The organism is Pseudomonas sp. WJP1 (assembly GCF_028471945.1).
In the GTDB taxonomy this organism is placed as follows: Bacteria; Pseudomonadota; Gammaproteobacteria; order Pseudomonadales; family Pseudomonadaceae; genus Aquipseudomonas.
This window is the reverse complement of the sequence record NZ_CP110128.1, coordinates 170,172-227,452: the sequence shown is the minus strand read 5'-3', so window position 1 is coordinate 227,452 and position 57,281 is coordinate 170,172. Positions and strand designations below refer to the sequence as shown.

Here is a 57,281-nt window from a genome sequence, read left to right as displayed (position 1 = left end):
GCCTGGGTAAAGCTGCTGCGCTCATAGATCCGGACGAACACTTTCATCGCTTTGACCTGATCCACGGCGGGCTCCTTGATTGTTGGCGAATATTGAACAGTCAAGGCAACTCTGCTGCATTTATCGGCCTGGGTAAACATGTGAAATTGGCCCCACACCCCATCAACAGGAACATCGCCATGACTACTCAAACCTCCAGGGTTGCCCTCGTAACCGGCGCCTCCCGCGGCATCGGCGCAGTCATTGCCAGGCAACTGACCAGCGAAGGTTTCGCCGTCGCGATCAACTATGCCAACAGCGCCAGCGAAGCTTCGAAACTGGTCGTGGAGTTGCGTCAGGCTGGCCATCAAGCCATAGCGATCAAGGCGGACGTGGCCAGTGCCGACGACGTGCGCCGGATGTTCGATGAGACCGAGACCCAGTTGGGCAAGGTCGACGTGCTGGTGAACAACGCCGGCATTCTCAAGGTCATGCCGCTGGCGCAACACAGCGACGAATTGTTCGAACAGAACTTCAACATCCATGCGCGCGGCACCTTCAACACCCTGCGCGAAGCCGCCACACGCTTGAATAGTGGCGGCCGGATCATCAACTTCTCTAGCAGTACTGTCGGCCTGAACCTGCCGGGCTACGCCGTGTACATTGCCAGCAAGGCCGCGGTGGAATCGTTGACCCAGGTGTTTGCCAAGGAAATGCGCGGGCGCAACATCACGGTCAATGCCGTGGCGCCGGGGCCGGTGGCGACTGACCTGTTCCTGCACGGCAAGAGCGAAGAGCAGATCCAGAACTTCGCCAAAATGGCGCCGCTTGAGCGTCTCGGGCAACCAGAGGATATTGCCCGTGTCGTGTCGTTTTTGGTTGGGCCGGAGTCGGCGTGGGTCAATGGGCAGATTCTGCGGGTGAATGGCGGGCTGGTTTAACTATGCTCGGTGTATGGCAGCACACACCTGAAGGGAGGCAAACATCATGCACACCACCATCATCATCACGTTCGGCCTGATCCTGCTCGCCATGATGCTGTACATCGGCGAAAAAATCGGCTTTCCCCGCCAGGTCCTCGCCTACAGCTTCATCGTGCTGTGGCTGGCCCTGACGTTGATCAATGGCGCGGTGGGCATCGTGCATGCCCGCCAGCCACTGGGTACGGAGGTGATGGTCGGCAGCGCCGTGTTCGGTATCCCGGTGGCGGCGCTTGTGCTGTTCATGGTGTTGACCACCGAGACCTGAAGACCCGCTCAACGCACCAGGTGCAGGAACTGCATGTGCCGTTCGTACTGATCGAGGATGTCGTTGATGATCTGCTCCTTGGTGTATCCCACCAGATCGTAGTTCTGACTGCCCTCGCTCAAATGCACTTCGGCCCGGTAATAACGACGATTATTCAGCTCCTTGGCGCCCATGCCACCCCGGGCAAACGACGGCGTAAAGTAACCGCGCATTTGTACCTGATAGATGAATGGGTGTTCATCTCCGTGACCGATTTCCAGGCTGACGCTGTCATTGACCGGCTCCGGGTGAGTCACGACGCTCAGGCCCTTTTCGATGAACACCGCCGACACCTCTTCGATGGCCGGGCGCACCGTCGAGTCGAGGAAGCGATAGACCTCGTCCCGCGACGGAAAATGCACCGCCTGGCTCAAGCGCTGACGCCAACCACCGCGCCGCGAGCCGGACACTGGCGCCAGGGAATGCATCTGCGCAATCTGCTTCTGCGATTCCAGATAAAACGCTTTATGCAGCCCCCACATCATCAACAGCAAAATCAGCGAGAACGGCAGCGACGTCAGGACCACGGCTGACTTCAACGCATCGATGCTGCCGGAAAACAGCAACGCACTGGTCACCAGCGCGGTCATCGCGCCCCAGAACACCCGCAGCCATTTCGGTCCGTCTTCATCGGGGTTGCCACCCTTGGCGGACAACGTCGACAGCACCACGGTGCCGGAATCGGCGGAGGTGACGAAGAACACGAAGCTGATGAACACCGTGACCGCGATCACGGTTTTGCTCCAGGGGTAGGTTTCCAGCAGCAGGTAGAGAGTCATCGACGGATTCTCGATGGCCGATAGGCCCAGCGCCGACATGCCGTGGTTGAGCATCTGGTCGATGGCGCTGTTGCCGAAGATCGACATCCACGCCAGGGTGAAACCCAGCGGAATCAGCAGCACGCCGAAGACGAATTCGCGAATGGTCCGGCCACGGGAAATCCGCGCAATGAACAGGCCCACGAACGGCGACCAGGCGATCCACCAGGCCCAGTAGAACACCGTCCAGCCACCCAGCCAGTCGCTGGGCTTGTCGTAGGCGTAGAGGTCAAAACTCTTCATCGGCAAGGCGCCAAGGTAGTCGCCAACGTTCTGGATCAAGGTATTGAGCAGATGCTGGGTGGGCCCGGCGAACAACACGAACAGCAACAGCGCGCAGGCTAGCAGCATGTTGATGTCGGACATCACCCGCACGCCCTTGTCGACACCCGACACCGCCACAATGATGGCCGCGCCCATCATCAGCGTGATCAGCCCGACCTGGATCCACTGGGTGTGAGCGATGCCGAACAGGTAATCCAGACCCGAGTTGAGGTGCAACACGCCAAAGCCCATGTCCGCGCCGAGACCGAAGACCGTGGCGATGATGCCGAAGCCGTCCACCGCGTAGCCAATGGGGCCGTTGATGCGTTTGCCGATCAGCGGGTACAGCGCCGAGCGCAAGGCCAGCGGCAGGTTATGCCGGTAGGCGAAGTAGGCCAGCGCCATGCCGACAAAGGCGAACACGCCCCAGCCATGCAGGCCCCAGTGCAGAAACAGAATCTGCATCGCTTGGCGCGCCGCATCCGCCGTACCCGCCTCGCCCTGAGGTGGTTGCAGCATGTGGGTCAGGGGCTCGGACACGCAGAAGAAAAACAGCGTAATGCTGATCCCGGCGGCGAACAGCATGCCGGCCCAGGACAGATAACTGAATTCGGGCTCGTCGTGGTCGGCACCGAGTTTGATCTTGCCGTAGCCCGATAACGCGGTGACCACCACGAAGACCAGATACAGGGTCATCGCCAGCATGTAGTACCAGCCAACCGTATTGGCTGCCCAGTTTTGCGCCGCCAGCAACCAGGCACCGGCCTGTTCGGGCATGGCCATGACCACGACACCGAACAACAGAATGAAGGTCGCCGCGAAGTAGAACACCGGCGGATTCATGCGGATCAGGCCGCTTGGGGGAATGGACGATGCACTCATTGAAGGTGCACCTCGAAGGGGTCGAACGTGGCTGTAGAAATCGGACTCAGCAAAGGCAAGCCTCCTGTTGTGAGCGGGCAGCGAACCACCGGTTTAACTTGAATGAACGTTCAAGTTAAACATGAATAGGGTGCTAAGGACTAATCGCAGGGCTCGGCGGTTGTGGATTTACGCTAGCTCAAAGATGGGTAGGACGCGGGAACTGGGGGATTGTCGTGAAGCTCTTCGCGGGCAAGCCTCGCTCCTACAGGTTTGCGTCGAACATGCGAACGACGCAGCTCTGTAGGAGCGAGGCTTGCCCGCGAAGAGGCCGGAGCCGTCAGTGAAGATTCAGCAACCTACTTCTGCGCCCCATCATCCAGCTGCAAATTCGCCTGGGTCAGATTACTGCCCGCCGGTACGCTGCGGGTCAGCCAGACATTACCGCCAACGGTCGAGCCCTTGCCGATGGTGATCCGCCCCAGAATGGTCGCGCCCGCGTAAATCACCACGTCATCCTCGACGATCGGATGCCGCGGTTGGCCCTTCTGCAACTGGCCGTCTTCGTCCGCTGGAAAGCGCTTGGCACCCAGGGTCACCGCCTGATAAATCCGCACTCGCTCGCCGATGATCGCGGTCTCGCCGATCACCACACCGGTCCCGTGGTCGATGAAGAAACTGCGGCCGATCTGCGCGCCCGGGTGAATGTCGATGCCCGTGGCCGAATGGGCGATTTCCGCGCTGATCCGGGCCAGCAACGGCAATCCGGCGCGGTATAAATGGTGAGCGAGGCGATGGTGAATCACCGCCAGAATGCCGGGATAGCACAACAACACTTCATCGACACTACGTGCGGCCGGGTCGCCGTGATAGGCCGCCAGAACGTCGGTGTCCAACAGGCTGCGCAGCGCCGGCAACGCGAGGGCGAAGTCCTGGATGATCTGGATGGTCTTGGCCTCTACCTCAGTGTCTGCCTGGGCGCTGTGGCGGGCGGCGTAGCGCAACTCAAGTCGCGCCTGAGCCAGCAATGCATTCAACGCCACATCGAGGGTGTGACCAACGTAGAAGTCTTCACTCTCTTCGCGCAAGTCCACCGGCCCCAGGCGCATCGGGAACAGCGCACCGCAGAGCGCTTCGAGAATGTCCGCCATGGCCGCCCGTGACGGTAACTCGCGACCACCCTGCTCACCGCTGGCGCGGCCGTTTTGTGCACGCCACTGCTCACGCGCCGTGCGCAGTTGGCTGACGATGGTTTGCAATTGCCAATGGCTGGAACGCTCACTCACGGTAAAAACTCCTCACGGGCGGCCGGACTGTCGGGCCGCACTGACGGCGATTACTTTACGGCAACGCCCGCCAGCCAAATTAAGAACCAATTGTGCTGTCGTAAGCACAATCGGCTATAAGCGATTGGCGGTTGCCCATACAAAGTGGCGTGCCTATAGTCCAGAGACCTTTCACCGTCAGTACGGAACCATGATCAAACAACAGCTTGCCCGCTTCAATCGTCTCGACCTGCTCGGTCAGCCCACAGCCCTGGAAAAACTCGAACGCCTGTCGGCCTGGCTGGGGCGCGACGTCTACGTCAAACGCGATGACCTGACCCCACTGGCCATGGGTGGCAACAAGCTGCGCAAACTTGAATACCTGGCCGCCGATGCCCTGGCCCAGGGCGCCGACACATTGATCACGGCGGGTGCGCTGCAGTCCAACCATGTGCGCCAGACCGCCGCCATTGCGGCCAAGCTGGGTCTTGGCTGCGTGGCCCTGCTGGAAAACCCGCTGGGCACCGACGACGCCAACTATGTCGGTAACGGCAATCGGCTGTTGCTGGACCTGTTCGATGCCAAGGTCGAGCTGGTAGAAAACCTGGATAACGCCGACGAGCAACTGCAAGCCCTGGCCGCCCGTCTGCGCAGCAACGGCAAGAAGCCGTATCTGGTGCCGATCGGTGGCTCGAATGCCTTGGGCGCCCTGGGGTATGTGCGAGCCGGGCTGGAACTGGCCGAGCAGATCAAGGACACCGGGCTGAATTTCGCCGCCGTCGTCCTGGCCTCGGGCAGCGCCGGGACACACAGCGGCCTGGCGTTGGCCTTGAGCGAAGCATTGCCGGATTTGCCAGTCATCGGCGTCACGGTTTCGCGCAGCGATGAAGATCAGCGGCCAAAAGTACAGGGCCTGGCCGAGCGTACCGCCGAGTTGTTGGGGGTGCCATTGCCGGCGAGTTTCAAGGTCGAGTTGTGGGACGAGTATTTCGCGCCGCGCTATGGCGAGCCCAATGCCGGGACGCTGGCGGCAGTCAAATTGGTGGCAGGTCAGGAAGGCCTGCTGCTGGACCCGGTCTACACTGGCAAGGCCATGGCGGGGTTGCTGGACGGGATCGGGCGTCAGCGCTTCGATAAAGGGCCGATCATCTTCCTGCACACCGGTGGCGCCCCGGCGTTGTTTGCCTACACGAGCTTTTTGTAAGGCGCAAAGGTTAGAAAATCGTATATTCACTAAAAGAATAACAAAAATAGAATTTATTATTTTCTAATCTAAAAGCGCCATCATATAGTCTCGCCGCAGGCGAATTTGCAGCGAGACGCATATGCTGCTTTAGGGCAGGATACCGCAGTCGTCCAAATCCCGAATTTGCCAACTTTCCTTAAGCGTCTTCCATAAGAAAACACAGGGGCTTGTCATGAATTTTTCCGCACTACGTCGAAATCTGCTGGTGGGTTCGCTGGGCCTGGCACTCAGTGCCGGCCTGATCGGCCAGGCAGTGGCCGGTGAGCAACTGCAACAAATCAAGGACAAAGGCGTGATCAACGTCGGCCTGGAAGGCACCTACCCACCGTTCAGTTTCGTCGACGCTGACGGCAAGCTGACCGGCTTCGAAGTCGAATTCTCCGAAGCCCTGGCCAAAGAGCTGGGCGTGAAGGTCAAACTGCAACCGACCAAATGGGACGGTATCCTCGCGGCACTGGAATCCAAGCGTCTGGACGCCGTGGTCAACCAGGTGACCATCTCCGACGAGCGCAAGAAGAAGTATGACTTCTCCGAGCCCTACACCGTTTCCGGGATTCAGGCGCTGGTACTGACCAAGAAAGCCGCCGAACTGAACATCAAGTCCGCTGCCGACCTGGGTGGCAAGAAAGTCGGCGTGGGCCTGGGCACCAACTACGAGCAGTGGGTCAAAGCCAATGTGCCGACCGCTGACGTGCGCACCTACGAAGATGATCCGACCAAGTTCCAGGACCTGCGTGTCGGCCGTATCGACGCCATCCTGATCGACCGCCTGGCCGCGCTGGAATACGCCAAGAAAGCCAAGGACACCACCGCTGCCGGCGATGCGTTCTCCCGTCAGGAAGCCGGTATTGCCCTGCGCAAAGGCGAGCCTGAACTGCTGGCAGCCGTAAACAAGGCCATCGACAAGCTGCGCGCCGACGGCACGCTGAAAAAGCTTTCGGAAAAATACTTCAGCGCTGACGTCACCCAATAATGGAAGAAGCTTTTCAACTCGCACTGGACTCCCTGCCCTTTCTGCTCAAGGGGGCGTACTACACGGTCATCTTGAGCCTGGGCGGGATGTTCTTCGGCCTGGTGATGGGCTTCGGCCTGGCACTGATGCGCCTTTCACGCTTCAAGCTGGTGAGCTGGATCGCCCGCATCTACGTGTCGTTCTTTCGCGGCACGCCGTTGCTGGTGCAACTGTTCGTGATCTATTACGGCTTGCCGCAATTGGGCATGGAACTCGATCCACTGCCGGCGGCCCTGATCGGCTTCTCGCTGAACATGGCGGCCTATGCCTGCGAAATCCTGCGCTCCGCGATCAGCTCCATCGAACGCGGTCAGTGGGAAGCCGCTGCCAGTATCGGCATGACCCGTGCGCAAACCCTGCGCCGGGCCATCCTGCCGCAGGCGATGCGTACGGCATTGCCGCCACTGGGCAACAGCTTCATCTCGCTGGTCAAGGACACCGCGCTGGCCGCTACCATCCAGGTGCCGGAGCTGTTCCGCCAGGCGCAACTGATTACCGCCCGCACCTTCGAAGTGTTCACCATGTACCTTGCCGCCGCGCTGATCTACTGGGTCCTGGCCACGGTGCTGTCGCACCTGCAGAACCAGCTGGAAGCACGGGTGAACCGGCACGACCAGGAGTCCTGACCCCATGATTGTCGTGGAAAAACTGACAAAGCAGTTCAAGGGTCAAGTCGTGCTCAACGGCATCGATCTGCAAGTGAAGGAAGGTGAGGTGGTGGCGATCATCGGGCCTAGCGGCTCGGGCAAGACCACCTTCCTGCGTTGCCTGAACTTCCTTGAAGAACCCACCAGCGGCCGGATCAAGGTCGGCGACATCGAAGTCGATACCAGCCGCCCGTTGAACCAGCAACAGAGCCTGGTGCGCCGTTTGCGCCAGCACGTGGGCTTCGTGTTCCAGAACTTCAACCTGTTCCCCCACCGCACCGCCCTGGAAAACGTTATCGAAGGCCCGATCATCGTCAAGAAGATCGCGCACGCCGACGCCGTTGCCCTGGGTAAAAAACTGTTGGCCAAGGTTGGCCTGGCAGGCAAGGAGGACGCTTACCCGCGCCGCCTTTCGGGGGGGCAGCAACAGCGTGTGGCGATTGCCCGGGCGCTGGCGATGGAACCGGAAGTGATTCTGTTCGACGAACCCACCTCGGCGCTCGACCCGGAGCTGGTGGGTGAAGTGCTGGCGACCATCCGCGGCCTGGCCGACGAGAACCGCACCATGGTCATCGTCACCCACGAAATGGCTTTCGCCCGTGACGTGGCCAATCGCGTGGTGTTTTTCGACAAGGGTGTGATCGTCGAACAAGGCGAAGCAAAGGCATTATTTGCCAACCCCAAGGAAGATCGCACGAAACAGTTCCTCAGCAAGTTCCTGAACAACGCACACAACTAAACCTCTTGTAACACCTGTCAACTTCCATGGATGGAAGTGACACACTTCGCGTAAAACCACCTACTCTTACATAATTAAATATACGTGTATGACAAGCACACTCTGTCAGCACCCTCGATACATATATGTATTGCGCAACAGTTTTACCGACTGAACATCAGTCGCTACCAAACTGCGCCAAACCCTCAAAAAATGGCGCTCCGAGCAGGTAGATTCGACGCACGGGGACAGTTTATTAACTTCAATGCGTAGGATTATTCTGAATAACACCTAACTTCCAACTTAACCAACTCTCTCTATTGACACTTACTTCGACTCACTCTTATCTAGTCTCCTTCCAGCGGCACCCATCACGCTCAATCATTATTTAAAATCAAAGTAATGAACGGTTTTGCTGTTCGAACTCACGTTTTATTTTTCGAAACGGACTTCATTGCAAAACATCAAGGAGACTTCCATGACAAGCACCTCAAATAAAACCGGACTTGCCGCCCCGACGCTGGCGCAATCGCACAAGGCCGGAATCAACCTCTCCTCGGCGACGCACTTGCTGATCGAGGTGCCGCCCTACCCCTCGATGGACGAAGGCGACCTGATCGAACTGTTCTGGGACAACTGCTACGTCGCCTCCAGGGTCCTGATGGACCATGAGATTGGCCAACCCGTCCAGCTTCGGGTACCCGAGAGTTTTATCGCCAGTGGCTCTTCACGCGTCCACTATCGAATCATGCAGATAGGGCAAGCACCGATCGTATCGCCCGCCAGGCGCGTGCAGTCCAAACTCGATTGTCCCGGTGGCCAGGTGTCTGAGTTCAGTGGTGACGAAAACCAGAGCCTGGCCCCGGTAATCATTCCCGGAACGATTCGCCGCCAAGGGGTGAACCCCAACCAGATCAAGCGCGGCGTTCCGGTGACCATTGAGCCGTACCTGAACATGGCCGCCGATGACGAAATCACCCTGCGTTGGGGCGATGCCCGCATGGACCTGCCCCCACTCAAGGAAAGTGATGTGGGGCAGCCGGTTCAGGTCTGGGTGCCACCGGCGATCATTCTTGAAGCCGGCGAAGACCTGCGACTGGAGGTGACTTACTGCATCCTCGATCGCGTAGGCAACAATTCGCGCTGGGCGCCAGCACGGACGTTGAAGATTGGCTGTGCCAATCGACCTTCTATGCATATTCCTAAAAGTTAGTTCTAAAAATATTTATACACGTTTAGGGTATATGAACCGGACCACCGGACATTCTTGTTTTCGTTCGCCGCACCCCGCGGCGTTTTCATGAGATGTGAGGTAGGTATGGTCCGGAACACAATCACCCCAGTGCAGATCGCCAGGGCATTGCGTGTAGCCAAGGAGTGGCACTGATGTCCAGTCTGGCTGATGCAATCGTCCAGAGTGACCTGGACATCGCCCCATTGTTGTTGCCCGCGCAAGTGCTGCGCAACGACGCCCAAGCCATCAAGGCCGCCTTTGAACTGGCGCAAGTCGCGCGCCTGCAAGCAGCCAGGCGCGACCGGCAGCGCAAGCTGCCGTGGTCGGAAATCGAACAATTCACCCGAAGTGGTCTGGGCAGCATCGCCATTCCCCGCGAGTACGGTGGCCCACAGGTTTCATTCGTCACCCTGGCCGAGGTTTTCGCGATCATTTCCGCGGCGGACCCGGCCCTGGGGCAGATTCCACAGAACCAGTTCGGCATCCTCAACCTGGTGCTCGGCAGTGCCACCGAGGCGCAGAAAAAACAGCTGTTCAAGAGCGTTCTGGAAGGCTGGCGAATCGGCAACGCCGGGCCGGAACGCGGCGCTAAAAACACCCTGGAACTCAAGGCGCGTATCACCGCCGACGGCGACGGTTTTGTCCTCAACGGGCAGAAGTTTTACTCCACCGGCGCGCTGTTCGCGCACTGGGTGGCGGTCAAGGCGCTCAATGACGACGGCAAGCAAGTGCTGGCCTTCGTTCGTCGCGGTACGCCGGGGCTGCGCATCGTCGATGACTGGTCCGGTTTCGGCCAGCGCACCACCGCCAGCGGCACCATCTTGCTCAACAACGTGCGGGTCGACGCCGAGCTGGTGGTGGATAACTGGAAGATCAACGACACGCCCAATACTCAAGGTGCGGTTTCGCAGCTTATCCAGGCCGCCATCGATGCCGGCATCGCCCGGGGCGCCCTTGATGACGCCATCGAGTTCGTGAAAACCCGCGCACGGCCATGGGTCGACGCCAACGTTGAACGGGCCAGCGATGACCTGTACGTGATCGCCGATATCGGCAAGCTGAAAATCGAATTGCACGCTGCCGAAGCGTTGCTGCGCAAGGCCGGGCAGGTGCTCGACCAGGTGAGCGCCGCGCCGCTCACCGCCGAGTCCGCCGCCCGCGCTTCGATTGCCGTCGCCGAAGCAAAAGTGTTGACCACCGAAATCTCGTTGCTGGCCAGCGAAAAGCTGTTCGAGCTGGCCGGCAGTCGCGCCACCCTTGCCGAATTCAACCTCGACCGCCACTGGCGCAACGCCCGGGTGCACACCCTGCACGACCCGGTGCGCTGGAAGTATCACGCGGTTGGCGCCTATCACCTGAACGGCACTTTGCCGGCTCGTCATTCCTGGATTTAACGACCAGACATCTGGAGAAACACATGACCCTTTCTCAACACGTCGCGGTCATTACCAGCGATGAGCAAGCCCTGATCGTCGCCAGCGACCTGGCCGAAGATTTCAAACGCGACAGCGCCCTGCGCGACCGTGAACGCCGTTTGCCGCACCCGGAGCTGGAAGTGTTTTCCCGCTCGGGCCTGTGGGGCATCAGCGTGCCCAAGGAATACGGCGGCGCGGGTGTTTCCAACGTCACCCTGGCCAAGGTCATCGCACTGATCGCCCAGGCGGATGGCTCCCTCGGGCAAATCCCGCAGAACCATTTCTACGCGCTGGAAGTGCTGCGCGTGAACGGCAGCGAAGCGCAGAAAAAACGCCTGTACGCCGAAGTACTGGCTGGCCAGCGCTTCGGTAATGCGCTGGCAGAACTCGGGACCAAAACCGCCCATGATCGCGTCACCAGCCTGACAAGCGATGGCAACGGTTATCGCATCAACGGCCGCAAGTTCTACGCCACCGGCGCGATTTACGCCCAGCGCATTCCGACGTCGGTGATCGATGAAAACGGTGTGCAGCAACTGGCCTTCGTCCCGCGCGACAGCAAGGGCCTGACGGTGATCGACGACTGGAGCGGCTTCGGCCAGCGCACCACCGGCAGCGGTTCGGTGGTGTTCGAAGATGTCTTTGTGGCCGCCGACGACGTGATCCCGTTTCAGACAGCCTTCGAGCGTCCGACCCCGGTCGGCCCGCTGGCGCAGATTCTCCATGCCGCCATCGACACCGGCATCGCTCGCGCGGCCTATGAGGATGCGCTGCATTTCGTGCGCAGCAAAACCCGGCCGTGGATCGACGCCACCCATGAAAAAGCCACCGACGACCCACTGACTCTCAAGAGTTTTGGCCACTTGAGCATTCGTCTGCACGCTGCCGAAGCCCTGCTCGAACGTGCCGGTGAATTCCTCGACCGGGCCCAGGCCGACACCAGCGCCGAGAGCGTTGCCGCCGCGTCGATCGCCGTCGCCGAAGCCCGCGCCATCAGCACCGAAATCTCCCTCGCCGCCGGCACCACCTTGTTCGAATTGGCCGGCAGCCAGGCCACCCTGATCGAGCACGGCCTGGATCGCCATTGGCGCAACGCCCGGGTGCATACCCTGCACGACCCGGTTCGCTGGAAATATCACGCGGTCGGCAACTACTACCTCAACGATGAAAACCCGCCACTGCGGGGGACCATCTGATGGCCGACGCGAAAAAGAAGATCCTGCTCAACGCGTTCAACATGAACTGCATCGGGCACATCAACCATGGCTTGTGGACGCATCCACGGGACACCTCGACCCAGTACAAGACGATCGAATACTGGACCGAACTGGCACAGTTGCTGGAGCGCGGGCTGTTCGACGGCTTGTTCATCGCCGACATCGTCGGTGTCTATGACGTGTACCAGAACTCGGTGGACGTGCCGCTCAAAGAGTCGATCCAGTTGCCGGTCAACGACCCGTTGCTGCTGGTTTCGGCGATGGCTGCGGTGACGAAAAACCTGGGCTTCGGCCTCACCGCCAACCTCACATACGAGCCGCCGTACCTGTTCGCCCGGCGCATGTCGACGCTGGATCACCTGAGTCGCGGTCGCGTGGGCTGGAACATTGTCACCGGCTACCTCGACAGCGCCGCCAAGGCCATGGGCCTGAGCGAACAAGTCGAGCATGACCGCCGCTACGACCAGGCCGATGAATACCTGGAGGTGCTCTACAAACTCTGGGAAGGCAGTTGGGAAAATGGCGCGGTACTCAACGATCCGCAGCAGCGCATCTACGCTGCGCCGGAAAAAGTGCACAAGGTCGAGCACAAGGGCGAGTTCTATCAGGTCGAGGGTTACCACCTGTGCGAACCCTCGCCGCAGCGCACGCCGGTGCTGTTCCAGGCGGGCAGTTCCGATCGCGGTTTGCTGTTCGCCGGGCGCCACGCCGAGTGCGTGTTCATCAGCGGTTCGAACAAGCCGTCGACCAAGGTTCAGGTGGACAAGGTCCGCGCCAGCGCCGTCGAGGCTGGGCGCAATCCTGAGGACATCAAGGTGTTCATGGGGTTGAACGTGATCGTCGGCGCCACTGAAGAACTCGCTTGGGCCAAGCACGCCGAATACCTGAGCTACGCCAGCGCCGAGGCCGGCGTGGCGCATTTTTCGGCGTCTACCGGCATCGACTTCTCCGAGTACGCCATCGACGAACCGATCCAGTACGTCAAGAGCAACGCGATCCAGTCGGCGACCAAAAACCTGCAGAACAACGACTGGACCCGTCGCAAATTGCTGGAGCAACACGCCCTCGGTGGCCGCTACATCACCGTGGTCGGTTCGCCTGGGCAGGTGGCCGACGAGTTGGAATCGTGGATCGCCGAAACCGGCCTGGACGGCTTCAACCTGACGCGCATCGTTACGCCGGAAAGCTATGTGGATTTCATCGAACTGGTGATTCCGGAGTTACAGCGGCGTGGGTCGTACAAGACCGCTTACGACAATGGCTCGTTGCGCGAAAAACTGTTTCATGAAGGGGCGCATTTGCCTGTGCAACATACGGGGTCGGCGTTCAGACGCTAAAAGCATCGCTGGCAAGCCAGCGATGAGGCCCGAACAAACAACACACATTTGATGCACTGACTGGAAAAACCAACATGACCAAGAAACTCCTGACCCACCCAGTCAAAGCACTGGCCCTGGCCCTCGGCCTGTTCAGCTCTGCGGTATTCGCCGCCGATGCGCCCCTGAAAATCGGCACCACCGCCGCCTTCGCCATTCCTCTGGAAGCGGCCGTAGAAGAGGCAGGCAAACAAGGCCTGAAAGTTGAACTGGTGGAATTCACCGACTGGATTGCGCCCAACGTCAGCCTCGCTGCTGGCGATATCGACGTGAACTACTTCCAGCACATCCCGTTCCTGGAAAACGCCAAGAATGCCTCCGGGTTTGACCTGGTGCCCTTCGCACCGGGGATCATCAACAACGTCGGTCTCTACTCGAAGAAATACAAAAGCTTCGACGAGCTGCCCCAAGGCGCCAGCGTGGCCATCGCCAACGATCCGATCAACAGCGGTCGTGGCTTGCAGCTATTGGCCAAGGCCGGCTTGATCACCCTCAAACCAGGCGTCGGCTACAAAGCCACCGAAGAAGACATCATCGCCAACCCGAAGAAAATCAAAATCCTCCAGGTCGAAGCCGTGCAACTGGTACGTGCCTATGACGACGCCGACCTCGTCCAGGGCTACCCCGCTTACATCCGCCTGGCGAAAACCTTCGACGCCGGCTCTGCGCTGCTGTTCGACGGCCTCGACCACAAGGAATACGTGATCCAGTTCGTGATCCAGCCGAAAAGCAAAACCGACCCGCGCCTGATCAAGTTCGTCGACATCTACCAGCACTCGCCGGCCGTTCGCGCCGCTCTGGATAAAGCCCACGGCAAGCTGTACCAAGCCGGTTGGGAGAGCTGAGCATGACGGCCGCGATCCAACGGCGACTGGATATTCCAGAGCCTCAGAAAGCCGAACAGACCGAACTGCATCCGGACCTGAACCGTGCTCACGTGCGCTTCATCGGCCTGGGCAAAACCTACGATGGCAAGCAAGGGCCGGTGGCGGCGCTGCAAGGCATCGACCTGGCGATCCAGCGCGGTGAAGTGTTCGGCATCATCGGCCGCAGCGGCGCCGGCAAGTCGTCGCTGATCCGCACCATCAACCGCCTCGAACAACCGACCTCGGGTCGAGTGCTGATCGATCAAGTGGACATCGGCGAGTTCGATGAAGACCGTCTGGTGGCGTTGCGTCGGCGCATCGGCATGATCTTCCAGCACTTCAATTTGATGTCCGCCAAGACGGTTTGGCAGAACGTCGAGTTGCCGCTGAAAGTCGCCGGTGTGCCCAAGGAAAAGCGCGAGCAGAAGGTTCGTGAACTGCTGGAACTGGTTGGCCTGCAAGCCAAGCACAAGGCTTACCCGGCGCAACTGTCGGGCGGGCAGAAACAGCGCGTCGGCATCGCCCGCGCGCTGGTTCACGACCCGGCGATTTTGCTGTGCGACGAAGCCACTTCGGCACTGGACCCGGAGACCACGCAATCGATTCTCGGCCTGCTGCGCGAGATCAATCAGCGCCTGGGCCTGACGATCATCCTGATCACCCATGAAATGGCGGTGATCCGCGAGATCTGTGATCGCGTCGTGGTCCTTGAACATGGACGAATCGTTGAGCAGGGGCCCGTCTGGGAAGTCTTCGGCAACCCGCAGCATGAGGTCAGCAAGACCTTGCTAGCGCCACTGCAACACGCCCTGCCGCCAGAACTGCAAAGCCGCTTGCATCCACAACCGCAATCCACGGAAGACGCGGTAGTACTGCGCCTGCAGTTCACCGGAACGGCCCACGCCGAACCAGACCTTGCCGCGCTTTTCAGTGCACTCGGTGGCCGCGTGCGCTTGTTGCAGGGCGGCGTGGAACGGATTCAAGGGCACGCCCTTGGGCAACTGCTACTGGCCGTGACGGGCTCATCCCTGGGCGTCGAAGAATTGCGTCAACGCGCGGGCCACTGGGCGCAACAGGTAGAGGTGTTGGGTTATGTGGTTTGATCGCTTGCTGCAAGGCTTCATCGACACCTTTCTGATGGTCGGTGTGTCGTCGTTGATCGCACTGCTGGCGGGCATTCCGCTGGCGGTGATCCTGGTCACCAGCTCCAAGGGTGGAATCTACGAAGCCCCGGCGCTGAACCGTGCGTTGGGGGCCTTCGTGAACCTGTTTCGCTCGATTCCGTTCCTGATCCTGATGGTGGCGTTGATTCCGTTCACCCGGTTGATCGTCGGTACCACGTACGGCGTGTGGGCGGCCGTGGTGCCGTTGACCATTGCTGCTACACCGTTCTTTGCGCGCATTGCCGAAGTCAGCTTGCGTGAGGTGGATCACGGTTTGATTGAAGCGGCGCAGGCCATGGGCTGCCGGCGCGGACATATCGTCTGGCATGTATTGTTGCCTGAAGCGCTGCCGGGGATTGTCGGGGGATTCACGATCACGCTGGTGACGATGATCAACTCATCGGCCATGGCCGGGGCGATTGGTGCGGGTGGATTGGGGGACATTGCCTATCGGTATGGGTATCAGCGCTTTGATAGCCAGATCATGCTGACGGTGATTGTGTTGCTGGTGGCGTTGGTGGCGGTGATTCAATTGGGTGGGGATCGGTTGGCGAGGGGCTTGAACAAACGCTAGGGCGATATTTCGTACAAGAAAATCGGCAATTCTGAAGGCTCAATCCCTTTCCTTTGCAGGACGTTTCCTAGATTATTCCGCTCGCTTGCGCCTGCCAAACTCCGTGGTTAGTCTCGGTCCGTCACTGCTCATCAGTGATCGGGTTTAGTCGCCCGGACCGGGCGCATAGCGTCACCCAACATCAGGTGTTTTGTTGCCTGTGGTTTATGGTGGCTGTGCGCAGGGCACCTTCGGGTGCGCCGGTTCCCGGTGTCCGGTCGACTAACCTGCGTGCAGCCGCCACCCCTTTTCGTTTAGTCGCGACATCGGTTGGCTCCAATTACATCGGAGTTTTACCAATGAAAAAACCTGTGCCCGATCCACCCCCCGAAACCTCCACCGAAGACCCACTCAGGGATCGATCAGCGCTCTACCGCGCCATTGATTTCTACCTCACCGGCGATCAACCCTCCCCGCCCGACGAACTGCGGTTCTACAACGTCAGCAAAGACGTGAGCTTCGAAGACACCCAACTCTACATCGCCGATCTGCTGCGCTGCGCCTCGGTCACGGCGTATCAATGTGGCGACCATCTCAAGGGCGCCGACCGTGCAATGGTGTTCTCGGTTTGGCATTTGCTGGAGATTGCCAAGGCGATGGTGGATCACTCGATTGAATGCCTAGGGATGAAAAAGGGTTGAGTCAGTGAAATCGCCTTCGCGGGCAAGCCTCGCTCCTACAGGATTAACGTGATCTGTAGGAGCGAGGCTTGCCCGCGAAGGCTGCGCAGCAGCCCCAGGGCTGGCTTGATGGCGTATATTTGGCGGACTCACATCAGACGCGCAGCCGACCATGAAACAGACTCCCGCCGACCTCGAGCAGATCACTTCCACTACTCTGGGGCATTACGACTCGGTGGCCGAAGGTTTCCGCGAAGGCACCCGCGATCACGATGTCAGCCAGAATATCGACGCCCTGTTGCGCCACATTCAAGGCGAGCCGCCGTTCGACATTCTCGATTTTGGCTGTGGTCCCGGTCGTGACCTGCAGACCTTTACGCGCATGGGCCACACGGCGGTCGGCCTCGATGGTTCGCAGAAGTTTGCGCAGATGGCCCGGGAGGACAGTGGTTGCGAGGTCTGGCAGCAGGACTTCCTGAAGCTGGACTTGCCCAACGAGCGCTTCGACGGGATTTTTGCCAATGCGGTGTTGTTTCACGTCCCGCGCCAGGAGTTGCCCCGGGTCTTGAAGGAGCTGCGCGCGGCGTTGAAGCCCGGTGGTGTGTTGTTCAGTTCCAATCCCCGGGGCGAGAACCAGGAAGGCTGGAACGGGCCGCGGTATGGGGCGTATCACGATCTTCACACGTGGCAGCAGTTGCTGACTGAGGCGGGGTTTGTGGAGCTGGAGCATTACTACCGGCCGGCGGGGCTGCCGCGCGAGCAGCAGCCTTGGTTGGCGAGTGTTTGGCGTAAGGTATAAAGCCTTGAATTTGTACTGTGCTAACTGACGCCATCGCCAGCAGCCTGGCTCCCACATGGATCGAGTTGTGTGTACCAACGCGGTCAACTGTGGGAGCCATCCTGCTGGCGATGAGCGCGCAGCGCTCGCCTTACCGCCCGTCTTTCTTCGGCTCGCGAATCCTGTACCAGGCCACATACAACGCCGGCAAAAACAGCAGTGTCAGCAAGGTAGCCACGATGATCCCGCCGATCATCGCGTAGGCCATCGGCCCCCAGAACACCTCCCGGGCAATCGGGATCATACCCAGGCTCGCCGCCGCGGCGGTCAGCAGGATCGGTCGCCGACGATGTTCGGTGGCTTCCACCACGGCATCCCAGGGTGAAGAACCTTCGGCTATGAATGCGTCGATCTGGGTCACCAGGATCACCGAGTTGCGGATGATGATGCCGATCAGCGCCAGGATGCCGAGGATCGCCACGAAACCCATCGGCGTTCCGGTCGGCACCAGGGCCAGCACCACGCCAATCAAGCCCAGCGGCGCGACGCTGGCCACCAGGAACATCTTCTGCACGCTGTGCAACTGAATCATCAGGAAGGTGGCCATCAGGAACACCATCAACGGCACGACCTTGTTGATCGGTCCTTGGGCCTTGGCGCTTTCCTCCACCGTACCGCCCGTGGCGACCTTGTAACCGGCGGGCAATGTGGCGGCGAACTTTACGATGTCCGGCTTGAGCTGTGTCACCAGGTCGGTTGGCTGGATATCTCCGACTACCGCCGTCTTGATGGTGATCGTCGGCTTGCGGTCGCGACGCCACACCAGTGGTTGCTCGAGTTCGTAGCGCACGGAGGCAAACGCCAGCAGTGGGATCGAGGTGCCGCCCGGAGAGAGGATCTGCAGGTTCTGCAGGGTATCCGGTGTACCCCGTTCGGCGTCCACGGCGCGGCCGACCACGTTGATCAGGTAAATGTCGTCATCGACCTGGGTCACCGTCGAGCCGCTGACGATGCTGTTCATCAGGTTGGCCACGTCTTCGGACGACAAGCCGAGCTGGCGCGCCTTGTCCTGAGCGATGTCGACGCGCAGCACCTTGCCTGGCTCGTTCCAGTCAAAAATGATTTCGCCGATGTGTGGGTTCTTGTCCAGTTGGCTGGCCAGATCGATGGCGTGCTTGCGCACCTGGTCGATGTCCGGGCCGCTGACGCGGTACTGGATCGGCCGCCCCACGGGTGGGCCCATTTCCAGCGCCTGGACGAAACTGCCGATGCCGACGAAGTCTTTGCGCAGGCGTTCGCGCAGGCGATCGCTGAGGGCTGCGCGCGTCTCGAAGTCTTTACTCACAATCACCAGCTGTGCGTAGTAAGGGTTCTGCAGTTGCTGGTCGAGGGGCAGGTAGAAACGAATCGCGCCCTGGCCGATGTAGGTACTCCAGCGCACGATATCCGGGTCGCCCTTGAGCGTCGCTTCGAGCTTGTCCACGGCTTTGCGGGTTTCATCGATGGAGGCGTTTTGCGGCAGGTTCAGATCCACGAGGATTTCCGGGCGATCCGAGGCCGGGAAGAACTGGTTCTGCACAAAGCGCATGCCAACCACCGATAACCCGAACAGCAGCATCGTAATGCCGATCGCCCACCAACGGTTGCGCATGCTCCACAGCAGGCCGCCATTGAAGGCCCGCCCGAGGCGCCCAGGCTCTGCCGAGTGCGGCTTCACATTGGTGCTCAGGATGTGCACGCCGATCACCGGGGCGAACAACACCGCGACAACCCACGAGACCATCATGGCCACGGCAATCACCGCAAACAGGGTGAAGGTGTATTCACCGGCCGAGCTGCCATTGAGGCCAATGGGTACGAAACCCGCCACCGTCACCAGTGTACCGGTGAGCATCGGGAAGGCGGTCGAGGTGTAGGCGAAGGTCGCGGCCTGGTCCTTGGTTTCGCCCAGTTCCAGGCGCGAGACCATCATCTCGACGGTGATCATCGCGTCATCCACCAGCAGGCCCAGGGCGATGATCAGTGCGCCGAGGGAAATCCGTTGCATGGTGATGCCACTGTATTCCATGAACACAAACACCATCGCCAGCACCAGCGGGATCGAGCACGCCACCACCAGACCCGCGCGCACGCCGAGGCTGATGAAGCTGACCACCAACACGATCACCACGGCTTCGAACAACGCACTGGTGAACCCGCCAACGGCCGCTTCCACCACGACAGACTGATCGGACACGTTGTGCACGCCGACGCCTACCGGCAAATCAGCCGTCAATTCGCTCATGCGTTGGTGCAGGGCCTTGCCGAAGTCCTGGATGTTGCCGCCCGTCTGCATGGCAATGGCCAGGCCAATGGCTTGCTGGCCATTGAAGCGAAACTCCGGGGTCGACGGGTCGACGTAACCCCGGCGGATGTCGGCAATGTCGGCCAGGCGATAGAAGCGATCATTGAGTCGCAAATTGACGTTGGCCAGGTCCTGCTCGGAAATGAACTGCCCGGAGGTGCGCACGGAGATCCGCTCGGGACCGGCTTCGATCACCCCGGCCGGGGTCACGGCGTTCTGGGTCTGCAGGCTTTGTACGACTTGCTGTTGGTCGATGCCCAGCGCCGCCAGTTTGCGAGTCGAGAAATTCAGGTAGAGCACTTCGTCCTGCTGGCCGACCATCTCGATCTTGCCCAGCCCCGGCACACCCCGGATATCGGCGCGCGCCTGCTCGACGTAGTCGCGCAACTGTCGCAACGACAGGCCGTCCGCGGTAAAGGCGTAGATCGAACCGAAAACGTCACCGAACTCGTCGTTGAACGACGGGCCCTGAATACCCTGGGGAAACGAGTAGCGAATGTCGCCGATCTTCTTGCGCACCTGGTACCAGATTTCCGGAATGTCCTTGGCCTTGGTGGTGTCGCGCAAGTACACGTAGACCGTGGATTCACCGGGGCGGGTGTAGCTTTTCACGTAGTCGAGGGAATCGAGCTCTTCGAGTTTTTTCTCGATACGGTCAGTGATCTGCTTGAGGGTTTCCTCCTGGGTCGCGCCCGGCCAGCGGGTCTGGATGACCATGGTCTTGATGGTGAACGACGGGTCTTCCTCGCGACCCAGGTTCAGGTACGAGAACACGCCCATCAACAACGAGACAAACATCAAATACCAGACGAACGACTGATGCTTGAGGGCCCATTCGGATAAGTTGAAACTCCCTTTCATTGTGGGCTGCCCTCGTCGACTTTCACTTTTTGCCCCGGCTTGAGGCTGTTCACTCCAGCACTGACGACTCGGTCGCCGGCCTTGATATTGTCAGCCAACACCACGGTGCTGTCCGTACGGCTGATGATGCTGACATCTCGCGGGGATACCGTTTGCGTCTGCGCATCGATGACCCAGACGCGGTTTTTGCCGTCGACCTCCTGCAATGCACTCAGGGGCAGCTCGATGCGCGGCTTGACCGCGCTTTTCAAGGTCACGCTGATCGCCGTCCCGAGGCGAAACGCGGGTGGTGTCTCAGCCAGCGTCAGACGTGCGCGCCGGGTGCGGGTCGCACTTTCCGCCTGGGGTTCGATTTCACGCACAATAGCCGTGGTGGCAATACTCGGGGTCAGTTGCGCGGCGACTTGAAACACCACGTCGGCGGGCAACTGGTCGACCAGGGTGTCAGGAAGATCGATCACCGCCTCCTTGATGTCCGGTTGCGCGAGGGTGACCACCTGCTGGCCCGCGGTGACGACCTGCCCGGCTTCGGCACTCCACGCCGTGACCACTGCCTTATGGTCGGCACGCAATTCGACATAGTTGAGCTGATCCCTGGCCTGGCTGACCGCGGCCTTGGCCTGGTCGAGCGAGGCCTGGGTGGTTTTCAGGTCGGTGATTGCACTGTCGAGCTGCGCCTGTGAGCCCACCCCGCGATCGAACAATTGCTGCTGCCGCCGGGCGTTGGCCTGGGCGTTGATGAGTTGAGCCTGGACACTCGCCAGGTTGCCCTCGGCCGAACGCAACTGGTTCTGCTGGTCGGTGGGATCGAGCGTGGCGAGCAAGGCTCCTTTGTCGACTTCTGCACCGACATCGACGCTGCGACTGGCAATGCGCCCCGGCACACGGAAGCCGATATTGCTTTCATAACGGGCCTGGATGCTGCCGGCGAAACGCCCGAGATTTTCCTCATCCAGGGCCTTCACCATGATCGACAGCACCGGACGCACCATTTCCGGGGCGGGCTCTTCTTTCGAGCAGGCCAGTAGCATCACACCGGCGAACACCAGTAACAGACGCTTCATGGCGCAACCCCCACGGACAAGTCCTTGTAGGTGTTTTCGGCGATTTCCACCGTCACACCGGGGTGCAGCAGCTGGCCGCCGGCGATGACGACTTTTTCACCGCCGGTCAGCCCGGCGCTGATGATGACTTTACCGGTCAAGTAGCGGCCAACCTTGACGTTGTGCAATTGCGCCCTGCCCTCGCCATCCACCAGCCACACCGCCGGCTCGCTGATGTTTTTGGTCAGCGCCGACCACGGTAGCTCGACGGCGGATTTGCCCCGGGTATTGGCGGTGGCACTCACCACCGAACCCAACTGCATCCCTGGCGGCAAGGCGCCGAGGGTGACTTTGACTTGCACCGTACCCGTTTGCTCGGAGACGGCCGGGGTGACTTCCCGCACGGTCCCGGTGGTCTTGATCTGCGGATTATCCAGCAGGCTGACCACCACGGACCTATCCGACGGTGGCTCCGCCAGCAGCGATTCAAAGACGTTGAATACCGCATCCCGATCCCCGTCCCGGGCCAGGCTGAAAATCGGTACCGTGGCCTGCACCACCTGGCCGACCTCGGCCTGGCGCGCCGTGATCACGCCCGGCGCATCAGCGATCAAGGCGGTGTAGCTCAATTGCTCACGGGCGTTGGCCAGTTCCGCCTGGGCTGCCGCCAGGGAACTTTGGGAGCTGCGCAAGGCAGCCTGGGCGGAGTCGTATTCACTTTGGCTGGTATAGCCCTTGGGCAACAGCTTTTGCTGGCGCACAAAGGACGCGGCGTTCTGAGTGACCTTGGCCTGCTCGGCGACGACCTGGGCCTGGGCCGAATCCACGTTGGTCTGAAGATCCTTGGGATCGAGCCTGGCGAGCACCTGCTTGGCCGAAACCCGGTCACCGACATCCACCATACGCTGGATGATCTTGCCCCCGACGCGGAATGACAGCTCGGTCTGCACCCGGGCCTGGACGTCACCGGTCAACGTGATGTTGACGGCGTAGTCGGCCAGCTTGACCTCTTGCACAAAAACCCGGGGCCGGTCCTTCTCGACCGACTTCTCTTTGTCGCAAGCACTCAGCAAAGCCAAGAGGCTCAAGCCAAGCGCTAATTTCAATCCGGGACCAGCCATGCAGACTCCTTTGCGTTCAACGGGCGTAATACGCCTGTCAGCTTAGAACAGGGTTACAAGGGTGCACCCCATGCAGATCAAAAAAAGTGATCACGTCTTTTCCCTATCGGCTAAAGCGACGACGAATTTCAGTACCGCTCGCTGAGGCGTTATTCGGTCTCGTAGACTGATTGAAGCTGAACATTTCAATACTTGTGTGCCCAGGTGTCCGGGGTGGGGCCGAAGGTTGAGGCGTGTCGGGGGGAGGCGCTGAAGGCGTGAATGAGTCCATCTCAATGGCGCTGAATGAGCTTCTCCGAGAGGCCGCTGATGTCACCGGACTTACTGCAACAGGTGATCCATCCGCCAGCTTTTTCAAATCTTCAAGTACCGAAGGATTACGTGCCGCCCACCAGGATCCCAATCTCCCTGCTGCGGAACTACCCGCCAACCCCAGCGTAGCGTTGGCCGCTGGAGCAAGTAGAGAAGAGGCAGGATTGACGGCAGCAATCACCGTGCTTGCCACCCCAACCGCAGCGCTGACAACACCCGTAATTCCAGCAGTAACGGCAGACACAGCACCCACGGAATGCCTCAGGGGCAATCGAAACACCGCGCCGTTTGCTAGCGCATCCAACGCTACCTGAAAAGAAATGCCCGGCCTCAGCGAGATAACCGAGTTGAAAAGACCGCCAATACTGGTGAGGATTCTGGCAATTGCGGCAAATTGCCCAGTCGGATCCCTGAAGTTCACCGGATCCCCCAGACAATACGCATAGGGATTCAACCCACCCCGACCAAACGGACTCAAGCGGTCCGGGCTGTTGAATCGCATCAACACTGGATTGAACGCCCGATGGCCATTACCCAACAAGTAATGCCCGGTGACCGGATCGAGCGCCTCGCCGTTGTAACCCAGCAAACTGCCAAGGCCGGTATCGGCATGTCGGTGGCCATAGGGAGCATAAACCTGATGCACCGCTCCACCGGAATCGACAAGCTGCAACACAGAACGCTGCTGATCAGTGGCCAGCAACTGGCGTCTGAGCTCATCCCCCTGGCGTGATTGCAGCGCCAACAATTGCTTGTCGTGCTGGAACACACTCTGGCTGGCCTGCCCCTGCAGCTCGGTCATCAGATGCTCGCGGCAGTAGAATCGTTGCAGCTTTTCTTGCCCGAAAGGCTCACACCCGATCAGTTGATCCAGAGCGTCATATCGATAGCGACACAATTGCGTTGTCCGCATTATGACCACCTCCGTTGGAGGCATTCAGCTTGCACCGTCAGAAGGATCAAGGCACCTAGCAGAACTGCTAGTTTTGGAGGAAAAACGATTTATTGAACGGGTCCAATAAAAAAACGCCGACGCTATTACTAGCCGTCGGCGCTCGAAACCTTGAAGGGGTTTACCTCGCGAATCAGAACGCTGGCAGAACCGCGCCGCTGTACTTCTTCTCGATGAATGCTTTCACTTCCGGGCTGGTCAGGGCCTTGGCCAGTTTCTGGATGGCGACGCTGTCCTTGTTGTCTGGACGAGCCACCAGGAAGTTCACGTAAGGCGAATCGGCACCTTCGATCACCAGTGCGTCTTTAGCCGGGTTCAGGCCCGCTTCCAGCGCGTAGTTGGTGTTGATCATGTCCAGGTCAACCTGGTCCAGCACACGCGGCAGCATGGCGGACTCAAGCTCCTTGAACTTGAAGTTGTGCGGGTTCTTGGCGATGTCTTTCGGCGTGGCCAGGGCGTTTTTCGGGTCTTTCAACTCGATCAGGCCAGCCTTCTGCAGCAGGATCAGGGCACGGCCGCTGTTGCTGCCTTCGTTAGGGATGGCAATGGTCGCGCCGTCTTTGAGCTCGGCCAGGGTTTTGACTTTCTTCGAGTAGCCGCCGAACGGTTCAACATGAACGCCGACCACGGTTTCCAGGTGAGTGCCTTTGCCTTCGTTGAAGCTTTTCAGGTACGGCAGGGTCTGGAAGTAGTTGGCGTCCAGACGCTTCTGGTCGACCTGTACGTTCGGCTGAACGTAGTCGGTGAAGACTTTGATTTCCAGGTCCACGCCTTCTTTGGCGAGGGTTGGCTTGATCAGCTCAAGAATCTCGGCGTGTGGAATCGGGGTTGCCGCTACCACCAGTTTCTCGCCAGCCTGGGCCAGGCCCGCAGTCAGGGCAGCCGCCAGTGCGGTGAACAACAGAACCTTTTTCATGCAGTGTCCTTATCGAAAATCACGGTCGCTTGTGGCGACGGCTAGATATTTAAGTGCCAGTGAAGTGCTATCTCTGGCGTGACGCGGACAATACCGGGATTTTTTATTCCCGAACAATATCTTTTATTCACTTTCATATTCCATTTTATTCATACAGCTCTAGCCCGCATGTTCCCTGTGGGAGCGAGCCTGCTCGCGATGGTCGTGAACGATGACGCGTCGAACCAGATGCCCAGCGGCGCCTTCGAATTTTTCGCGAGCAGGCTCGCTCCTACAGGAGGTCGGCGTCCTTAAGTATTTGTTTCAAGGCGCCTTTTTCGCTGTCGGAAGCGTTGCCGAGTATTTGCTTGAGCTGCTGTTCGATCTGCTTCAGGCCTTCATCAGGCAAATTCAAATGCTCCGGCAAAATCTCGTCACCGGTACTCACCAGCAGCGCAAAGTGAATGACGTTTTCCAGCTCCCGGGTATTGCCCGGCCAGCTGTGTCGCTCCAGCACCGCTTGCGCGGCCTCGCTGATCAGTGGCACTGGCAGGTCCAGCCGCTGGCTGTAGATGCCGAGGAAGTATTCGGCCAGCGACAGGATGTCACCGACCCGCTCGCGCAGTGCCGGCAGTTCGAGTTGGCCTTCGCTGAGGTAATGGTAGAGCCGCTCGTGGAATTTCCCGGCGGCGACTGCCTGGGCCAGATCGATGCTGGTGGCGGCAACCAGACGCACGTCCACCGGGCTCGGTTGATGCGCACCGACGCGGGTCACTTCGTGGTTTTCCAGGGCAGCGAGCAATTTGATCTGGATCGGCAGCGGCAGATCGCCGATTTCATCCAGATACAGCGTGCCGCCATTGGCCGAACCGAACCAACCGGCGCGACTGCTGGCAGAACCGCTGTAGCTACCGGCGGCATAGCCGAACAATTCGGCGTCGGCGTAGGTGGGGCTGATCGCCCCGCAATTGACCGAGACGAACAAGCCGCCGCGATCACTGGCGCGATGGATGTGCCGGGCCAGCAGCTCCTTGCCACTGCCGGTTTCGCCACGGATCAGCACCGAGATCGAGCGCGGCGCCAGCTGTTCCAGCTCCTGGCGCAATTGCCGCGAACGCGGGTCGACGAATACCAGCGCCTTGGCGCGGATGCTCAGGGGACTTTTTTCAGCGTCTGGAAAGGTCAGCAGCGGCTGACCGAAGGTTTCAAAGCTCATGGCAGACTCCCGCCCAAAACCGCCAAAGGACGGGGGCGTTGAAAAAAACAAAAGGTTCAGGCGCGGCGCAGGGCGTGGTGTTCCATACGGTTTTGCAGACGATAGAGATAGGCAAAGCCCTGCTCCCAACGCTGATGACCCGACTTCACGTTGATGTGCCCGGCACCCGCCAGGATCCCCGCTTCCGCGCCCCAGTTACGCGCCAGCTCCAGAGCCCGCGGCGCGCTGACCGCGCTGTCGTTGTCGGAGCTGACGATCTGGCTGGGAAACGGCAACAGGTCGGTTGGAATCGGTGCGAAATTGCGCAGGGCTGGCGCGCAAGCCGGGCGCTCGACGTCCGCCGGCGCGACCAGCAAGGCGCCACGCACCTGACGCAGAAACTGCACAGGCGCGGTAGCCGCCCAATGCGCGACGGTGATGCAGCCAAGGCTGTGGGCGATCAGGATGACGGGGGTACTGTCGGCCGCAATCGCCTCGGCCAGCGCCGCCACCCAGTCTTCACGACGCGGTGTCAGCCAGTCCGCCTGCTCCACCCGTGCGCTGTTCGGCAAACTGTTTTGCCAATGGCTTTGCCAATGATCTTCTGGCGATCCTTGCCAGCCCGGCACAATCAGGTAGCGAATTGATTCGTTGCGCATGGGGGAAGCTCTCCTGCTGCGTGTCTGTTCCTGGTCGAGTATAGGGATGGGATTTATATTCGTTAAGGAATAAGAAGCTATTTATTAAGACCTGTATCGAATATAAGATTTGAAATAAAAAAGGGGCCGCACCCTGCCAAGGAAACGGCCCCAGAAAACTTGAAACGCTGTCAGCGCGCGGTGATCACCGACAACTTGGTAATCCCTGCCCGCTCGATCGACGCCATGGCCCGTGCCACTTCGCCGTAATTCACCCCGTCATCGGCCTGCAATTGCACCCGCACTTCGGGGTCCTTGGCCTTGGCCGCCTGGAGCTTGAACTCCAGCAAATCCGGCTGAATTTCATCCTTGTTGATAAACAGCTTGCCCGCCCCGTCGATACTCACCACCAGCGGGTCTTTCTGCTCCACCGGCGCCACGGCTTCGGTCTTGGGCAGGTTGATCGGGATCGCGTTAGTCAGCAGCGGCGCGGTGACGATGAACACCACCAGCAGCACCAGCATCACGTCCACCAGCGGTGTCACGTTGATCTCGCTTAGCACCTCATCGCTGTCTTGCGTGGAGAAGGCCATATCAGGACGCCTCCTTCACTTTTTGTGCGCTACCCGAAGCCGCAACTTTGTGCGCGGTTGGGTGGATCAACACGCGGAACGCACTCTTCTGCGCCAGGCTGTAGAAGTCGTGGGCGAAGTCGTCCAGGTCCGCCGCCGTCAGCTTCAAACGACGCAAAAAGTAGTTGTAAACCAGCACCGCTGGCACCGCGACGGCGATCCCCACACCGGTGGCAACCAGCGCTGCACCGATGGGGCCGGCGACGGTTTCCAGGCTCGCCGAGCCCGCTGCGCTGATGCCCTTCAACGCCTCCATGATTCCCCACACCGTGCCGAACAAACCAATGAACGGCGACGTGCTACCGATACTCGCAACCACCGCCAGCCCGGTTTCCAGCGACCGGCGTTCACGCACGATCTGCTGACGCAGGGCCCGCTCGAGACGATCCTGATGATTGATCGCCTGGCTCAAATCCGCCGCCTGTGGCGCCTCGCCGACCTGAATGGCCGCATAACCAGCCTGTGCTACCCGCGCCGCGGCGCCCGGTTGGGTCTCGGCCAACTCTGCCGCCGAATCCAGGCTCGACACGGCCCAGAAGCGCTGATGAAATTTTCGGTCCTGGGCTTTCAGGCGACCGAACTGCACGCCCTTGAGCAACGCCAGGCCCCAGGTGGCAACGGAAAAAACCACCAGCAGCCAGATCACCGCGCTTTCGATGGATTGGAGTGGAGATGCCAATAACGTCATGGTGAATTCCTCGTGTAAACGTTTCGCGCTAAATAAGTGTCGGTTTAATGAATCTTGAAATCGATGGGCACGCTGACCCAGCCGTCCTGGGCCACATCACCCTGCTTGGCAGGCACGAAACTCCAGCGTTTCACGGCGCTCAGGGCCGCCTCATCAAGGGCCTCGCGACCGCTGCTTTTCTGAATCTGGATCTCCCCGGGCTTGCCGTTAGCGAGAACATGTACACGTAACAACACCGTGCCTTCCCAACCGCGACGCTGGGCTAGCGACGGGTACTCCGGCGCCGGGTTTTTCAAATACCCGGCGCTGGCCGAGGCGGGTGTCACGGGTGCCGGCGCGGGCGGTGCAGGTGGCACCGGGGCCGCGACCGGAGCAGCCGGTTGTGGCGGCGCGGGCGGTTGCGGGGCTGCTTTTGGCGCAGGTTTTGGCACCGGTTTAATGATCGGCTTTGGTTTGGGAATCGGTTTTGGCGGCGCCGGCTTGGCCGCCAATTCGTCCACCACGGGCGGCGGTGGCTCGACCACAGGTGGTGGTGGCGGCGGTGGAGGTGGCGGCGGTTCGACCACTGGCGGCGCCGGACGCGAAAACTCGATGGTCATCGGCGGAATTTCCGGCGGCACGATTGGCAATTCTTTGGTCGGCTGTTGATTGAGCCAGTAGATCACCGCACCGTGCACCAGCAACGCCAGCACACCGAGCAGTATCGCTTCGCGTCGGCTCAGGATGCCCTTGGGCGCACGCTGCAAACGCAGCTGGCCCAAGGGCACGCGGTGCACCCTCCCGAGGTCGACCAACTCGCCACCTGGCGCCTGGCGCCAAAGCACCTCGTGTGCGCCGGCGGCGGTCTGGACATTGCCCATTGCTTTACTCCCTGCGGTCTCTTTGCGAATTACCCGATACGCCGAACCCGACATCCCCCGTACGACATATCGAGGGGTTAATCATTGGGTTAGACGCTTATCTCTGAAAGTAATCTTTAACGTTAAAACTAGACCTAAAACGAATATGAAAAATACCTGGTTCGCTGCAGACCCTGTTCCATAAGGGTTGCGGCGAGGGAGCGAAAAACACATGCTTTTGAAGCATTGAAAATATTCCCCCAGGGCATGGTTTTCGCTGCAGACCCGCATTCATCAGAAGTCGTAACGACCGGTCACACCCAAGGTTCGCGGTGTCCCGAGCAAGCCTTCGTAACCGCCGTTGGAAGCGGTCCACAGAGTGGTGTAATAGGTTTTGTCGAAAGCGTTTTTCAGCCACAGCGAGACGTCCCACTGCCCCTGCTTGAAGTCGCCGCGCAGGCCGGTGGACAGGTTGACCACGGCGTAGCTGGGGATCTGGCCGAAATCGGAATCTTCCACCGTGCCCACCGCTTTGGAGCGGAACGCGTAGCTGGCGGTGACGTACTCTTCGAAGCCGTTGCTCAGGTTCCATTTGTATTCGCCGTTGGCGTTGCCGATCCATTTCGAGGCGCCGACCACCTGATGGCCGCTGAGATCGCAAGAGGCCGGAGCGCCTGGCGCCAGGCTGACTTCCGGCGGGCACGGCGCATCTTTGTAGGAGAGGTAGCTGACGTCGTTGTAGGAGCCGTTGATGTTCAGCGTCAGGCCGCGCAACGGGATCAGCGTGCTGTCGAACTCCACGCCACGGGAGCGTACGGAACCGGCGTTGGTCAGGTATTGCACGCGGTTGACGTCGTCGTAGGCATTGGTTTGATAGCCGTTGACCTGGGTCCAGAACACGTTGGCGTTAAGCTGAAGGCGACGATCCCAGAGCGTGCTTTTGAAACCGAGTTCAGCATTGTTTGCGCGTTCGGTGCCGATCAGCAGCGAGTCGGCGCCGGCGACCGGGGCTGTGCCGACGGCCAGGTTGACCCCTCCGGATTTTTCGCCATGGGACAGCGTGGCGTAGCCGAGCACATTATCGGTGAAGTGATAGCTGAGGTTCAGCAGACCCGAAGGGCTGGAGCTGTATTGATTCAAATCACCGGAGTCGTAAGCCCCGGCGCGACCTTGTCTTACCGCCGCTGCCGCCCCGGCCACCGCCGCACCACCCACTGGCGCGTTGCGGTTGACCCAGGCGCTTTTCTCTTCATAAGTGCCACGCACACCGGCGGTGAAGTCCAACCGTTCGGTGAGGTGCCAGGTGCCTTGGGCAAACAGGGCGAAGCTGTCGGTTTCGATGTGGCCTTTGCCGATGCTGGTTACATTGGCCAGTGCGCCCGCGGGCGTTCCATTCCAGATGTCCGCTTGTGGGCCGTAAAAGCTGAACGATTTGTTGTCCAGGTCGGAGCCGAAGTAATAGGCGCCGAGCACGTAATCGAAGAAACCGCCGGTGGGTGACGCCAGGCGAAACTCCTGGGAATACTGCTTATCCTCCACTGACACGCCGGCGTTGTTGTAAGCGGAGACGTTCAGGCCGTCATCGTTGCGCGGAGTGAAGTTCCACCAGCGGTAGGCGCTGATGGAGGTCAGGGTGAAGTCGCTCGGCAGCGTCCAGTTTGCCTCGACCGACGTGCCGCCCTGGTGCACGGTGACATGTTGATCGTTGTTCAGGTTGACCTTGCGATGCGTGCCATCGACCAGCGTGGCGCCTGCCGCATTGGCCCGGGCCTGGTAGAGGTTGACGCCATTGATGGTCGGCCCGGTGTTGTACAACACGCGGGTGCCGGCGCTGGAATCCTCTTCGTTATAGTCGCCGATCCAGCGCAGATTGAATGCTTCATTGGGCTTGAACAGCAACTGGCCACGAAAGCCATCCCGTGAGCCGCCGTTCAAGTCATGGCCGTCGAATTCGTTCTTGATGTCGCCATCGCTGCGGGTGCGGTAAGCGGAAAAACGTCCCGCGAGTTCATCGTTCAATGGGCCGGAAATGGTGCCCTTGGTCTGGAAGTAACCGTCCTCGCCTACCGACGTTTCGATGCTGCGTTCCGGGGTAAATGTCGGCGCCCGCGTGCTGATGTTGATCACGCCCGCCGTGGTGTTCTTGCCGAACAACGTGCCTTGCGGGCCGCGCAGCACTTCGAGTTGCTCGATGTCCATCAGGTCGAACACCGCCATGCCCGGCCGGCCGAGGTAAACGTTGTCGAGGTACAGCCCGACGCTGCCTTCCAGGCCATCACTGGCCGGGTTGTTGCCCAGGCCACGGATCGACACGCTGGACTGGCGCGCATGCATGTAGGCGACGTTGACGCTGGGCACCAGTTGCTGCAGATCCTGGATGCGATAGACCCGCTGGGTTTCCAGCACCTGGCCACTGACCACGCTCATCGGGGTCGGTACATCCTGTGAACTTTCTTCGCGACGGCGGGTGGTGACGGTCACCGTTTCCAGCTGAGTGCCATCGGCCTTGGCCTGACCCGCGGCGGTTTTTGCCGGGGCCTCTTGGGCTGTGGTGGTCTCGGCCGCATAGCCTTGGGTCCAACTGGCGCTCCCCGCCAGCAGCAGGGCCAGGGGCAGGCGTTTGAGCCGTCGGGGTGTAAGGGGTGACGCAAGGTTCAACGGACTCATCAAGCGGCTCCTGATCAAAAAACACACAGCCACTTTTCAGCAGTGCATATTCTTTAAGGTTATTTATTTATGTTTTTACAAAGATTTACTGCATAAGAGATTGCCTTTATAAGGAGTCGACCTAATGCATATCCAATGCATTTCCCCGATATTTTTAATGTGAAAAATGCATATCGACTTGCGCCAGCTTCGCCACTTCATCGCCCTCGCCGACCAGCGCAGCTTCGTCGCGGGCGCCCTGGCCGTGAACCTGTCGCAGTCGGCGTTCAGCCGCAGCATCCAGGCGCTGGAACACAGCGTCGGCTGTCAGTTGGTGGATCGCGGGCGCAAGGACCTGGCGCCGACCAAGCAGGGCCAGGTGTTGCTCGAACACGCGCGGCGGCTGGTCAGCGGTGCGCAGCAGATGGCCAACGAGATCAGCCAGTTCAACGGCCTGGAGGCCGGTGAATTGCGCTTCGGTTGCGGGCCGGCGCCAGCGGCGGGCTTGATCCCCCGGGCGATCGGCAGCTTTATTGGTCGCTACCCCAAGGCGCGGGTGCAATTTCAAGTGGATGACTGGCAAAGCCTGAGCAAGCGCCTGCTGAGCGAAGAGTTCGAATTTTTCGTCGCCGACACCCGGCAGTTCGAGGCCGACCCGGACTACCTGACCCAACGCCTGCGCCCGCGCAAATGGCACTTCTGCTGCCGCGCCGGGCATCCACTGGCCGCTCGCGAAAGCGTCAGCGCCGCCGAGTTGATGAGCTATCCGATGGCCGTCACCATTCGCCCGCCGAACCTGCGCAAAGTCATCGTCGACCTGAGCGGCCGGCCGGATTTCGCGCCCAATGTGGAATGCGAAAACAGCTACAGCCTGCTCGGTGTGGTGCTGCGCTCGGATGCGATTGGCATCGTCGGCGAGTATTCAGATGCGCTGCATAACGCCAAGGGTGAGTTGGTGCGCTTGAAGATCGATGGCCTGGCCGATGACCTGGAGGAGCTCTACACCCGCTACGGGATCGTCAGTCGCGCGGGGTATCGGCTGTCGCCGTTGGCCGAGGCGATGATTGCGCAGATCAAGGAGGTTGATGGGCAGGATGAAGAGGTGTGTTCGCTGGAAAATCTCGCTGTCTGATCTGTCGCCATCGCGAGCAGGCTCGCTCCTACAGTGGATCGGTGTACACAAAACCCTGTAGGAGTGAGCCTGCTCGCGATGGCGTCGGCCCAGACAGCGATGCACCCACTGCATAAAAACCATTCCCCAAACGCACTTGCCTCAACCCCGCCCCAGCAGCGAAAAACCTCGCCTGTCTTTTCGATCGGTGACCCCATGCCCAACACCCAAAACCCCGTGAGCAACGTGCTGTACATCATGTGCGACCAACTGCGCCGTGATTACCTGTCGTGCTACGGCCACCCGCACTTGCATACCCCCAACATCGATCGCCTGACCGCCGCCGGTGTGCGTTTCAGTCGTGCTTATACCCAGGGCACGATCTGCGGCCCATCGCGGATGTCGGCCTATACCGGGCGTTATGTCAGCAGTCATCAAGTCGCCTGGAACGCCGTGCCCTTGCCGCTGGAAGAACTGACTATCGGTGACTACCTGCGCCCCCACGGTATTCGCACCGCACTGGTGGGCAAGACCCACGCCACGCCTAATCTCGATGCGTTGCAGCGGCTGGCCATCGACCCTGGCAGCTCACGGGCCGAGAGCCTGAACGAAGTCGGATTCGAGCCGTACTTGCGCCATGACGGCATCTTCCCCGACGACCCGCTGTTCGATGACAAACGCGAATCCGCGCCCTACACCCACTACCTGCGCGACCTCGGTTATGCCGGGCGCAACCCGTGGCACGACTGGGCCAACGCGGCCGAAGGCGCACAGGGGGGAATCCTCAGCGGCTGGAAAATGCGCAACGCCCATCTGCCGGCGCGGGTTCCCGAGCAGCATTCGGAAACCGTCTACACCACCGACCGCGCCCTCGACTTCATCGCCGAGCAGGGCGAGCAGCCCTGGTGCCTGCACCTGTCGTACATCAAACCCCATTGGCCCTACATCGCCCCCACGCCGTATCACGCGTTGTATGGCGCAGGACAGGTGATCGAGCCGGTGCGTGCAGCCGAGGGCGAGGCCAGCGATCACCCCGTGTACAACGCGTTCCGCCAGCACGAGGAGAGCCTGAATTTTTCCCGGGATGAAGTACGCCTGAACGTGATCCCGACGTACATGGGCCTGATCAAACAGGTCGATGACCAGCTCGGGCGGTTGTTCGATTTCCTGCAGAGCAGCGGTCGCTGGGATGACACCCTGATCGTGTTTACCAGCGACCATGGCGACTTCCTTGGTGACCACTACCTGGGGGAAAAAGAGTTCCTGCTGGAGCCGGCGGTGGGGGTTCCGCTGATCGTTCGCGACCCGCGTCCGGCGGCAGATGCAACGCGCGGTTCGGTGGATGAGCGACTGGTGGAAACCATCGACGCGCTGCCGACTTTCCTTGAGGCGCTGGGGTTGCCGGGGGCCGAGCATCGACTTGAAGGACGCTCGCTGATTCCCCTGCTGCACGGAGTAAAAACTGACTGGCGCCGCTTCGCGATCAGCGAGTACGACTACGCCTTCCAGGCACCTGCGCGGGAACGCTTGCATCAACCGATCGACCGCTGCCGCATGACCATGGTGCGCAGCGAGCGCTGGAAATACCTGGCGTATGACGGCTTTCGACCGCAACTGTTCGATTTGTTGAAGGATCCGCAGGAGCTACGAGACCTGGGTGCTGACCCGGCGTATGCCTCGGTTCGAGAAGAGCATGCGGGGTATTTGTTTGAGTGGGTGCGTGGGTTGAAGCGACGGACCACGATCAGCCATCAGGAGATTGATTTGCGTGGGCAGCGGTTTCGCTACGGAGAGCCGGAAACCGAGAAAATGGTGCAAATCGGCGTTTGGTGAAAAAGCATCGCTGGCAAGCCAGCTCCCACAGGGTCTCGTGTCGTTCACATCCGTTGTGGTCAACACCATTCACTGTGGGAGCTGGCTTGCCAGCGATGACGTCCGATCAGACGCCGCCGATATCCGGCCCCTTCACCGTCTGACTACGCTGCCCCGCCACACCCACCGGCACCTCGCCCTTGAGCGTCACGCGCCGTACCACGCGGTCCTGGGTGCCATAGTCATCCACCGCGTAATGCTGGGTGGAGCGGTTGTCCCAGATCGCCACATCACCGGCCTGCCAGCGCCAGCGCACAATGTTTTCCTGGCGGATGACGTGGCTCTGCAACAGGTTGAACAGGTGCGCCGAATCCCCCTGGGAGTAACCCTTGATGCGCTTGACGAAATGCCCCAGCAGCAAGCTTTTCTCGCCGCTGATGGGGTGTACGCGCACCACCGGATGCTCGGTCTCGTAGATGGTCGAGGTGAAGATCTTGCGGTAGCGCTCCAGCTTTTCTTCCGACACGTCAGGCTTGGCGCCGGCGTAGTCGTACTCGTTGCTGTGCACCGCCACCAGTTTATCCGCCAGTTCGCGCAGCTCCGGCGCCAGTTCGTTGTAGGCCGTGGCGGTGTTGGCCCACAGGGTGTCGCCACCAAAGGCGGGCGCAACCACCGAGCGCAGGATCGAGGCTTTCGGGTAGGCGTCGACGAAGGTCACGTCGGTGTGCCAGGAGTTGGCGCGTTGGCCTTGGGCACCGTCCAGTTCGAGCAGGAAACGAGTGCCGTCACGCACCGGCACGGTCGGGTGTGCCACGGGTTCGCCAAGCAGATGGGCGAAGGCTTCCTGGCTTTGATCGTCGAGGTGGGCCTGCTCGCGGAAGAAGATCACCTTGTACTGCACCAGCGCCTTCTGGATCGCCTCGACGGTGTTGGCGTCCAGTTCACCGGAGAGCTTCACGCCACGGATCTCGGCACCGATCCGGCCGGCCACTGGATGGATTTCAAGCGCGTGGACAGCGGGTTTTACAGCTAAAGCGGCATTGCTCATGGGTAGACCCTCGATCGGACTGCTGACGGTTGAGCGGCAGCGAAACAACGCTCTATCTATATTCAATTTAGGTCTAATAGATATTCGCATGCTTCGTTGACGGAATAAGAGCTTGCATTTAAAACCTCAACCAACCCTCGTCGCAAATGCCTTCGAGCTATTTTTAGGATGCCGGGAAAGCATATGGATCTTCGCCAGTTGCGCTACTTCATCGCCCTCAACGAACACCGCAGTTTCGTCCGTGCGGCGGACGCCATGGGCATCACTCAACCGGCGTTCAGCCGCAGTATCCAAGGGCTTGAACAAGAGTTCGGCTGCGTGCTGGTAGACCGTGGCAACAAGGATTTGCGCCCGACCCCCGAAGGCCTGGTGGTGTTGCAACATGCGCGCAGCCTGGTGCAAGGAGCGGCCCTGCTCAGCGCCGAAGTGACGCAGATGACCAAGCTCGACGCCGGTGAGCTGCGCTTCGGTTGCGGGCCCGCCCCGGCGGTGAAACTGGTGCCGGATGCGGTCGCGCAATTCATCAACGCGCACCCGAAAGTGCGCACCTGTTTCGAAGTGGATAACTGGGAAAAACTCAGCCGCGCGCTGAGCCGCGAAGAGATCGAATTCTTCATCGCCGACATCCGCCATTTCGAAGCCGACCCGAACTTCCAGACCCAGGCCCTGACCCCCAGGCGCGGGGTGTTTTTCTGCCGTCCCGGGCATCCGTTGCTGGCCAAGGAAAGCCTGTCGACCAACGACATGTTCGACTACCCGCTGGCAACCACGCTGATTCCGCCGGGCATCCGCAAACTGCTGGCGAACCTCAGTGGACGCATGGACTTTTCCCCGACCATCGAGACCGAGCATTTCCCGGCGCTGGTGAAAATCGTGCTGCAATCGAATGCGATTGGCGTGGGGACGCAAGAGGCCTTTGTCGAAGACATCGCCCAGGGTTCGCTGGTGTTGCTGCACTGGCGCAATCTGCCGCAGAACATCGAGAGCATGAATGCCCGCTGCGGGATCGTCAGTCGCACAGGGTTCAGGTTGTCGCCAGCGGCGCGGGCGATGATCGAGATATTGGTGGCGGTGGACAAGCAGGAAGTCGCTCTAGCCGTTTAGGGCCTCATCACTGGCAAGCCAGCTCCCACAGGTTTTTCTGGTGCTCACAAGATGCGTGTTCACTGGAGATCCCTGTGGGAGCTGGCTTGCCAGCGATGAGGCCCGCAAGAGCGCAAAAGATTTAGAGCTTCGCCGCCGCCAACTCCGGCACCACCCAATCGCTCACCTTGAACGACTTGCGAATCAGCTTCTGCTGCGAAGCCAGGTCCACCGCATCCTGCAATTTACCCAGGAACACCGGGTCCAGGGTCGAAGGGAACACCTCGCTCAGGTTCTGATCCTTCAAATCCTCGGTCAGAATCACCGACGGATAACTCGCCAGCCCGGACACCAACTGAATGTACGCTTGCTTGTTGCTGTCCTGGGTCAGCCATTGCACCGCCTGCTGTTGGGCCTTGAGCAGTTTCGCCACCACCTGCGGATGCTCGTCGACAAACTTGCCATTGGCCACCAATACCGCCTGAACACTGCCCGCGCCCCCCAGGTCCTTGGTGTTCAACGGCAACTCGGCCAGGCCCTTGGCTTGCAACGCCGTCAAATTGGAACCGCCCCATGACGCATCGATCTGCTTGGCGGCGAGCGCCGCCACGGCAGCGTTGAAATCCAGGTTGATGACCTTCAGGTCCTTCTCGCTCAAACCCTGGCTGGCCAGCGCTGCATCGAACGACAACTGGCTGGCAGTGCCACGAAAGATCGCCACGCGTTTGCCCTTGAGATCCTGCAGGGTCTTGATCCCCGAGCCCGGCACTACGCCCAGGTAATGCTTCACCCCGCGCGCCGAGGCACTCAGCACCCGCGTATCCAGGCCATTGGACTTGCCGATGATCGCCGCCAGGTCACCGAGGTACGCCAGATCGACCTGATCGTTGGCAAAGGCTTCGTTGATCACGGGACCTGCGCCTTTGAAGAAATTCCACTGAATCTTGATGCCCTGGTCGGCAAAGGCCTTTTCGTAGATCTGCTGATCGCGCAACACGTCCACCACGCCGCCTGCGCTGTGTTGCGTGCCGGCGCTGAGGTCGGGCACGGCGATGCGGATTTCCTTGAGTTCGGCGGCTTGGGCGGTGAACGCCAGCAAGCCCGCCAGAGCCGGTACGGCGAACAGGCTGATGACACGTTTGAAGGGGATGTTCATGGGTACGGCTCCTGGTGACGACGGCGTTGAGGAGCAGAAAGTAGGCTCAATCTTGACCAGCACTTAAATACTATAAATTCACATTTTTAGATCTTTTAGGCCTAAGCAAGCAACGACGGGGCCCGCGGAGCGATATGCATAACCAGCATCGAAAATATTCTTCGAATGCATTGGATGCGTTTTGGCTGGAGGCCTTAAATGGTCTGGCTTATCTCCCAATAGTATTGATTTGATTTTTTATAGAACTATTTTGCATACACCCCGCTCCCACAAAAGGCAGGCCGTATTGCAACCCGACAACGGAGGTCTCGCCCATGGCCCGTGTTTCCCTGCTCAGCCTGCCGCTCGCTGCGCCACCGCTCAATGGTCGGCGGCTTTGGCCAACCCTGAGCCAGCGGCTTTTGCCTTGGCTGCTGCCACTCAGCCTGTTTGCGCTGTGGTGGCTGGCCAGCCGCAATCAATGGATGAGTGAACAGATCCTGCCGGCGCCGTCGCTGGTCTGGAACAGCGCGGTGGAGCTGTCGCATGGCGAGCTGTGGAGCCATTTGTGGATCAGCCTGCAACGCCTGTTCTGGGGCCTGCTTGCCGGGATCACCGCGGGCGCGGTATTGGGCGCGGCGCTGGGCTTCAACCGCACGCTCGAACGCCTGGTATTCCCGACATTCGCCGGCTTGGCGCAAGTCCCGACGCTGGCGTGGATTCCACTGTTCATGGTGTTTTTCGGCATCGGCGAAGTGTTGAAACTGGTGGTGCTGATCAAGGCCATCGTGGTGCCGGTGACCCTGCACACGCTGGTTGGTGTGCGTGATGCACAACCCAGGCTGCGTGAAGCCGCTACGGTGCTGCGCCTGCCACCACGCTTGCTGATCCGCCGCCTGGTGCTGCCCGCCGCACTGCCTGCCTTCATGGCCGGTGTACGCCTGGCACTGGCCGCAGGTTGGACGTCACTGCTGGCCGTCGAACTGCTCGCCTCCAGCGAAGGCATCGGTTTCCTGATGGTCTGGGCGCGACAGCTGTTCATGCTCGACATCGTGTTCGTCTGCATCGTCGTGATTGGCTTGATCGGCGTGGTCATGGATCGCGGTATCGGTCTGCTGGACAAAAAACTGGTGCACTGGCCGCATCCGGCCACGGCCGAAATCCGCCGTGGCCCGAAATATCAAGGCTGGCAGCGCCTGCAACCCTGGTTGTTGCCATTGGCATTGCTGTTGGTGTGGCAACTTGCGACAAATCAGCAATGGGTCGACGCCAACATCCTGGTCAGCCCGCTGGCGGTGCTGGAAACCACCTGGAGCGGTTTGCTCGACGGCACGCTGATCAGCGGCATGGCCCTGAGCCTGGGTCGCACCCTCGGCGGCCTGCTGCTCGGCGGCGGTCTCGGCTTTGCCCTGGGCTTGTTGCTGGGGCTGTCGCGCACGAGCGAACGAGTACTCGGCCCGACCCTCGCCGCCCTGCGTCAGATCGCGATTTTCGCCTGGGTGCCGCTGCTCACCGCATGGTTCGGTCTGGGCGAGCTGGCCAAATGGGTATTCGTCGCCCTCGCCGCGTTTTTCCCATTGTTCATCGCCACCCAACGCAGCGTCGCCAATCTCTCGCCGCAATTGAACGAAGCCGCCCGAGTGCTGCGCCTGAATCTGCGGCAACGCCTCGGCCGACTGGTGCTGCCGGGGGCCGCACCCGGGATTTTCGCCGGGCTTCGGTTGAGCCTGATCTACGCCTGGCTGGGCACCATCGGCGCCGAATACTTCATGCCGTCCAACGGCGGTATCGGCAGCCAGATGATCGGCGCCCAACAACTGCTGCGCATGGACCTGATCATGGCCGGCATGTTGCTGGTCGGCCTCACCGGCGCCCTGCTCAACCTCATTGGCCAACGCCTCGAGACGCGCGCCACCCGCTGGAGACACGCATGAACGCACCCATTGTCAGCTTCAACCACGTGGGCAAAACCTTCGACGTCGACGGTTTTGAACTGGAGGCCATTCGCGAATTCAACCTAGACATCGCCGAAGGTGAATTCGTCGCCATCGTCGGCTCCAGCGGCTGTGGAAAATCCACTTTGCTGCGGCTGCTGGTAGGCCTCGATACGCAGTTTCGCGGGCAGATCAGTGTCGATGGCAAAGCCGTCACCGGCATCGGCGGCGAGCGTGGCATCGTCTTTCAGGAACACCGTCTGTTTCCCTGGCTGACGGTGGCGGACAACATCGGCCTGGGCCTGGTCAACGAACCATTGAGCTCTGATGAAAAACAAAAACGCATCAGTGATTTCATTGACCTGGTGGGCCTGCGCGACTTCAGCCGCGCCTACCCACACCAGCTCTCCGGCGGTATGGCGCAACGGGTAGCGATCGCTCGCGGCCTGGTGGCCAGCCCACGGATCCTGCTGCTGGACGAACCCTTCGGCGCCCTCGATGCCCTGACCCGTCAACAGATGCAGGACGAACTGCTGGCGATCCGCGCCCGGGCAAAAATCACCACGATCCTGGTCACCCACGATGTCGAGGAAGCGATCTTCCTCGCCGATCGCGTGGTGGTGATGGAGCCGCGTCCCGGACGCATCAAGCAAGTGGTCGACATAGCACTGCCTCATCCGCGTCTGCGCAGCAGTTTCGACTTCCACCATCTGCGCGAAGAACTGCTGCACGAACTCACCAGCGACGACCACTACCAACCACCGGTACCGGTGCAGGTTCGTGATTTGCCGCTGTCTTTCATTGCCTGCTGAACAGGAGATTCTAGATGCCGCAACGCCCCAACTTTCTGGTGATTCTGGCCGATGATCTTGGCTTTTCCGATCTCGGCGCATTCGGCGGCGAGATCGCCACGCCGAACCTCGATGCCCTGGCCAACAACGGCCTGCGCCTGACCGATTTCCACACCGCGCCCACCTGCTCGCCGACGCGTTCGATGCTGCTGACCGGCACCGATCACCACATCGCCGGCATCGGCACCATGGCCGAAGCACTGACGCCGGAGCTGATCGGCAAACCCGGTTATGAGGGTTACTTGAACGACCGCGTCGTCGCCTTGCCCGAGCTGCTGCGCGAGGCCGGTTACCAGACCTTGATGAGCGGCAAATGGCATCTGGGCCTGACCGCTGAACTGGCGCCCCATGCCCGGGGTTTCGAGCGTTCGTTCTCGCTGCTGCCGGGCGCCGCCAACCATTACGGTTTCGAGCCGACCTACGACGAACACACGCCGGGCCTGCTGAAATCCACCCCGGCGCTGTACATCGAAGACGATCAATTCATCGATGAATTGCCGAAGGATTTCTATTCCTCCGATGCCTTCGGCGACAAGCTGCTGCAATACCTCAAGGAGCGCGATCAGACCCGGCCATTCTTCGCCTATCTGCCGTTCTCGGCGCCACACTGGCCACTGCAGGCGCCTGCCGATGTGGTGGAGAAGTATCGCGGCCGCTATGACGCAGGACCAGAGGTGCTGCGCCTGGAACGCCTGGAAAAGCTCAAGGCCCTGGGCCTGATCGATGCAGAGGTGGAACCACATCCGCTGATCCAGCTCAGCGCCCAATGGGACGCCTTGAGCGACGAACAACGGCAGATTTCCGCACGGGCCATGGAGGTGTATGCGGCGATGGTCGAGCGTATGGACTGGAACATCGGTCGCGTCGTCGACTACCTGCGCAACCAGGGGCAACTGGACAACACGTTCATCCTGTTCATGTCCGATAACGGCGCCGAAGGTGCACTGCTGGAGGCCTTCCCGAAATTCGGTCCGCAGCTGCTGACCTACCTCAACCAGCATTACGACAACAGCCTGGACAACATCGGCCGCGCCAACTCATACGTCTGGTACGGGCCGAACTGGGCGCAAGTGGCGACCGCGCCTTCGCGGCTGTTCAAGGCGTTCACTACGGAAGGCGGGATTCGGGTACCGGCGCTGGTGCATTACCCGCAACTGCCGCTCAAGGGGCAGATCAGCCATGGTTTCGGCACGGTTATGGACATCACGCCGACCATCCTCGACCTCGCCGGGGTGCGTCATCCGGGCAAGCAATGGCGGGGCAAGCCCGTGGCGCCGTTGCGTGGCAAATCGTGGCTGGGGTTTCTGTCGGGCGAAACGGCGCAGGTGCATGACGAGCACACCGTGACGGGCTGGGAGTTGTTCGGGCGGCGGGCGATTCGCCAGGGGCAATGGAAAGCGGTGTTCATTCCGGGGCCGGTGGGGCCGGCGACCTGGCAGCTTTATGATTTGGGCAGCGATCCGGGGGAGATCCATGACCTGGCGCTGAGCCAGCCCGAGAAGCTCGAGTTGCTGATCGGGCATTGGCAGAAATATGTCGATGAGACCGGGGTGATTTTGAGTGAGTCGCCGTTTCAGCCGGATTAGCAGGAACTGAACTACAGCTATCGCGAGCAGGCTCACTCCTACAATGGATCTTCAGTGGACACATAATCTGTGAACAACCGAGATCACATGTGGGAGCGAGCCTGCTCGCGATGAGGCCATCAGACGCGCACACCCTCTACCGTTTCACCCTGGACTGCCTCATTACGCACAAACCGGTTCGCCCGCGCAAACGTCCCAAAATCATTGAACCGCACCCCCATCTCACGCATCACCTTATGCGCCACCGGCACGGTCATCTGGCGAATGTAGAACGGCTCCTTCACCACAAAGTGATGAATCCCGTGGCTGCTGCCGAAGTTGAAGCAGAACGCCTGCAACGGCCACAGCCACCAGGCATTCAGCACCTGGCACTGCTGCATCACGTTGCCTGGCTCGATGTCGCCGTAGTAGTGCATGTTCGAACTGATGAAGTGCAGGCAAAAGGTGCGCAGCACATTCGGGCCGATGATCACCACCGCGGCGATATCGATCACGTTCATCACCGACAACGTGGTCGCCGACCACTCGATCGGCGTGCCCATCAGGTACGCGATCCCGTTCGCGGCGTGGAAACCGAGAAACACGTACCACGCGCCCCAGTGCATCAGCGCCAGCGGTGCGTAGACCTTCAGGGTGCGCTGGATGATGCTGAACTTCATCGCCCAGGTCTTGGCCCGCAGCATGCGGATGAACGACGACATGATGTTGTCGCCAATCATCAACAACCGCGCGAAACCCCAAGGCTCGCCGTTGGTGATGGCACGCTCTTCCATATCGGTTTCTGAGCCGGATACCTTGTGGTGGTTGAGGTGCAGGTGACGACGAATCCACGGATTGATCGTGCTCGGACGCGCCAGCCAGACCAGGCCCATCATCAGGTTGTGCGGGACCCGCTGCTTGCGAAAGTACATGCTGTGAATCAGGTCGTGCTCGAGTTCGTGGGTCAGGGAAGCGAAAAAAGCATTGAGCAGCAAGCACACCCACCAGGCCATGTAGCCCTCGATGTAGAGCGCCGCAGACCCAATCATGCCGGCAAGCGCAAAAGCCAGGATGCCAGCGCCCAAGGCGTCCTGATGCTTGAGAATCGGGTAGCGCTCACGCAATTCGACGCCTTTGGCCAACACCACTTGGCGAATGTGCGCTGATCGCTGAGCTGCATTCAGTCGCTGGGGACTTGCAGAAGTACCTTGCATGCTTCCATCCTCTGGTTATTGATGTTCGCATCCTGCCCGCTTCACTCGCCTGGAGCGGTAGCCGAGAACGCCAACCTGTTGACTGGAAGCGCCAATCAGCATGACTGAACCGACCTCCCTCGCCAGCTGGACCCGCGCCCTGCGCAAACAACTCGACGCCCTGGGCCTCGACAGCACCGCCCTGTGCCAGCAGGCCGGGCTCGACCCGCAACTGATGGACGACCCGAACGCCCGTTATCCGTTGTCCGGCACCACGCGCCTGTGGGAAATCGCGGTGCAGGTCAGCGGCGACCCGGCGATTGGCCTGCGCGTCTCGCGCTTTGTCAGCCCCACGACCTTCCACGCGCTCGGTTATGCGCTGGTGGCCAGCGGCAGCCTGCGGGAAGTCTTCGAGCGCATCGTGCGCTATCACCAGGTGGTTAGCGACGCCCTGGAACTGGAACTGACCCGCCGCGATGACCGCTACTGTTTCCATCTGAGAATTCCGCCAGGCAATCCGGCCCCGGCCTTCGAAGCCATCGACGCCTTCGTGGCGATTTATGTGCGAACTTGCCGCAATCGCCTGGGCCGCGACTATGCGCCGCTGGCGGTGTACTTGCGTCGCCCTGAGCCCGCGGACCCGCACCAATGGCACAAGGTATTTCGCTCACCGGTGTATTTCGCCACCGGGGAGGATCGGCTGGAGTTCGCGCTGACGGATTTCGACAGTCACCTGGACGACGCCAACCCGGAACTGGCCGAACACAACGAAACCGTGCTCAACCGCACCTTGGCACAACTCAAACCGCTGACGTGGGAGCGCAAGGTCCGCGACGCCATCGAAGAGCAATTGCCGGAAGGCGAACCCAGCGCCGAACACATCGCCAAGGCCCTGCACCTGAGCCTGCGCAGCCTGCAACGACACCTGGCGGATGAGGGTTGTCGCTTCGATACGTTGCTCAACGAAAGCCGCGAAAACCTGGCGTTGCTGCACCTGCGCGATCCGCAATGCTCATTGAGTGAGATCAGCTATTTGCTGGGGTTTGCCGATACCAGCAGCTTCAGCCGCGCGTTCAAGCGCTGGACGGGGATGACGCCGGGGCAGTTTCGGGATGGGTTGCGCTGACAGATCCGAGAAGTGGGGTTGTCAGGAATGGCCCCATCGCGGGCAAGCCCGCTCCCACAGTGATCTGTATGAATCACAATTGCGAGTCCAACCGAAATACTTGTGGGAGCTGGCTTGCCAGCGATGAGGCCTGAGCAGTCACCGAGAATCTCAGCGCCCCCGATCCCGCCGCAACAACTTGCGCACCCGCGCCACCAGCTCACTCACGGCAAACGGCTTGAGCAGGTAATCATCCTCATGCAACTCCAACCTGCGCAGGCGATCCTCGATACCGTCCGTGGTGGTGAGGAACAGCACAGGGGTTTTACCAAGCTTGCGGATCTGTTTTAGCAACTGCCAACCATTGAGCCCCGGCAGCATGACGTCGAGGATGATCAGCTGATACTCGCCATCCTCGATAAAGCGCCGGCCGTCCATACCGTTGACCGCCACATCCACCGCAAAGCTCGCCTCACTCAAGCCGTTGGCCAGAAGTTTGGCGAGTCCGGGTTCATCTTCCACCAGCAGTACACGCATGGCACACCTCGATTATCGTTCTGACAGGCTAGGCGCGTTCGCGGGTAAAGCCCACCTCTAAACGACAACCAACGTGCGCAACCTTGGCGCATCGAGGATTTCGATCTCGCCATAACCGAGACGCAAAATCCCCTGCCCCTGCAAATCCTTGAGGATCTGGTTGGTGGTCTGGCGCGACAGCGACAACATGGCGGCAAGCTGCTCTTGCGGCAGTTGCAGGACGCGTCGCGGTTCGTCGAGCTGGCCGTAGCCTTCGGCGATCATCAGCAAACGATGGGCCAGACGGGCTGGGGCTGGCAACAGGCTCAGCTGTTCGAGATTGATGAAGGTCATGCGCAGTTTCTGGCTCATCAGCAATGCCAGTTGCCGCCAATGCCCGGGCTGTTCGTCGAGCATCTTGAGCAGCACGGTTTGCGGGATGTGCAGCAGCGTGCTCTGCCCCACGCCGAACGCATCATGGGTACGTGGCTGACCGTCGAACAGGCAGATCTCGCCGAACCAGTGCGGCGGTTCCACCAGGCCCAGCAATGCCTCCTTGCCCTGTTCGTTCACGGCGCCGACGCGTACCGCGCCTTCAAGCACCGCATACAGCCCACACGGCGGATCGCCACGCTGGAACAAAAGCTGACCCGCTGACAGGTGCCGCACCCGCGCAGCATTGAGCAGACTATCCTGTAGGGACACAGGCAGATGGCTGAACCACTGACCACGCATCAGGCGCGCACGCCAGACCTGCATATCCATGAAAACTCCTAGAGATTGTCGCCTGGCTGACAGAGCGTGAAACGGCCCCAAGGCATGATCAGTCACCCTACAGGAGGAATAACAATGAAAAAAAGCCTCGTTGACCATCTCAGTCAATACGCCGCTTACCACCGTGATCCGCGCAACATCGCCAGCCACTTCGTCGGCATTCCATTGATCGTCGTGGCGGTGGCGGTATTGCTGTCCCGTCCGCAATGGGCCGGGGGCTGGCTTTCGCCGGCGGTGCTGGTGTCGTTGGCGTCGGCGTGGTTCTACCTGCGCCTGGAGTTGCGCCTCGGCCTGTTGATGACGGTGTTGCTGGGGCTGTGCGTTTGGGTAGGTCATGCACTGGCGCAGCAAAGCACGCTGGTCTGGCTGGCGAGCGGCGTCGGGATGTTTGTGATCGGCTGGGCGATTCAGTTTGTCGGGCATCACTACGAGGGACGCAAGCCGGCGTTTGTCGATGATGTGATGGGGTTGATTGTCGGGCCGTTGTTTGTGGTGGCTGAGTTGGCGTTTTTGCTGGGGTTGCGGCATGAGCTCAAAGGGCAGATCGAGGCGCGTGCTGGGGGGGTGCGGGTCAATCCGAATAGCGCTGCTGCATAACACGCCATCGCGAGCAGGCTCACTCCCACAGGGGTTTTCGGTCGGTCACATAACATGTGTACAACACCGATCCCCTGTAGGAGTGAGCCTGCTCGCGATGCTCTTGCTGTTAGATGTTGGCGACTTTCTGCCAGACCTTCGGTTTGAAGAACAGCGTCTCGCCCTTCGCCAGGCCGATCAGGCTGTCGTGATCCTTCACCACTTCGGCCTCGATCAGATCGCTCTGCCCTTCGACCTTCAGCGTCACACGAGTGGTCGCGCCCAGCGGACGGATATCCCGCACTTCGGCCGCATGGTGATCTTCCAGTTCATGCCGCGACAGCGACACTTCGTGCGGACGGAACAGCACGTGATTGTCTTCGCCCAGATGCAGGCGGTTCGAATCGCCGAGGAAGTGATAGACGAAATCGCTGGCCGGATTTTCGTAGACGTCGCCCGGTGAGCCGATCTGCTCGATCACGCCCTTGTTCATCACCACGATACGGTCGGCGACTTCCATCGCCTCTTCCTGGTCGTGGGTCACGAACACCGAAGTCAGGTTGATGTCTTCATGCAGGCGCGCCAGCCAGCGACGCAGCTCTTTACGGACCTTGGCGTCGAGGGCGCCGAAGGGTTCGTCGAGCAGCAGCACCTTAGGCTCCACCGCCAAGGCGCGGGCCAGAGCGATACGCTGACGCTGGCCACCGGAGAGTTGTTCCGGGTAGCGATCAGACAACCAGTCCAGCTGCACCATGTTCAGCAGTTCATGCACCTTGGTTGCGATCTGGCTTTCGCTCGGGCGTTGGTTTTTCGGCTTCATCCGCAGGCCGAACGCGACGTTGTCGAACACCGTCATGTGGCGGAACAAGGCGTAGTGCTGGAACACGAAACCGACGTTGCGATCTCGCACGTCGTGGCCGGAGACGTCTTCGCCGTGGAACACGATGTTGCCCTGGTCCGGAGTTTCCAGGCCGGCGATGATCCGCAGCAGCGTGGTCTTGCCGCAACCGGACGGGCCAAGCAGCGCCACCAGTTCACCGCTCTGAATGTCCAGGCTGATGTCATTCAGCGCCTTGAACGCATTGAAATTCTTGCTGACATTACGCACTTCGATCGACATGAAATCATTCCTCCGCGGCGCTGGCGCGCAGGCGGTTAATACGGTTTTCGCTCCACTGCTTGAGCAGCAGGATGAAGAGCGCCAGGATCAGCAACAGGCTCGCCACGGCGAACGCGGCCACGTGGTTGTATTCGTTGTAGAGGATCTCGACGTGCAGCGGCAAGGTGTTGGTCACCCCGCGAATGTGCCCTGAAACCACCGACACCGCACCGAATTCACCCATGGCCCGCGCGGTACAGAGCACCACGCCGTAGATCAGGCCCCATTTGATGTTGGGCACGGTGACGTGCCAGAACATCTGCCAGCCATTGGCCCCGAGCAAACGCGCAGCCTCCTCCTCCTGAGTGCCCTGCTCCTGCATCAGCGGAATCAGCTCACGGGCCACGAACGGCACGGTGACGAAAATCGTCGCCAGCACGATTCCCGGCAAGGCGAAGACGATCTGGATGTCGTGATCCTGCAGCCACGGGCCGAACAGCCCCTGGGCGCCGAACATCAGCACATAGACCAGACCGGCGATAACCGGCGATACCGAGAATGGCAGGTCGATCAGGGTCACCAGCATGCTTTTGCCGCGGAACGAGTACTTGCTCACGCACCACGCGGCACTGACACCGAACACCAGGTTCAACGGCACCGAAATCAGTACGGCAATCACCGTGAGTTTCAGCGCCGACAGTGCGTCGGGTTCGAAGATCGCGGTGAAGAAGGCACCCAGGCCATTTTTCAAACCCTGGGACACCACGATGAACAGCGGCAGTAACAGGAACAGCGCAAAAATCAGCCAGCCAAGGCCGATCAGGATTCGCCGCGAGGTTGCACTGCCACGGCGGGCAGCGTTGGCCGAAGAGGCGGCAGCAATAGACGATTGGGACATTGTTCGCGCCTCCTTATGGGGTTTCGATGCGCCGCTGCAGCAAGTTGATCAGCAGCAACAGAATGAAGGAAACCACCAGCATCAGTACACCAATGGAGGTAGCGCCGGTGTAATCGTATTGGTCGAGCTTGACCATGATCAGCAGCGGCAGGATCTCGGTTTTCATCGGCATGTTGCCGGCGATGAAAATCACCGAACCGTACTCGCCGACACCGCGGGCAAAGGCCAGGGCGAAACCGGTGAGCCACGCCGGAAGCAGTGCGGGCAACAGGATATGCCGGGCAACCTGCCAGGGTTTGGCACCCAGGCACGCCGCCGCTTCTTCCACTTCACGGGGAATATCGGCCAGTACCGGCTGTACGGTACGTACTACGAATGGAAGTGTCACAAAAGTGAGGGCGAGGGTGATGCCCAGGGGGGTGTAGGCGATCTTGAAACCCAGATCCGCTGCAAACTGCCCTACCAACCCGGTGGGGGTATACAGCGCGGTCAGCGCAATACCGGCCACGGCGGTGGGCAATGCGAAGGGCAAGTCGATCATTGCATCGATGACCTTGCGCCCAGGGAAGGTATAGCGCACCAGCACCCAGGCCAGCAGCGTGCCGATGATGCCGTTGATGATCGCGGCGTACAGGGCGGTGCCGAAGCTCAGCTTCAACGCCGCCAGCACCCGTGGCGCCGAGATGATTGCCCAGAACTGATCCCAGGTGAGTTGAGCGGCATGCACGAACATCGCCGCCAGTGGTATGAGCACAATCAGGCTGAGGTACACCAAGGTGTAGCCCAGCGTCAGCCCGAAGCCGGGTATGACGGGGGAGATACGACGCGACATAAAAGTCCTTGGTTGAGAATGCACAAAGCCTCGAATCGCGATCCGAGGCTCCTTGATGGCTATTTAAGATTACTGCGCCTGGTAAATCTGGTCGAATACGCCGCCGTCGTTGAAGAATTTCGGCTGCGCGGTTTTCCAGCCGCCGAAGTCTTTGTCGATGGTGACCAGGTCCAGTTTCGGGAACTGCTGGGCGTATTTGGCAGCCACATCCTTGTCACGTGGACGATAGAAGTTTTTCGCGGCAATTTCCTGGCCGGCAGGGCTGTACAGGTGCTTGAGGTAGGCTTCGGCGATCTGCTCGTTGCCCTTTTTCTCGGCGTTCTTGTCGACCACCGCCACTGGAGGCTCGGCAAGGATCGACAGCGAAGGCACGACGATCTCGAACTTGTCGGCGCCGCCATCTTCTTTCAGCGCCAGGAACGCTTCGTTTTCCCAAGCCAGCAACACGTCACCCTGACCGTTGTTGACGAAGGTAATGGTCGAACCACGAGCACCGGTGTCCAGGACAGGCACGTGCTTGAATAGGGTTTGCACGTATTCCTTGGCCTTGGCTTCGTCACCGCCGTTGGCTTTCAGGCCATAGGCCCAGGCCGCGAGGAAGTTCCAGCGCGCACCGCCGGAGGTTTTCGGGTTCGGGGTAATCACCGATACGTCGTTCTTGACCAGGTCGCCCCAGTCCTTGATGCCTTTAGGGTTGCCCTTGCGCACCAGGAACACGATGGTCGAGGTGTATGGCGTGCTAGCTTCCGGCAGGCGCTTCTGCCAGTCGGCCGGCAGGGTCTTGCCGAGCTTGGCGATTTCGTCGATGTCGCCGGCCAGGGCCAAGGTCACCACATCGGCGCGCAGGCCGTCGATCACCGCCCGGCCCTGTTTGCCCGAGCCACCGTGGGACTGCTGGATTTTCACGCTGTCGCTTGGATTACTTTTCTTCCAGAAATTGACGAATTCAGCGTTGTAATCCTGGTACAGCTCACGGGTCGGATCGTACGACACGTTGAGCAGCTCGTAATCCTTGGCAACGGCGGAACTGGCAAACAGGGCGCTGGCCAGGGCGGCCAAAGCGAAATGGCGAATCGACGACATGGTGAAAGCTCCTGGAATTCTATTGTGCTGGCTAGTTTTTATGGATTTCTGGAATCGCGGTGTCGGTTCAAAGATCGCAGCCTTCGTCAGCTTGCACTCCCCTGTAGAAGCTGGCGCAGGCTGAGATCTTTTGATTTTTCGCTTCAGCCCGGTTTATTGCCCGGCTGCTGCAAGCGGAATTTTTCCTTGCGTTCGATCTGGACCACCTGGGCGTTGTGCACGGTGATTTCCACCGCACCAAACCGCAGGTCGCGCAAGGCGCTCTGGATTTCGCGCAGGATGGTTGCTTCGTCCTGGCCGTCAACGCTACGTAGAGATGCGCTCATGGTGCTGCTCCTTCGACTGAGAGGTTGCCTGGCAGTGGCGGCACTGCTTGCGGCGTGAGACCAATAGTAGAGAGGCGCGGATATTCTTAAAAAGACTATTTAAGAATGTTTATATAACCAGAAGACATTATTTGATGGGACAAGGGTTTGCGGATGTTCAGGCGATCACTGGAGCACGCAACCAATCCAATTGCCCAGCCGGCACCGGCCGCCCAAACCAGTAACCCTGCCCCAGATGGCTGCCGTGTTCGAGCAGGAACGCCGCCTGCTCGACCTGCTCGATGCCTTCGGCTTGCACCTGCATGCCCATGCTCTGCGCCAGGGCAATGATGACCCGCACGATGGCCGCGTCGTCCTCGTCCATCGGCAACCCGGCGACAAAACCCTGGTCGATCTTGAGTTTCTGTACCGGCAGGCGCTTGAGTCGCAACAGCGACGAATAACCGGTCCCGAAATCATCGATGGCCAGTTGCACCCCCAACTCCCGTAGCCGGTGCATTTGCTCAAGCGCGACCTCTGGATCTTCCATCACCGCGCTCTCGGTGACTTCCAGCTCCAGGCAGGCCGGGTCCAGGCCGGTTTCGCGCAGCACCTGCGCAACCTGTTGGTAGAGCTCACGGCCGGCGAACAGACGCGATGACACATTCACCGCGACAAACGACAACGCCACGCCCGCCTGCTGCCATAGGCACATCTGCTCACAGGCCTGGCGCATCACCCAAGCGTCAATCTGGGCGATCAGTCCCGTCCGCTCGGCGACCGGAATGAATTGCGCAGGCGACACCATGCCGCGCTGCGGATGCTCCCAACGCACCAGCGCCTCGACGCCGACCAGGCGACGGGTCTTGAGATCGTGAACCGGCTGGTAAAACACCCGTAGCTCGTCCTGCTCAAGCGCCCTGCGCAGTTCAGAGGCGGTCTCGACCCCCTGCTGGGCATGGGCCGTCAACTCTTCGGTGTACAGGGCATAGCCATTGCGCCCGGCGCTCTTGGCCTTGAACAGTGCCGAATCGGCGTTGCGCAACAACTGCTCGGCACTCAATGCATCGCTGGGAAACTGGCTGATACCGATACTGGCGTTGATGAACAGCCGCTGCCCGTGAATGTCGAAAGGCTCCTTGAGGCCCTCGATGATCCGCTGGGCGAGCGCCGCGGCCTGCATCAGTTGCGGACAACTTTCGGCCAGCACGGCGAACTCATCGCCCCCCAGGCGCGCCAGGGTGACCCCAGGGTCGAACATGGCACGCAAGCGTTCGGCCACCGCCTTGAGCAATTGGTCACCCATTGAGTGCCCGAGGCTGTCGTTGATCATCACGAAGTGATCCAGATCGATCATCAGCAACGCACAGCCACGCTTGTGGATCTGCGCCGATGCCAGGGCTTGCGTGGCGCGATCGGTGAACAGCAGGCGATTGGGCAGGCCGGTGAGCGGATCGTGATGAGCCAGGTGCCTCAACTCATGTTCCGAGTCCTTGATTGCGCTGATGTCGGAAAACACCGCCACGAATTGACTGCAACGCCCCTGGTCATCGTGGATGATGCGGATGGTTTGCCATTGCGGGTAGATTTCGCCGCTTTTGCGGCGGTTCCAGATTTCCCCGCTCCACTCGCCGACGCTGTTGAGCGTGGCGAACATCGCCTGGTAGAACGCGGGTGGATGATGCCCCGACTTGAACAGACTGGGCTGGCGCCCCAGCACTTCTTCACGCTGATAGCCGGTGATAGCCATGAAGGCGCGGTTCACATGCACGATCTGCCCTTGGTGATCGGTGACCAGCACCCCTTCACGGGTGCAATCGAACACGGCGGCGGCCTGGCGCAGACGCTCGCGGTCTTCGCTTCGTTCACGCAATTTCGCGCCGACGCCCAGGCAACGCAACAGTCGTGCACGGGCAATGAAGATCAAGACCGCGCTCAGCACCACCCAGGCATAACCGTTGATCAGTTGCCAGCGTAAGCGCTCGGCCGAGTTATCGAATAAACTGCTCAATAAATAGCCACTGAGCAGCATCCAAGCCACGGAAATCAGCAGGTAAAGCAGCGCTGCACGCATGGCATCGCGATAGCTGGCAGACATAAGGCTGTCCATGTCCCTACGAAAAAACCGGGATTATAGTTTAAAGACACATCCTGCCACTCATATCTGAAAGGGCGACTGGTTTTATCTGTCCGCTTAGTGATAATGCAACGGCTGTTTTTTTCTTTTTCGAGGGCCCTATAGCCTATGTGGTACGAAGGTTTTCTCGGCTTGTCGCCCTGGTCACTGGTGGCAGTCACCCTGCTGATGACCCACGTCACGATCATCGGCGTCACGGTCTATCTGCATCGTTACTCAGCCCATCGCTCGCTTGAGTTGAATGCTGGCCTGAAACATTTCTTCCGCTTCTGGCTGTGGTTGACCACGGCGCAGAACACCCGCGAGTGGACCGCCATCCACCGCAAGCATCACGCCAAATGCGAAACCGTCGATGACCCGCACAGCCCGGTGATCAAGGGCCTGTCCACCGTTCTGCGCAAAGGCGCCGAACTGTACCGCGCCGAAGCGGAAAACCCCGAGACCCTGCGCATCTACGGCAAGAACTGCCCGGACGACTGGATCGAACGCAACGTCTACACCCGCTTTCCACTGCTGGGCGTGGCGATCATGGCCGTTATCGACCTGCTGCTGTTCGGCACCATCGGCATCACCATCTGGGCCGTCCAGATGATGTGGATCCCGGTGTGGGCCGCCGGCGTGGTCAATGGCCTGGGCCATGCCATCGGCTACCGCAACTTCGAGTGCCGCGATGCGGCGACCAACCTGGTGCCCTGGGGCATCCTGATCGGTGGTGAAGAGCTGCATAACAACCATCACACCTACCCTAACTCGGCAAAACTGTCGGTGAAGAAGTGGGAATTCGATCTGGGCTGGGCCTGGATCCAGGTATTCAGTTTCCTGCGCCTGGCCAAGGTCCAGCGGGTCGCGCCCATTGCCCACCGTGTCGAAGGCAAGGGCAACCTGGACATGGACACCGCCATGGCGATCCTCAACAACCGCTTCCAGATCATGGCCCAGTACCGCAAGCTGGTGATCGGGCCTCTGGTCAAGCAAGAGCTGGAAAAGGTCGATCACTCGGTCCGCCATCAGTTCCACCGCGCCAAGCGTTTGCTCTCGCGCGAAACCAGCCTGCTGGACGACAAGCACCACGTGCGCATCCAGAACATGCTCGAGCACAGCCAGGCACTGAAGGTAATCTACGAGAAACGCCTGGCCTTGCAGCAGATCTGGGTCAAGACCAGCTCAAATGGTCACGACATGCTGGCCGCCATCAAGGACTGGGTACACGAAGCCGAAGCCAGCGGTATTCAATCGCTGCGCGACTTCGCCGATCAGCTGAAAACCTATTCCCTGCGCCCAAGCGCTACCTGAAACCGTTGATCGGTGCGCCCAATGCCCGGGCGCACCCTTCGGAACTTCGCTCTAAATCCCCTATCTCAATGACACTTCGCCATCCAGGCGGGCTTCGCTGTGGCCGCTTCGAACCCTGAGCGGTGCACGCCCTTGAGATTTGGTGCCGATGGTCAACAACCAGCAAGACTCATCCCTCACGCAGTGGCCCGAGGCCGCGCAAACCCTGATGGCGCTGATGCACGCCCAAGGCGAGGTGGCGCGCCTGAGCGAACGCGAACAGCTGCTCAACACCTTGCTGGTGAGCGTCAACGCGGTGCTGTGGGCATTCAATTGGGAAACCCGCCAGGTGCTGTATGTCAGCCCCGCCTATGAACGGATTTTCGGCCGCAGCGCCGACCTGCTGTTGGCCGACTACAACCAGTGGCGCGACAGCATTTACCCCGACGATCTCGAATACGCCGAGCGCAGCCTGGCGGACGTGCTGGACAAAGGTGCCGTTGAAGACCGCGAGTACCGAATCATCACCGCCGATGGCCAGCTGCGCTGGATCAGCGACAAGTGCTTCATCAACCGGCAGGCCGAGCCTGGGCAGCCGGTGATCATTGTCGGCATCGCCGAAGACATCACCGACAAGAAACAGCTGGAGTCCGAACTGCATCGTCTGGCAACCACCGACGCCCTGACCCGCAGCAGCAACCGCCGGCATTTCTTCGAAGGCGCCGACCACGAATTCGAACAGGCACGACAACAGTGCACGCCGCTATCGTTTCTCATGCTGGACATCGATGACTTCAAGGTCATCAACGACACCTACGGCCACCAGGAAGGCGATAACGTGCTGCAGCATATTGCCGACCGCGGCCGCGCTGCACTGCGCCGCGGCGATTTGTTCGGGCGCATTGGCGGCGAGGAGTTCGCCGCGGTCTTCCCCGGCTGCACACCGCAGATGGCCCTGCAAGTGGCCGAGCGCTTGCAACGAGAGATTCAGGCGTTGACCTTCAACCACGACGGCCAGACATTCGGCATCACCGTCAGCCAGGGGCTGACCAGCCTCACGGCCGAGGATAAAAGCGTGGAAAGCCTGTTTGCCCGTGCGGATGCGGCGATGTACGAGGCCAAGCGCCAGGGCAAGAACCGGATCATCACGGCCTGACTGACACGGACTCTTGTAGGAGCCAGGCTTGCCGGCGAACCAGACACCTCGGTGCACCTGCTGCACCGCGTTATCGTTCTTCGCCGGCAAGCCTGGCTCCTACAGGGGGCCGCGTCAGCCCTATTTCTTGCGCATCCGCACCAGCTCCGGCAAGCCGATCTTCAGCAACCGCGCCGTTCGACTATTGGCCAGCGCCTCAAGGCCCTCATGCTCGGTCAGGCGCGCCAGTTGCGCCGCCATGTTCATCACCAGGGCCTCGCGGGAGTAAACCCCGCCACCGAGCTGGTAAGCCGCCGCAATCAGCTGCCGCAGCTCCAGCGGCAGGCGCCAGCGGGTGCGCAACGCCGAACCGTAGGCAGCACCGAACTCGGCCAGCGCCTCGCCCACTTGCTCCTGCTCGTCCAGGTCGCCACCGGCCTGTTTCCATTCCTGCAAGCAGCGCAGCAACGCCAGGTCGCCCAGCCGATGCAGCATGCCGGCGCAGTAGCAACGTGCTTGATCCAGATCCAGCAAGCGCGCCAGTGTTCGCGCGTACTCAGCGGTGTGCAGCGACAAATCCCAGTAACGCTCGGCATAGTCCGCCAGCTGCGGATCGCTGAGCCGCGCACTGCGCTTGAGTGTCAGGCCCAGGATCAGGTTCATGCTCTGCCCGGTGCCCAAACGGTGAAGCGCCTGGGACAGCGTCTGCACAGCGGTGCCATGGTGCTGGGCGGCGCTGTTGGCAGCGGCGATCAGCACGGCGGTGACCTGTGGATCGGTGCGGATCTCATCTTCCAGCACCGTCAAATCCAGACCATTTGGATTGAGGCTTCGCTTGACCGCCACTTGCACGTCGGTCATCAGCGGCGCGCCTTCCGCCAGTTCGCGACGACGCTCAAGGAACACGGACAACGTCATGCCCGGCGCCAGCGTTGGCACCTCGCACGATACCTCTTCCCCAGCGTTCAGCAGCAAAGCCTGCAGGCGCTGGGTCAGGCTTGCCATGTTCAGGGGTTTGGTCAGGTACGCGGCGGGGGCCAGCGGCAAGGCCTCACGTACGCTCGCACTGTCGTTGCGGCTGCTCATCAGAATGAAGGGCAACGGTGGATTGCGCTTACGCTGGCGCACACTGCGCAACACATTCAGGCCGTCGACGCCTGGCAACTCCCAATCGGCGATGACCAGGTCGTATGGGTTTGACGCCAGCAAAGCCAACGCCTGCTGACCATCGGCACACAAATCCAGCCGCGCATCGCAGCGAACGTTCAACAACACTTCCTTGAGCAGATCGCGGGTCCATGGGTCGGCCTCGGCGATCAGCACTCTCGGAATCGCGGGTAAAATGACGACTGTCATACAGCTCTCCCTGGCAATGCGTGAACCTTAGCCAAAGCCGGCCATCGGTTACAGCGCTAATACGCGGTTTTGCGTTTTAGAGGGCATGAAAAAACCCGCCGAAGCGGGTTTTTTGTGAAGCAGGTCACACTCGGTGATCAGAGCTCGGAGAAGCACTCTTCGATGATCGCCAGGCCTTTATCCAGTTGCTCGTCCGGCGAAGTCAGCGGTACCAGGACGCGCAGAACGTTGCCGTAGGTGCCGCAGGACAGCAGGATCAGACCCTTGTCGCGAGCCTTGGCCACAACAGCGGCCACGGCGGTCGGGTTCGGCTTGTGGCTGTCGCCACCTTCGAACAGCTCGACAGCGATCATCGCGCCCAGGGCACGCACTTCGCCGATTACCGGGTACTTGGCCTGGATAGCTTTCAGGCCAGTCACCAGACGCTCGCCGACAGCCTTGCAGCGGTCCAGCAGGTGCTCTTCTTCGAACACTTCCATCACGGCCAGGGCCGCGGCGCAAGCGATCGGGCTACCGGCGTAGGTGCCGCCCAGGCCGCCTGGAGCGATAGCGTCCATGTATTCCGCCTTGCCGCACACACCGGCCAACGGGAAGCCGCCAGCGATGGATTTGGCGAAGGTGGTCAGGTCGGCAGCAACGCCCATCTGTTCCATGGCGAAGAAAGTACCGGTACGGCCTGCGCCGGTTTGTACTTCGTCAGCGATCAGCAGGATGCCGTGCTGGTCGCACAGGGCACGCAGACGCTTCATGAATTCTTTTGGAGCGACGTAGAAACCACCTTCGCCCTGAACCGGCTCGATGATGATGGCAGCGATGTCACGCGGCTCGGCGTCGTTCTTGAAGATGCGCTCGATGCTGGCGATCGAATCGTCGATGCTCACGCCATGCAGTTCGTTCGGGTACAGCGCGCGGAACA

At 60.4% G+C, this 57,281-nt stretch carries 52 protein-coding genes (2 of these 52 cut by a window edge); 25 read left to right on the top strand and 27 right to left on the bottom strand.

What is annotated here, in order from left to right; genetic code table 11:
• Positions 1-65, bottom strand: the 5' end (the start) of a protein-coding gene (locus tag OH720_RS01045) for a LysR family transcriptional regulator (RefSeq protein WP_272604234.1). 826 nt of this gene lie to the left of the window's left edge; 65 of the gene's 891 nt are visible here — the first part of the coding sequence; its start codon is at positions 63-65; the stop codon falls past the left edge of the window.
• 114 nt (positions 66-179) lie between these two features.
• Between OH720_RS01045 and OH720_RS01040 the strand changes: the two genes are divergently transcribed.
• Entirely contained in the window at positions 180-920 is a 741-nt protein-coding gene (locus OH720_RS01040) for an SDR family oxidoreductase (protein ID WP_272604233.1), read from the top strand.
• Between the two features lie 46 nt (positions 921-966).
• The gene (locus tag OH720_RS01035) at positions 967-1,227 is read left to right on the top strand and encodes a hypothetical protein (RefSeq protein ID WP_272604232.1); all 261 of its coding nucleotides are present in this window, start codon (positions 967-969) and stop codon (positions 1,225-1,227) included.
• A gap of 8 nt (positions 1,228-1,235) precedes the next feature.
• Here OH720_RS01035 and betT read toward each other — a convergent pair whose 3' ends face one another.
• On the bottom strand, positions 1,236-3,191 hold the full coding sequence (betT, locus tag OH720_RS01030; RefSeq protein WP_272606386.1) for a choline transporter BetT: 1,956 nt from the start codon (positions 3,189-3,191) through the stop codon (positions 1,236-1,238).
• Between the two features lie 377 nt (positions 3,192-3,568).
• Complete coding sequence (gene epsC, locus OH720_RS01025; RefSeq protein ID WP_180203800.1) at positions 3,569-4,495, bottom strand: serine O-acetyltransferase EpsC; 927 nt, start codon at positions 4,493-4,495, stop codon at positions 3,569-3,571.
• Positions 4,496-4,685: 190 nt separating this feature from the next.
• Here epsC and OH720_RS01020 point away from each other — a divergent pair, with 190 nt between their 5' ends.
• The 13 genes from OH720_RS01020 (at position 4,686) to OH720_RS00960 (ending at position 17,400) form a co-directional block, all read left to right on the top strand.
• A complete protein-coding gene (locus OH720_RS01020; protein WP_272604231.1) occupies positions 4,686-5,678 on the top strand; it encodes a D-cysteine desulfhydrase in 993 nt (330 codons plus the stop codon).
• A gap of 214 nt (positions 5,679-5,892) precedes the next feature.
• Positions 5,893-6,693 carry a cystine ABC transporter substrate-binding protein gene (gene tcyJ / locus OH720_RS01015; RefSeq protein ID WP_272604230.1) on the top strand — a complete coding sequence of 267 codons (801 nt, stop codon included), beginning with the start codon at positions 5,893-5,895 and terminating at the stop codon, positions 6,691-6,693.
• On the top strand, positions 6,693-7,358 hold the full coding sequence (tcyL, locus tag OH720_RS01010) for a cystine ABC transporter permease (protein WP_008057612.1): 666 nt from the start codon (positions 6,693-6,695) through the stop codon (positions 7,356-7,358). Before tcyJ ends, tcyL begins: the two co-directional genes overlap by 1 nt.
• Positions 7,359-7,362: 4 nt before the next feature.
• Complete coding sequence (gene tcyN / locus OH720_RS01005; RefSeq protein WP_272604229.1) at positions 7,363-8,118, top strand: L-cystine ABC transporter ATP-binding protein TcyN; 756 nt, start codon at positions 7,363-7,365, stop codon at positions 8,116-8,118.
• 457 nt (positions 8,119-8,575) lie between these two features.
• The gene (locus tag OH720_RS01000) at positions 8,576-9,310 is read left to right on the top strand and encodes a hypothetical protein (protein WP_272604228.1); all 735 of its coding nucleotides are present in this window, start codon (positions 8,576-8,578) and stop codon (positions 9,308-9,310) included.
• 173 nt (positions 9,311-9,483) lie between these two features.
• Positions 9,484-10,725, top strand: coding sequence for an SfnB family sulfur acquisition oxidoreductase (locus OH720_RS00995; protein ID WP_180203795.1), 1,242 nt, complete (start codon positions 9,484-9,486; stop codon positions 10,723-10,725).
• 23 nt (positions 10,726-10,748) lie between these two features.
• Complete coding sequence (locus OH720_RS00990; RefSeq protein WP_272604227.1) at positions 10,749-11,942, top strand: SfnB family sulfur acquisition oxidoreductase; 1,194 nt, start codon at positions 10,749-10,751, stop codon at positions 11,940-11,942.
• A complete protein-coding gene (locus OH720_RS00985) occupies positions 11,942-13,300 on the top strand; it encodes an LLM class flavin-dependent oxidoreductase (protein WP_272604226.1) in 1,359 nt (452 codons plus the stop codon). Before OH720_RS00990 ends, OH720_RS00985 begins: the two co-directional genes overlap by 1 nt.
• Positions 13,301-13,374: 74 nt before the next feature.
• Positions 13,375-14,184, top strand: a complete 810-nt coding sequence (locus tag OH720_RS00980) for a MetQ/NlpA family ABC transporter substrate-binding protein (protein ID WP_272604225.1) — start codon at positions 13,375-13,377, stop codon at positions 14,182-14,184.
• Positions 14,185-14,186: 2 nt separating this feature from the next.
• Entirely contained in the window at positions 14,187-15,308 is a 1,122-nt protein-coding gene (locus tag OH720_RS00975; protein ID WP_272604224.1) for a methionine ABC transporter ATP-binding protein, read from the top strand.
• On the top strand, positions 15,298-15,942 hold the full coding sequence (locus tag OH720_RS00970) for a methionine ABC transporter permease (protein WP_008057629.1): 645 nt from the start codon (positions 15,298-15,300) through the stop codon (positions 15,940-15,942). Before OH720_RS00975 ends, OH720_RS00970 begins: the two co-directional genes overlap by 11 nt.
• Positions 15,943-16,280: 338 nt before the next feature.
• On the top strand, positions 16,281-16,622 hold the full coding sequence (locus tag OH720_RS00965) for a DUF6124 family protein (RefSeq protein WP_272604223.1): 342 nt from the start codon (positions 16,281-16,283) through the stop codon (positions 16,620-16,622).
• A gap of 151 nt (positions 16,623-16,773) precedes the next feature.
• A complete protein-coding gene (locus tag OH720_RS00960) occupies positions 16,774-17,400 on the top strand; it encodes a class I SAM-dependent methyltransferase (RefSeq protein ID WP_272604222.1) in 627 nt (208 codons plus the stop codon).
• Between the two features lie 130 nt (positions 17,401-17,530).
• Here the strand turns inward: OH720_RS00960 and OH720_RS00955 are convergent, their stop codons facing one another.
• The 11 genes from OH720_RS00955 to OH720_RS00905 form a co-directional block, all read right to left on the bottom strand.
• Positions 17,531-20,584 (bottom strand): efflux RND transporter permease subunit, encoded by a 3,054-nt coding sequence (locus tag OH720_RS00955; RefSeq protein ID WP_272604221.1) that lies wholly within the window; start codon positions 20,582-20,584, stop codon positions 17,531-17,533.
• The gene (locus OH720_RS00950; protein ID WP_272604220.1) at positions 20,581-21,648 is read right to left on the bottom strand and encodes an efflux RND transporter periplasmic adaptor subunit; all 1,068 of its coding nucleotides are present in this window, start codon (positions 21,646-21,648) and stop codon (positions 20,581-20,583) included. The genes OH720_RS00955 and OH720_RS00950 overlap by 4 nt, the downstream gene beginning before the upstream one ends.
• On the bottom strand, positions 21,645-22,748 hold the full coding sequence (locus tag OH720_RS00945) for an efflux RND transporter periplasmic adaptor subunit (RefSeq protein WP_272604219.1): 1,104 nt from the start codon (positions 22,746-22,748) through the stop codon (positions 21,645-21,647). The genes OH720_RS00950 and OH720_RS00945 overlap by 4 nt, the downstream gene beginning before the upstream one ends.
• 103 nt (positions 22,749-22,851) lie before the next feature.
• A complete protein-coding gene (locus OH720_RS00940) occupies positions 22,852-23,862 on the bottom strand; it encodes an RHS repeat-associated core domain-containing protein (protein WP_336299062.1) in 1,011 nt (336 codons plus the stop codon).
• A 283-nt stretch (positions 23,863-24,145) separates the two neighbouring features.
• Positions 24,146-24,928, bottom strand: a complete 783-nt coding sequence (locus tag OH720_RS00935; RefSeq protein ID WP_008057641.1) for a MetQ/NlpA family ABC transporter substrate-binding protein — start codon at positions 24,926-24,928, stop codon at positions 24,146-24,148.
• Positions 24,929-25,199: 271 nt separating this feature from the next.
• Complete coding sequence (locus tag OH720_RS00930; RefSeq protein ID WP_272604217.1) at positions 25,200-26,123, bottom strand: sigma 54-interacting transcriptional regulator; 924 nt, start codon at positions 26,121-26,123, stop codon at positions 25,200-25,202.
• A 56-nt stretch (positions 26,124-26,179) separates the two neighbouring features.
• A complete protein-coding gene (locus OH720_RS00925; RefSeq protein ID WP_272604216.1) occupies positions 26,180-26,761 on the bottom strand; it encodes an alpha/beta hydrolase in 582 nt (193 codons plus the stop codon).
• Between the two features lie 170 nt (positions 26,762-26,931).
• Positions 26,932-27,333: an ExbD/TolR family protein gene (locus OH720_RS00920; RefSeq protein ID WP_008055381.1), complete on the bottom strand. Its 402-nt coding sequence runs from the start codon at positions 27,331-27,333 to the stop codon at positions 26,932-26,934.
• Position 27,334: 1 nt separating this feature from the next.
• Entirely contained in the window at positions 27,335-28,060 is a 726-nt protein-coding gene (locus OH720_RS00915) for a MotA/TolQ/ExbB proton channel family protein (RefSeq protein WP_272604215.1), read from the bottom strand.
• A 44-nt stretch (positions 28,061-28,104) separates the two neighbouring features.
• Entirely contained in the window at positions 28,105-28,920 is an 816-nt protein-coding gene (locus tag OH720_RS00910) for an energy transducer TonB (RefSeq protein WP_272604214.1), read from the bottom strand.
• Between the two features lie 273 nt (positions 28,921-29,193).
• Complete coding sequence (locus tag OH720_RS00905) at positions 29,194-31,566, bottom strand: TonB-dependent receptor (protein ID WP_272604213.1); 2,373 nt, start codon at positions 31,564-31,566, stop codon at positions 29,194-29,196.
• Between the two features lie 166 nt (positions 31,567-31,732).
• On the opposite strand from OH720_RS00905, the gene OH720_RS00900 reads away from it, so the two are divergent.
• Both OH720_RS00900 and OH720_RS00895 read left to right on the top strand, forming a co-directional pair.
• A complete protein-coding gene (locus OH720_RS00900) occupies positions 31,733-32,677 on the top strand; it encodes a LysR family transcriptional regulator (protein WP_272604212.1) in 945 nt (314 codons plus the stop codon).
• Between the two features lie 195 nt (positions 32,678-32,872).
• On the top strand, positions 32,873-34,489 hold the full coding sequence (locus OH720_RS00895; RefSeq protein ID WP_272604211.1) for an alkaline phosphatase family protein: 1,617 nt from the start codon (positions 32,873-32,875) through the stop codon (positions 34,487-34,489).
• 106 nt (positions 34,490-34,595) lie between these two features.
• On the opposite strand, the gene OH720_RS00890 is transcribed toward OH720_RS00895, so the two are convergent.
• Positions 34,596-35,516 carry a TauD/TfdA dioxygenase family protein gene (locus OH720_RS00890; RefSeq protein ID WP_272604210.1) on the bottom strand — a complete coding sequence of 307 codons (921 nt, stop codon included), beginning with the start codon at positions 35,514-35,516 and terminating at the stop codon, positions 34,596-34,598.
• 183 nt (positions 35,517-35,699) lie between these two features.
• On the opposite strand from OH720_RS00890, the gene OH720_RS00885 reads away from it, so the two are divergent.
• Positions 35,700-36,620, top strand: coding sequence for a LysR family transcriptional regulator (locus OH720_RS00885; RefSeq protein WP_272604209.1), 921 nt, complete (start codon positions 35,700-35,702; stop codon positions 36,618-36,620).
• Positions 36,621-36,741: 121 nt separating this feature from the next.
• Here OH720_RS00885 and OH720_RS00880 read toward each other — a convergent pair whose 3' ends face one another.
• Complete coding sequence (locus tag OH720_RS00880; RefSeq protein WP_272604208.1) at positions 36,742-37,755, bottom strand: ABC transporter substrate-binding protein; 1,014 nt, start codon at positions 37,753-37,755, stop codon at positions 36,742-36,744.
• 314 nt (positions 37,756-38,069) lie between these two features.
• On the opposite strand from OH720_RS00880, the gene OH720_RS00875 reads away from it, so the two are divergent.
• Genes OH720_RS00875 through OH720_RS00865 form a run of 3 tightly spaced genes read left to right on the top strand, consistent with a single transcriptional unit; the run spans position 38,070 to position 42,105 of the window.
• Positions 38,070-39,668 (top strand): ABC transporter permease, encoded by a 1,599-nt coding sequence (locus OH720_RS00875; RefSeq protein WP_272604207.1) that lies wholly within the window; start codon positions 38,070-38,072, stop codon positions 39,666-39,668.
• Positions 39,665-40,480: an ABC transporter ATP-binding protein gene (locus OH720_RS00870; protein ID WP_272604206.1), complete on the top strand. Its 816-nt coding sequence runs from the start codon at positions 39,665-39,667 to the stop codon at positions 40,478-40,480. The genes OH720_RS00875 and OH720_RS00870 overlap by 4 nt, the downstream gene beginning before the upstream one ends.
• A 14-nt stretch (positions 40,481-40,494) precedes the next feature.
• The gene (locus OH720_RS00865; protein WP_272604205.1) at positions 40,495-42,105 is read left to right on the top strand and encodes an arylsulfatase; all 1,611 of its coding nucleotides are present in this window, start codon (positions 40,495-40,497) and stop codon (positions 42,103-42,105) included.
• 119 nt (positions 42,106-42,224) lie between these two features.
• On the opposite strand, the gene OH720_RS00860 is transcribed toward OH720_RS00865, so the two are convergent.
• Positions 42,225-43,298 carry a fatty acid desaturase gene (locus OH720_RS00860; RefSeq protein ID WP_272604204.1) on the bottom strand — a complete coding sequence of 358 codons (1,074 nt, stop codon included), beginning with the start codon at positions 43,296-43,298 and terminating at the stop codon, positions 42,225-42,227.
• A gap of 100 nt (positions 43,299-43,398) precedes the next feature.
• On the opposite strand from OH720_RS00860, the gene OH720_RS00855 reads away from it, so the two are divergent.
• On the top strand, positions 43,399-44,403 hold the full coding sequence (locus OH720_RS00855) for an AraC family transcriptional regulator (RefSeq protein WP_272604203.1): 1,005 nt from the start codon (positions 43,399-43,401) through the stop codon (positions 44,401-44,403).
• A 150-nt stretch (positions 44,404-44,553) separates the two neighbouring features.
• On the opposite strand, the gene OH720_RS00850 is transcribed toward OH720_RS00855, so the two are convergent.
• Together OH720_RS00850 and OH720_RS00845 are read right to left on the bottom strand one after the other, a co-directional pair.
• A complete protein-coding gene (locus tag OH720_RS00850; RefSeq protein ID WP_272604202.1) occupies positions 44,554-44,919 on the bottom strand; it encodes a response regulator in 366 nt (121 codons plus the stop codon).
• A 57-nt stretch (positions 44,920-44,976) separates the two neighbouring features.
• A complete protein-coding gene (locus OH720_RS00845; RefSeq protein ID WP_272604201.1) occupies positions 44,977-45,663 on the bottom strand; it encodes a Crp/Fnr family transcriptional regulator in 687 nt (228 codons plus the stop codon).
• Positions 45,664-45,747: 84 nt separating this feature from the next.
• Between OH720_RS00845 and OH720_RS00840 the strand changes: the two genes are divergently transcribed.
• Complete coding sequence (locus tag OH720_RS00840; RefSeq protein ID WP_272604200.1) at positions 45,748-46,269, top strand: Mpo1 family 2-hydroxy fatty acid dioxygenase; 522 nt, start codon at positions 45,748-45,750, stop codon at positions 46,267-46,269.
• Positions 46,270-46,378: 109 nt separating this feature from the next.
• Here OH720_RS00840 and OH720_RS00835 read toward each other — a convergent pair whose 3' ends face one another.
• From OH720_RS00835 to dibA, 6 genes are all read right to left on the bottom strand, one after another.
• Positions 46,379-47,368: a sulfate/molybdate ABC transporter ATP-binding protein gene (locus OH720_RS00835; RefSeq protein WP_008055399.1), complete on the bottom strand. Its 990-nt coding sequence runs from the start codon at positions 47,366-47,368 to the stop codon at positions 46,379-46,381.
• A 4-nt stretch (positions 47,369-47,372) separates the two neighbouring features.
• Entirely contained in the window at positions 47,373-48,245 is an 873-nt protein-coding gene (gene cysW, locus OH720_RS00830) for a sulfate ABC transporter permease subunit CysW (protein ID WP_008055400.1), read from the bottom strand.
• A 13-nt stretch (positions 48,246-48,258) separates the two neighbouring features.
• Positions 48,259-49,077, bottom strand: coding sequence for a sulfate ABC transporter permease subunit CysT (cysT, locus tag OH720_RS00825; RefSeq protein WP_008055402.1), 819 nt, complete (start codon positions 49,075-49,077; stop codon positions 48,259-48,261).
• A gap of 69 nt (positions 49,078-49,146) precedes the next feature.
• Positions 49,147-50,160, bottom strand: a complete 1,014-nt coding sequence (locus OH720_RS00820) for a sulfate ABC transporter substrate-binding protein (protein WP_272604199.1) — start codon at positions 50,158-50,160, stop codon at positions 49,147-49,149.
• Between the two features lie 143 nt (positions 50,161-50,303).
• Complete coding sequence (gene oscA / locus OH720_RS00815) at positions 50,304-50,486, bottom strand: sulfur starvation response protein OscA (RefSeq protein ID WP_007975618.1); 183 nt, start codon at positions 50,484-50,486, stop codon at positions 50,304-50,306.
• 157 nt (positions 50,487-50,643) lie between these two features.
• Positions 50,644-52,563 carry a phosphodiesterase DibA gene (gene dibA, locus OH720_RS00810; RefSeq protein WP_272604198.1) on the bottom strand — a complete coding sequence of 640 codons (1,920 nt, stop codon included), beginning with the start codon at positions 52,561-52,563 and terminating at the stop codon, positions 50,644-50,646.
• A 147-nt stretch (positions 52,564-52,710) separates the two neighbouring features.
• Here dibA and desA point away from each other — a divergent pair, with 147 nt between their 5' ends.
• Positions 52,711-53,895, top strand: a complete 1,185-nt coding sequence (gene desA / locus OH720_RS00805; RefSeq protein ID WP_272604197.1) for a delta-9 fatty acid desaturase DesA — start codon at positions 52,711-52,713, stop codon at positions 53,893-53,895.
• 148 nt (positions 53,896-54,043) lie between these two features.
• Positions 54,044-55,030 (top strand): GGDEF domain-containing protein, encoded by a 987-nt coding sequence (locus OH720_RS00800; RefSeq protein ID WP_272606385.1) that lies wholly within the window; start codon positions 54,044-54,046, stop codon positions 55,028-55,030.
• Positions 55,031-55,150: 120 nt separating this feature from the next.
• Here OH720_RS00800 and OH720_RS00795 read toward each other — a convergent pair whose 3' ends face one another.
• Together OH720_RS00795 and gabT are read right to left on the bottom strand one after the other, a co-directional pair.
• The gene (locus tag OH720_RS00795; RefSeq protein ID WP_272604196.1) at positions 55,151-56,365 is read right to left on the bottom strand and encodes a response regulator; all 1,215 of its coding nucleotides are present in this window, start codon (positions 56,363-56,365) and stop codon (positions 55,151-55,153) included.
• A 137-nt stretch (positions 56,366-56,502) separates the two neighbouring features.
• Positions 56,503-57,281 carry the 3' portion of a 4-aminobutyrate--2-oxoglutarate transaminase gene (gene gabT, locus OH720_RS00790; RefSeq protein ID WP_008055411.1) on the bottom strand. 499 nt of this gene lie beyond the right edge of the window, so the window shows 779 of its 1,278 coding nt (coding positions 500-1,278); its start codon lies off the right edge, out of view — the gene reads right to left on this strand; it ends in the stop codon at positions 56,503-56,505.

What these genes read in the sequence shown, in the direction of transcription:
- OH720_RS01040 (WP_272604233.1), top strand. Translation starts at nt 180, where the DNA reads ATGACTACTCAAACCTCCAGGGTTGCCCTCGTAACCGGCGCCTCCCGC.
- OH720_RS01035 (WP_272604232.1), top strand. Translation starts at nt 967, where the DNA reads ATGCACACCACCATCATCATCACGTTCGGCCTGATCCTGCTCGCCATG.
- betT (WP_272606386.1), bottom strand. Translation starts at nt 3,191, where the DNA reads ATGAATCCGCCGGTGTTCTACTTCGCGGCGACCTTCATTCTGTTGTTC.
- OH720_RS01020 (WP_272604231.1), top strand. Translation starts at nt 4,686, where the DNA reads ATGATCAAACAACAGCTTGCCCGCTTCAATCGTCTCGACCTGCTCGGT.
- tcyJ (WP_272604230.1), top strand. Translation starts at nt 5,893, where the DNA reads ATGAATTTTTCCGCACTACGTCGAAATCTGCTGGTGGGTTCGCTGGGC.
- tcyL (WP_008057612.1), top strand. Translation starts at nt 6,693, where the DNA reads ATGGAAGAAGCTTTTCAACTCGCACTGGACTCCCTGCCCTTTCTGCTC.
- tcyN (WP_272604229.1), top strand. Translation starts at nt 7,363, where the DNA reads ATGATTGTCGTGGAAAAACTGACAAAGCAGTTCAAGGGTCAAGTCGTG.
- OH720_RS01000 (WP_272604228.1), top strand. Translation starts at nt 8,576, where the DNA reads ATGACAAGCACCTCAAATAAAACCGGACTTGCCGCCCCGACGCTGGCG.
- OH720_RS00995 (WP_180203795.1), top strand. Translation starts at nt 9,484, where the DNA reads ATGTCCAGTCTGGCTGATGCAATCGTCCAGAGTGACCTGGACATCGCC.
- OH720_RS00990 (WP_272604227.1), top strand. Translation starts at nt 10,749, where the DNA reads ATGACCCTTTCTCAACACGTCGCGGTCATTACCAGCGATGAGCAAGCC.
- OH720_RS00985 (WP_272604226.1), top strand. Translation starts at nt 11,942, where the DNA reads ATGGCCGACGCGAAAAAGAAGATCCTGCTCAACGCGTTCAACATGAAC.
- OH720_RS00980 (WP_272604225.1), top strand. Translation starts at nt 13,375, where the DNA reads ATGACCAAGAAACTCCTGACCCACCCAGTCAAAGCACTGGCCCTGGCC.
- OH720_RS00975 (WP_272604224.1), top strand. Translation starts at nt 14,187, where the DNA reads ATGACGGCCGCGATCCAACGGCGACTGGATATTCCAGAGCCTCAGAAA.
- OH720_RS00970 (WP_008057629.1), top strand. Translation starts at nt 15,298, where the DNA reads ATGTGGTTTGATCGCTTGCTGCAAGGCTTCATCGACACCTTTCTGATG.
- OH720_RS00965 (WP_272604223.1), top strand. Translation starts at nt 16,281, where the DNA reads ATGAAAAAACCTGTGCCCGATCCACCCCCCGAAACCTCCACCGAAGAC.
- OH720_RS00960 (WP_272604222.1), top strand. Translation starts at nt 16,774, where the DNA reads ATGAAACAGACTCCCGCCGACCTCGAGCAGATCACTTCCACTACTCTG.
- OH720_RS00955 (WP_272604221.1), bottom strand. Translation starts at nt 20,584, where the DNA reads ATGAAAGGGAGTTTCAACTTATCCGAATGGGCCCTCAAGCATCAGTCG.
- OH720_RS00950 (WP_272604220.1), bottom strand. Translation starts at nt 21,648, where the DNA reads ATGAAGCGTCTGTTACTGGTGTTCGCCGGTGTGATGCTACTGGCCTGC.
- OH720_RS00945 (WP_272604219.1), bottom strand. Translation starts at nt 22,748, where the DNA reads ATGGCTGGTCCCGGATTGAAATTAGCGCTTGGCTTGAGCCTCTTGGCT.
- OH720_RS00940 (WP_336299062.1), bottom strand. Translation starts at nt 23,862, where the DNA reads ATGACCGAGCTGCAGGGGCAGGCCAGCCAGAGTGTGTTCCAGCACGAC.
- OH720_RS00935 (WP_008057641.1), bottom strand. Translation starts at nt 24,928, where the DNA reads ATGAAAAAGGTTCTGTTGTTCACCGCACTGGCGGCTGCCCTGACTGCG.
- OH720_RS00930 (WP_272604217.1), bottom strand. Translation starts at nt 26,123, where the DNA reads ATGAGCTTTGAAACCTTCGGTCAGCCGCTGCTGACCTTTCCAGACGCT.
- OH720_RS00925 (WP_272604216.1), bottom strand. Translation starts at nt 26,761, where the DNA reads ATGCGCAACGAATCAATTCGCTACCTGATTGTGCCGGGCTGGCAAGGA.
- OH720_RS00920 (WP_008055381.1), bottom strand. Translation starts at nt 27,333, where the DNA reads ATGGCCTTCTCCACGCAAGACAGCGATGAGGTGCTAAGCGAGATCAAC.
- OH720_RS00915 (WP_272604215.1), bottom strand. Translation starts at nt 28,060, where the DNA reads ATGACGTTATTGGCATCTCCACTCCAATCCATCGAAAGCGCGGTGATC.
- OH720_RS00910 (WP_272604214.1), bottom strand. Translation starts at nt 28,920, where the DNA reads ATGGGCAATGTCCAGACCGCCGCCGGCGCACACGAGGTGCTTTGGCGC.
- OH720_RS00905 (WP_272604213.1), bottom strand. Translation starts at nt 31,566, where the DNA reads ATGAGTCCGTTGAACCTTGCGTCACCCCTTACACCCCGACGGCTCAAA.
- OH720_RS00900 (WP_272604212.1), top strand. Translation starts at nt 31,733, where the DNA reads ATGCATATCGACTTGCGCCAGCTTCGCCACTTCATCGCCCTCGCCGAC.
- OH720_RS00895 (WP_272604211.1), top strand. Translation starts at nt 32,873, where the DNA reads ATGCCCAACACCCAAAACCCCGTGAGCAACGTGCTGTACATCATGTGC.
- OH720_RS00890 (WP_272604210.1), bottom strand. Translation starts at nt 35,516, where the DNA reads ATGAGCAATGCCGCTTTAGCTGTAAAACCCGCTGTCCACGCGCTTGAA.
- OH720_RS00885 (WP_272604209.1), top strand. Translation starts at nt 35,700, where the DNA reads ATGGATCTTCGCCAGTTGCGCTACTTCATCGCCCTCAACGAACACCGC.
- OH720_RS00880 (WP_272604208.1), bottom strand. Translation starts at nt 37,755, where the DNA reads ATGAACATCCCCTTCAAACGTGTCATCAGCCTGTTCGCCGTACCGGCT.
- OH720_RS00875 (WP_272604207.1), top strand. Translation starts at nt 38,070, where the DNA reads ATGGCCCGTGTTTCCCTGCTCAGCCTGCCGCTCGCTGCGCCACCGCTC.
- OH720_RS00870 (WP_272604206.1), top strand. Translation starts at nt 39,665, where the DNA reads ATGAACGCACCCATTGTCAGCTTCAACCACGTGGGCAAAACCTTCGAC.
- OH720_RS00865 (WP_272604205.1), top strand. Translation starts at nt 40,495, where the DNA reads ATGCCGCAACGCCCCAACTTTCTGGTGATTCTGGCCGATGATCTTGGC.
- OH720_RS00860 (WP_272604204.1), bottom strand. Translation starts at nt 43,298, where the DNA reads ATGCAAGGTACTTCTGCAAGTCCCCAGCGACTGAATGCAGCTCAGCGA.
- OH720_RS00855 (WP_272604203.1), top strand. Translation starts at nt 43,399, where the DNA reads ATGACTGAACCGACCTCCCTCGCCAGCTGGACCCGCGCCCTGCGCAAA.
- OH720_RS00850 (WP_272604202.1), bottom strand. Translation starts at nt 44,919, where the DNA reads ATGCGTGTACTGCTGGTGGAAGATGAACCCGGACTCGCCAAACTTCTG.
- OH720_RS00845 (WP_272604201.1), bottom strand. Translation starts at nt 45,663, where the DNA reads ATGGATATGCAGGTCTGGCGTGCGCGCCTGATGCGTGGTCAGTGGTTC.
- OH720_RS00840 (WP_272604200.1), top strand. Translation starts at nt 45,748, where the DNA reads ATGAAAAAAAGCCTCGTTGACCATCTCAGTCAATACGCCGCTTACCAC.
- OH720_RS00835 (WP_008055399.1), bottom strand. Translation starts at nt 47,368, where the DNA reads ATGTCGATCGAAGTGCGTAATGTCAGCAAGAATTTCAATGCGTTCAAG.
- cysW (WP_008055400.1), bottom strand. Translation starts at nt 48,245, where the DNA reads ATGTCCCAATCGTCTATTGCTGCCGCCTCTTCGGCCAACGCTGCCCGC.
- cysT (WP_008055402.1), bottom strand. Translation starts at nt 49,077, where the DNA reads ATGTCGCGTCGTATCTCCCCCGTCATACCCGGCTTCGGGCTGACGCTG.
- OH720_RS00820 (WP_272604199.1), bottom strand. Translation starts at nt 50,160, where the DNA reads ATGTCGTCGATTCGCCATTTCGCTTTGGCCGCCCTGGCCAGCGCCCTG.
- oscA (WP_007975618.1), bottom strand. Translation starts at nt 50,486, where the DNA reads ATGAGCGCATCTCTACGTAGCGTTGACGGCCAGGACGAAGCAACCATC.
- dibA (WP_272604198.1), bottom strand. Translation starts at nt 52,563, where the DNA reads ATGTCTGCCAGCTATCGCGATGCCATGCGTGCAGCGCTGCTTTACCTG.
- desA (WP_272604197.1), top strand. Translation starts at nt 52,711, where the DNA reads ATGTGGTACGAAGGTTTTCTCGGCTTGTCGCCCTGGTCACTGGTGGCA.
- OH720_RS00800 (WP_272606385.1), top strand. Translation starts at nt 54,044, where the DNA reads ATGGTCAACAACCAGCAAGACTCATCCCTCACGCAGTGGCCCGAGGCC.
- OH720_RS00795 (WP_272604196.1), bottom strand. Translation starts at nt 56,365, where the DNA reads ATGACAGTCGTCATTTTACCCGCGATTCCGAGAGTGCTGATCGCCGAG.